This window comes from Sphingobium sp. ba1, assembly GCF_000743655.1.
Lineage (GTDB): Bacteria > Pseudomonadota > Alphaproteobacteria > Sphingomonadales > Sphingomonadaceae > Sphingobium.
In genome coordinates this window covers 1691883-1746418 of record NZ_JPPQ01000069.1, presented here as the reverse complement: position 1 = coordinate 1746418, position 54536 = coordinate 1691883, and the positions used below count along the sequence as shown (strand labels likewise).

General features: G+C 63.3%; 60 protein-coding genes and 2 pseudogenes (1 of these 62 only partly in view). 37 read left to right on the top strand and 25 right to left on the bottom strand.

Annotated elements, in window-relative coordinates; translation table 11 throughout:
- Both IL54_RS11515 and IL54_RS11510 read left to right on the top strand, forming a co-directional pair.
- A protein-coding gene (locus IL54_RS11515) for a Bax inhibitor-1/YccA family protein (protein ID WP_037475777.1) crosses the window boundary here: on the top strand, nt 1-109 show its 3' end. The gene continues 584 nt to the left of window position 1, outside the view; 109 of the gene's 693 nt are visible here — the last part of the coding sequence; the start codon falls outside the window, past its left edge; it ends in the stop codon at nt 107-109.
- 4 nt (nt 110-113) lie between these two features.
- Nucleotides 114-398, top strand: a complete 285-nt coding sequence (locus tag IL54_RS11510; RefSeq protein ID WP_037475774.1) for a TFIIB-type zinc ribbon-containing protein — start codon at nt 114-116, stop codon at nt 396-398.
- A 34-nt stretch (nt 399-432) separates the two neighbouring features.
- On the opposite strand, the gene IL54_RS11505 is transcribed toward IL54_RS11510, so the two are convergent.
- Together IL54_RS11505 and IL54_RS11500 are read right to left on the bottom strand one after the other, a co-directional pair.
- Entirely contained in the window at nt 433-1371 is a 939-nt protein-coding gene (locus IL54_RS11505; protein WP_037478454.1) for a right-handed parallel beta-helix repeat-containing protein, read from the bottom strand.
- Between the two features lie 300 nt (nt 1372-1671).
- On the bottom strand, nt 1672-1965 hold the full coding sequence (locus tag IL54_RS11500) for a hypothetical protein (RefSeq protein ID WP_037475772.1): 294 nt from the start codon (nt 1963-1965) through the stop codon (nt 1672-1674).
- A gap of 131 nt (nt 1966-2096) precedes the next feature.
- Here IL54_RS11500 and IL54_RS11495 point away from each other — a divergent pair, with 131 nt between their 5' ends.
- Nucleotides 2097-2642 (top strand): hypothetical protein, encoded by a 546-nt coding sequence (locus IL54_RS11495; protein ID WP_037475769.1) that lies wholly within the window; start codon nt 2097-2099, stop codon nt 2640-2642.
- Between the two features lie 371 nt (nt 2643-3013).
- On the opposite strand, the gene IL54_RS11490 is transcribed toward IL54_RS11495, so the two are convergent.
- From IL54_RS11490 to IL54_RS11460, 7 genes are all read right to left on the bottom strand, one after another.
- The gene (locus IL54_RS11490) at nt 3014-3313 is read right to left on the bottom strand and encodes a GIY-YIG nuclease family protein (RefSeq protein WP_037475766.1); all 300 of its coding nucleotides are present in this window, start codon (nt 3311-3313) and stop codon (nt 3014-3016) included.
- Between the two features lie 206 nt (nt 3314-3519).
- On the bottom strand, nt 3520-3855 hold the full coding sequence (locus IL54_RS11485; protein ID WP_037475764.1) for a low molecular weight protein tyrosine phosphatase family protein: 336 nt from the start codon (nt 3853-3855) through the stop codon (nt 3520-3522).
- A gap of 352 nt (nt 3856-4207) precedes the next feature.
- Complete coding sequence (locus tag IL54_RS11480) at nt 4208-4567, bottom strand: hypothetical protein (RefSeq protein ID WP_052027663.1); 360 nt, start codon at nt 4565-4567, stop codon at nt 4208-4210.
- Between the two features lie 90 nt (nt 4568-4657).
- Nucleotides 4658-7270, bottom strand: coding sequence for a methionine synthase (metH, locus tag IL54_RS11475; protein ID WP_037475762.1), 2613 nt, complete (start codon nt 7268-7270; stop codon nt 4658-4660).
- An 86-nt stretch (nt 7271-7356) separates the two neighbouring features.
- Entirely contained in the window at nt 7357-8403 is a 1047-nt protein-coding gene (locus tag IL54_RS11470) for a homocysteine S-methyltransferase family protein (protein WP_037478449.1), read from the bottom strand.
- Nucleotides 8404-8502: 99 nt separating this feature from the next.
- Nucleotides 8503-9408 carry a methylenetetrahydrofolate reductase gene (gene metF, locus IL54_RS11465; RefSeq protein WP_037475760.1) on the bottom strand — a complete coding sequence of 302 codons (906 nt, stop codon included), beginning with the start codon at nt 9406-9408 and terminating at the stop codon, nt 8503-8505.
- Nucleotides 9405-10376, bottom strand: coding sequence for an ArsR/SmtB family transcription factor (locus IL54_RS11460; RefSeq protein WP_037475758.1), 972 nt, complete (start codon nt 10374-10376; stop codon nt 9405-9407). Before IL54_RS11460 ends, metF begins: the two co-directional genes overlap by 4 nt.
- Before the next feature lie 216 nt (nt 10377-10592).
- Here IL54_RS11460 and IL54_RS11455 point away from each other — a divergent pair, with 216 nt between their 5' ends.
- Both IL54_RS11455 and IL54_RS11450 read left to right on the top strand, forming a co-directional pair.
- The gene (locus IL54_RS11455) at nt 10593-10811 is read left to right on the top strand and encodes a hypothetical protein (RefSeq protein WP_037475755.1); all 219 of its coding nucleotides are present in this window, start codon (nt 10593-10595) and stop codon (nt 10809-10811) included.
- Between the two features lie 267 nt (nt 10812-11078).
- Nucleotides 11079-11321 carry a hypothetical protein gene (locus IL54_RS11450; RefSeq protein ID WP_037475753.1) on the top strand — a complete coding sequence of 81 codons (243 nt, stop codon included), beginning with the start codon at nt 11079-11081 and terminating at the stop codon, nt 11319-11321.
- 49 nt (nt 11322-11370) lie between these two features.
- Here IL54_RS11450 and IL54_RS11445 read toward each other — a convergent pair whose 3' ends face one another.
- Nucleotides 11371-11799, bottom strand: coding sequence for a glycine zipper 2TM domain-containing protein (locus IL54_RS11445; RefSeq protein WP_037475748.1), 429 nt, complete (start codon nt 11797-11799; stop codon nt 11371-11373).
- Nucleotides 11800-11987: 188 nt separating this feature from the next.
- Here IL54_RS11445 and IL54_RS11440 point away from each other — a divergent pair, with 188 nt between their 5' ends.
- On the top strand, nt 11988-13013 hold the full coding sequence (locus IL54_RS11440; RefSeq protein WP_037478446.1) for an esterase-like activity of phytase family protein: 1026 nt from the start codon (nt 11988-11990) through the stop codon (nt 13011-13013).
- On the opposite strand, the gene IL54_RS11435 is transcribed toward IL54_RS11440, so the two are convergent.
- Nucleotides 12971-14359 carry a helix-turn-helix domain-containing protein gene (locus IL54_RS11435; protein ID WP_037475745.1) on the bottom strand — a complete coding sequence of 463 codons (1389 nt, stop codon included), beginning with the start codon at nt 14357-14359 and terminating at the stop codon, nt 12971-12973. The genes IL54_RS11440 and IL54_RS11435 overlap by 43 nt on opposite strands.
- A gap of 142 nt (nt 14360-14501) precedes the next feature.
- Here IL54_RS11435 and IL54_RS11430 point away from each other — a divergent pair, with 142 nt between their 5' ends.
- Nucleotides 14502-16097 carry an isocitrate lyase gene (locus IL54_RS11430; protein WP_037475743.1) on the top strand — a complete coding sequence of 532 codons (1596 nt, stop codon included), beginning with the start codon at nt 14502-14504 and terminating at the stop codon, nt 16095-16097.
- Between the two features lie 333 nt (nt 16098-16430).
- Here the strand turns inward: IL54_RS11430 and IL54_RS11425 are convergent, their stop codons facing one another.
- A complete protein-coding gene (locus IL54_RS11425; RefSeq protein WP_037475741.1) occupies nt 16431-18242 on the bottom strand; it encodes a DUF885 domain-containing protein in 1812 nt (603 codons plus the stop codon).
- 170 nt (nt 18243-18412) lie between these two features.
- Between IL54_RS11425 and IL54_RS11420 the strand changes: the two genes are divergently transcribed.
- The 8 genes from IL54_RS11420 to IL54_RS11385 all read left to right on the top strand — a co-directional run bounded on the left by IL54_RS11420 (nt 18413) and on the right by IL54_RS11385 (nt 24404).
- Nucleotides 18413-19099 (top strand): glutathione S-transferase family protein, encoded by a 687-nt coding sequence (locus IL54_RS11420; RefSeq protein ID WP_037475739.1) that lies wholly within the window; start codon nt 18413-18415, stop codon nt 19097-19099.
- Between the two features lie 90 nt (nt 19100-19189).
- On the top strand, nt 19190-20641 hold the full coding sequence (gene leuC / locus IL54_RS11415) for a 3-isopropylmalate dehydratase large subunit (protein ID WP_037475738.1): 1452 nt from the start codon (nt 19190-19192) through the stop codon (nt 20639-20641).
- Between the two features lie 109 nt (nt 20642-20750).
- Nucleotides 20751-21344: a 3-isopropylmalate dehydratase small subunit gene (gene leuD / locus IL54_RS11410; RefSeq protein ID WP_037475736.1), complete on the top strand. Its 594-nt coding sequence runs from the start codon at nt 20751-20753 to the stop codon at nt 21342-21344.
- A gap of 56 nt (nt 21345-21400) precedes the next feature.
- Entirely contained in the window at nt 21401-21724 is a 324-nt protein-coding gene (locus IL54_RS11405) for a DUF1476 domain-containing protein (RefSeq protein ID WP_037475734.1), read from the top strand.
- A 10-nt stretch (nt 21725-21734) separates the two neighbouring features.
- Complete coding sequence (locus tag IL54_RS11400; RefSeq protein WP_037475732.1) at nt 21735-21968, top strand: BolA/IbaG family iron-sulfur metabolism protein; 234 nt, start codon at nt 21735-21737, stop codon at nt 21966-21968.
- Nucleotides 21969-22028: 60 nt separating this feature from the next.
- The gene (gene grxD, locus IL54_RS11395; protein WP_037475731.1) at nt 22029-22361 is read left to right on the top strand and encodes a Grx4 family monothiol glutaredoxin; all 333 of its coding nucleotides are present in this window, start codon (nt 22029-22031) and stop codon (nt 22359-22361) included.
- A gap of 163 nt (nt 22362-22524) precedes the next feature.
- Nucleotides 22525-22893, top strand: coding sequence for a BlaI/MecI/CopY family transcriptional regulator (locus IL54_RS11390; protein WP_037478444.1), 369 nt, complete (start codon nt 22525-22527; stop codon nt 22891-22893).
- A complete protein-coding gene (locus IL54_RS11385) occupies nt 22890-24404 on the top strand; it encodes a M56 family metallopeptidase (RefSeq protein ID WP_037475728.1) in 1515 nt (504 codons plus the stop codon). The genes IL54_RS11390 and IL54_RS11385 overlap by 4 nt, the downstream gene beginning before the upstream one ends.
- A gap of 10 nt (nt 24405-24414) precedes the next feature.
- Here IL54_RS11385 and rsmA read toward each other — a convergent pair whose 3' ends face one another.
- The 4 genes from rsmA to IL54_RS11365 all read right to left on the bottom strand — a co-directional run bounded on the left by rsmA (nt 24415) and on the right by IL54_RS11365 (nt 29979).
- The gene (gene rsmA / locus IL54_RS11380) at nt 24415-25251 is read right to left on the bottom strand and encodes a 16S rRNA (adenine(1518)-N(6)/adenine(1519)-N(6))-dimethyltransferase RsmA (protein WP_037475726.1); all 837 of its coding nucleotides are present in this window, start codon (nt 25249-25251) and stop codon (nt 24415-24417) included.
- Nucleotides 25244-26251: a 4-hydroxythreonine-4-phosphate dehydrogenase PdxA gene (gene pdxA, locus IL54_RS11375; RefSeq protein WP_237748947.1), complete on the bottom strand. Its 1008-nt coding sequence runs from the start codon at nt 26249-26251 to the stop codon at nt 25244-25246. The genes rsmA and pdxA overlap by 8 nt, the downstream gene beginning before the upstream one ends.
- The gene (locus IL54_RS11370; RefSeq protein ID WP_037475721.1) at nt 26244-27629 is read right to left on the bottom strand and encodes a peptidylprolyl isomerase; all 1386 of its coding nucleotides are present in this window, start codon (nt 27627-27629) and stop codon (nt 26244-26246) included. The genes pdxA and IL54_RS11370 overlap by 8 nt, the downstream gene beginning before the upstream one ends.
- An 85-nt stretch (nt 27630-27714) precedes the next feature.
- Entirely contained in the window at nt 27715-29979 is a 2265-nt protein-coding gene (locus tag IL54_RS11365; protein WP_037475718.1) for an LPS-assembly protein LptD, read from the bottom strand.
- 194 nt (nt 29980-30173) lie between these two features.
- Between IL54_RS11365 and IL54_RS11360 the strand changes: the two genes are divergently transcribed.
- The 3 genes from IL54_RS11360 (at nt 30174) to ndk (ending at nt 32718) form a co-directional block, all read left to right on the top strand.
- Entirely contained in the window at nt 30174-31619 is a 1446-nt protein-coding gene (locus IL54_RS11360; RefSeq protein ID WP_037475715.1) for a leucyl aminopeptidase, read from the top strand.
- A gap of 147 nt (nt 31620-31766) precedes the next feature.
- A complete protein-coding gene (locus IL54_RS11355; RefSeq protein WP_037475712.1) occupies nt 31767-32204 on the top strand; it encodes a DNA polymerase III subunit chi in 438 nt (145 codons plus the stop codon).
- 91 nt (nt 32205-32295) lie between these two features.
- Complete coding sequence (ndk, locus tag IL54_RS11350) at nt 32296-32718, top strand: nucleoside-diphosphate kinase (RefSeq protein WP_037475709.1); 423 nt, start codon at nt 32296-32298, stop codon at nt 32716-32718.
- A gap of 70 nt (nt 32719-32788) precedes the next feature.
- Here the strand turns inward: ndk and IL54_RS11345 are convergent, their stop codons facing one another.
- The 6 genes from IL54_RS11345 to IL54_RS11320 all read right to left on the bottom strand — a co-directional run bounded on the left by IL54_RS11345 (nt 32789) and on the right by IL54_RS11320 (nt 37908).
- Nucleotides 32789-33433 carry a hypothetical protein gene (locus tag IL54_RS11345; protein ID WP_037475706.1) on the bottom strand — a complete coding sequence of 215 codons (645 nt, stop codon included), beginning with the start codon at nt 33431-33433 and terminating at the stop codon, nt 32789-32791.
- Between the two features lie 4 nt (nt 33434-33437).
- The gene (locus IL54_RS11340; RefSeq protein ID WP_037475703.1) at nt 33438-34112 is read right to left on the bottom strand and encodes a glutathione S-transferase family protein; all 675 of its coding nucleotides are present in this window, start codon (nt 34110-34112) and stop codon (nt 33438-33440) included.
- 358 nt (nt 34113-34470) lie between these two features.
- On the bottom strand, nt 34471-35400 hold the full coding sequence (locus IL54_RS11335; protein ID WP_037475700.1) for an electron transfer flavoprotein subunit alpha/FixB family protein: 930 nt from the start codon (nt 35398-35400) through the stop codon (nt 34471-34473).
- A complete protein-coding gene (locus IL54_RS11330; RefSeq protein WP_037472865.1) occupies nt 35397-36146 on the bottom strand; it encodes an electron transfer flavoprotein subunit beta/FixA family protein in 750 nt (249 codons plus the stop codon). The genes IL54_RS11335 and IL54_RS11330 overlap by 4 nt, the downstream gene beginning before the upstream one ends.
- Before the next feature lie 96 nt (nt 36147-36242).
- The gene (sucC, locus tag IL54_RS11325; protein ID WP_037475698.1) at nt 36243-37442 is read right to left on the bottom strand and encodes an ADP-forming succinate--CoA ligase subunit beta; all 1200 of its coding nucleotides are present in this window, start codon (nt 37440-37442) and stop codon (nt 36243-36245) included.
- Between the two features lie 145 nt (nt 37443-37587).
- Nucleotides 37588-37908: a hypothetical protein gene (locus tag IL54_RS11320; RefSeq protein WP_037478442.1), complete on the bottom strand. Its 321-nt coding sequence runs from the start codon at nt 37906-37908 to the stop codon at nt 37588-37590.
- Between the two features lie 68 nt (nt 37909-37976).
- On the opposite strand from IL54_RS11320, the gene IL54_RS11315 reads away from it, so the two are divergent.
- Nucleotides 37977-38375, top strand: a complete 399-nt coding sequence (locus tag IL54_RS11315) for a low affinity iron permease family protein (protein WP_037475696.1) — start codon at nt 37977-37979, stop codon at nt 38373-38375.
- Between the two features lie 3 nt (nt 38376-38378).
- Here IL54_RS11315 and IL54_RS11310 read toward each other — a convergent pair whose 3' ends face one another.
- Nucleotides 38379-38558, bottom strand: coding sequence for a hypothetical protein (locus tag IL54_RS11310; RefSeq protein WP_037475694.1), 180 nt, complete (start codon nt 38556-38558; stop codon nt 38379-38381).
- 310 nt (nt 38559-38868) lie between these two features.
- On the opposite strand from IL54_RS11310, the pseudogene IL54_RS11305 reads away from it, so the two are divergent.
- From IL54_RS11305 to IL54_RS11290, 5 genes and pseudogenes are all read left to right on the top strand, one after another.
- Nucleotides 38869-39492: pseudogene (locus IL54_RS11305) on the top strand (glycosyltransferase); the annotation flags it as partial.
- Between the two features lie 217 nt (nt 39493-39709).
- Nucleotides 39710-41701: an AAA family ATPase gene (locus IL54_RS11300; protein WP_037475691.1), complete on the top strand. Its 1992-nt coding sequence runs from the start codon at nt 39710-39712 to the stop codon at nt 41699-41701.
- Nucleotides 41698-41847 carry a hypothetical protein gene (locus tag IL54_RS24155; RefSeq protein WP_156106194.1) on the top strand — a complete coding sequence of 50 codons (150 nt, stop codon included), beginning with the start codon at nt 41698-41700 and terminating at the stop codon, nt 41845-41847. Before IL54_RS11300 ends, IL54_RS24155 begins: the two co-directional genes overlap by 4 nt.
- Entirely contained in the window at nt 41847-42239 is a 393-nt protein-coding gene (locus IL54_RS25910; RefSeq protein WP_076605503.1) for an HNH endonuclease, read from the top strand. The genes IL54_RS24155 and IL54_RS25910 overlap by 1 nt, the downstream gene beginning before the upstream one ends.
- Nucleotides 42232-43821, top strand: coding sequence for a terminase large subunit (locus IL54_RS11290; protein WP_037475689.1), 1590 nt, complete (start codon nt 42232-42234; stop codon nt 43819-43821). Before IL54_RS25910 ends, IL54_RS11290 begins: the two co-directional genes overlap by 8 nt.
- Nucleotides 43822-44041: 220 nt before the next feature.
- On the opposite strand, the gene IL54_RS25415 is transcribed toward IL54_RS11290, so the two are convergent.
- Nucleotides 44042-44164 (bottom strand): ribbon-helix-helix protein, CopG family, encoded by a 123-nt coding sequence (locus IL54_RS25415; protein ID WP_237748946.1) that lies wholly within the window; start codon nt 44162-44164, stop codon nt 44042-44044.
- A 143-nt stretch (nt 44165-44307) separates the two neighbouring features.
- Here IL54_RS25415 and IL54_RS11285 point away from each other — a divergent pair, with 143 nt between their 5' ends.
- The 13 genes and pseudogenes from IL54_RS11285 (at nt 44308) to IL54_RS11225 (ending at nt 54113) form a co-directional block, all read left to right on the top strand.
- Nucleotides 44308-44829 (top strand): hypothetical protein, encoded by a 522-nt coding sequence (locus IL54_RS11285; protein WP_156106193.1) that lies wholly within the window; start codon nt 44308-44310, stop codon nt 44827-44829.
- A gap of 101 nt (nt 44830-44930) precedes the next feature.
- Complete coding sequence (locus IL54_RS11280; protein ID WP_156106192.1) at nt 44931-45497, top strand: hypothetical protein; 567 nt, start codon at nt 44931-44933, stop codon at nt 45495-45497.
- Nucleotides 45498-45729: 232 nt separating this feature from the next.
- Nucleotides 45730-46950, top strand: coding sequence for a phage major capsid protein (locus IL54_RS11270; RefSeq protein WP_037475679.1), 1221 nt, complete (start codon nt 45730-45732; stop codon nt 46948-46950).
- Nucleotide 46951: 1 nt separating this feature from the next.
- Entirely contained in the window at nt 46952-47497 is a 546-nt protein-coding gene (locus IL54_RS11265) for an HK97 family phage prohead protease (protein WP_037475676.1), read from the top strand.
- On the top strand, nt 47484-48671 hold the full coding sequence (locus IL54_RS11260; protein ID WP_037475674.1) for a phage portal protein: 1188 nt from the start codon (nt 47484-47486) through the stop codon (nt 48669-48671). The genes IL54_RS11265 and IL54_RS11260 overlap by 14 nt, the downstream gene beginning before the upstream one ends.
- Nucleotides 48664-48933, top strand: a complete 270-nt coding sequence (locus IL54_RS11255) for a head-tail connector protein (protein ID WP_081912891.1) — start codon at nt 48664-48666, stop codon at nt 48931-48933. The genes IL54_RS11260 and IL54_RS11255 overlap by 8 nt, the downstream gene beginning before the upstream one ends.
- Nucleotides 48930-49241: a phage head closure protein gene (locus IL54_RS11250; RefSeq protein WP_037475669.1), complete on the top strand. Its 312-nt coding sequence runs from the start codon at nt 48930-48932 to the stop codon at nt 49239-49241. The genes IL54_RS11255 and IL54_RS11250 overlap by 4 nt, the downstream gene beginning before the upstream one ends.
- A gap of 113 nt (nt 49242-49354) precedes the next feature.
- Nucleotides 49355-49486 carry a hypothetical protein gene (locus tag IL54_RS25710; RefSeq protein WP_272945509.1) on the top strand — a complete coding sequence of 44 codons (132 nt, stop codon included), beginning with the start codon at nt 49355-49357 and terminating at the stop codon, nt 49484-49486.
- Nucleotides 49479-50540, top strand: coding sequence for a tyrosine-type recombinase/integrase (locus tag IL54_RS22275; RefSeq protein WP_162182221.1), 1062 nt, complete (start codon nt 49479-49481; stop codon nt 50538-50540). The genes IL54_RS25710 and IL54_RS22275 overlap by 8 nt, the downstream gene beginning before the upstream one ends.
- 31 nt (nt 50541-50571) lie before the next feature.
- A pseudogene (locus IL54_RS11240) lies at nt 50572-51348 on the top strand (glycosyltransferase family 2 protein); the annotation flags it as partial.
- A gap of 437 nt (nt 51349-51785) precedes the next feature.
- Nucleotides 51786-52379 (top strand): hypothetical protein, encoded by a 594-nt coding sequence (locus IL54_RS25410; protein ID WP_237748861.1) that lies wholly within the window; start codon nt 51786-51788, stop codon nt 52377-52379.
- Between the two features lie 58 nt (nt 52380-52437).
- Nucleotides 52438-53352: a sulfite exporter TauE/SafE family protein gene (locus tag IL54_RS11230; protein ID WP_037475664.1), complete on the top strand. Its 915-nt coding sequence runs from the start codon at nt 52438-52440 to the stop codon at nt 53350-53352.
- Nucleotides 53352-54113, top strand: coding sequence for a TIGR02186 family protein (locus IL54_RS11225; protein ID WP_037475662.1), 762 nt, complete (start codon nt 53352-53354; stop codon nt 54111-54113). The genes IL54_RS11230 and IL54_RS11225 overlap by 1 nt, the downstream gene beginning before the upstream one ends.
- Here the strand turns inward: IL54_RS11225 and IL54_RS11220 are convergent.
- Nucleotides 54110-54536: sulfotransferase family protein (locus IL54_RS11220; protein ID WP_162182245.1), on the bottom strand; the 427-nt coding region annotated here is incomplete at its 5' end. The two genes, IL54_RS11225 and IL54_RS11220, sit on opposite strands and share 4 nt — an antisense overlap.

Genomic DNA, 54536 nt, shown 5'->3' with positions numbered 1-54536 from the left:
AGGCCATGAAATGGCGGCCAAGATGCAGGTCATGGGCGCGCTGTCGCTGTACCTCAATTTTGTCAACCTGTTCCAGATGTTGCTCAGCCTGACCGGCGAGCGGGAGTAAATCTATGCGTGATCAAGCGGCGGTCTCCGCCATGCTCTGCCCGGTCTGTCATGTCGGATTGGCGATGACGGACCGGCAGGGGGTTGAAATCGACTATTGCCCGCAATGCCGGGGCGTGTGGCTGGACCGGGGCGAACTGGACAAGATCATCGAGCGATCGGGGCCGGGCAATGTCGTTGCGCCGCCGGTGGCACCGCCAAGCTATCGCCCGGATCGCGATTATCGTGACGATGGGCAGGGCTATCAAAAGAAGCGGAAGAAGAGCTTTCTGGAAGAGCTGTTCGATTGAGGGGAGGCCGGTCCGGCGAGGATCGGCCTTTTCGTTAGCGCCGGTCCTTCACTTTCATGCTTGGAGCCAGTTGGTTCGCGCCGATCTTCACCGCGTCGTCGGTGAAGTTGGCGACGAAGGTGGAGCCGCGTTCCAGGCCGGGCACGAAACCGGCCTTGTTGCCTTCTATCACCAGCCCGCTGCTGTCATGTTCGCGGCCTTCGGGGGCGACGGTGATGAAGGCGGACCAGTTGTCCTTGTCCTTGCCCTGCACCATTTCGTTGCCGCGGATGAGGCCGCTCGCGCCGTTGGACAGGTCGATCATATAGTTGGTCAGCTTGCCGCCGCTATCGTCGAAACTATTGCCGGTGATGGTGACGCGGGCGGTGCGGGTTTTGAGGTAATGGCCGCCATCGCCCAGGTCAAAGCGGCTGTTGGTCACAGTGAGGCTGTCGAGCCGCCCGATATAGATGCCGTGCGCGCAGTCGAGGTCACGGTCGCAGCGGCCGAGGTGTCGGAAGGTCGACTTGTCGATGCTGACCTGGCCGCCGTCATAGTCGCCGGTCAAAATCCCTTCCTCGCTGTTGCGGAACAGGCTGTTGCGGACGGTAAGGCTGCCGCTTTCCAGGCGGATGCCCGCGCCATTGCCATCGGGCACACGGATATTCTGAAAGATGATGCCGTCCACCACGCTCGCCCGGCCGCGCAGCACGAACGCGCCCTTGCCCTCGCACGGCACGCCGTCGAAGATGACGCTGCCCGGCGTTGCGGCGCGGATGGTGACGTCGCCGCCCTGCTGCACCGCGCATTGGCGATAGGTGCCAGGGGCCACGACCACCGTGCCGCGCCCGTCGCCGATCGCGCCGAGCGCATCGGCCAGCGACCCGAAGGCGCGGCCCGATTCGGCGACCGTGAAGGGGGCGGGATTGCCCTGTGCCAGCGCGGTCGAGGCGATGGCGAGGGAGACGAGCAGGCTGGTGGACATGATGCGCATGGCGCGCACGATAGGCGCGGGCGACGCGCCGACCAAGGCGAGAAGGGGGTTAATGGCGCGCTGCCCCGCTATGGGACAGATGGGCGGGCAAAGGTTGCGGGCGGCGGTGGCGGTTGCCGGCGCCCTGCCCGTCCCCGTGTCCGTCAGGGTCACAGCCACGCGGCGGCGGGGAAGTTCACACCGTTGCAGCACCCTGTTTCCGGGCGAATCCGGGCGTAAAGTGCCGGTGAAGCCCTCGCGACGCGACGGTGACGCGCCTGTTGGGTCACAGCGACGCGACAGGGACGCGTCACCCACGCGTCAGCGACGCGCCGCCCTGGGGGCGGGCGGCGGGGCGAACGGATCGGCGAGGCTTTGCGCATGGAGCGCCAGCGCGCGATCCCATGTCCGGTCGAACGGCGTGCCCGCCAACCGCTGCCGCAACCGATGCGCGCTGGCGCGCGACATGCCCGCGGTGCGGGCGGCGTGCGTGACATTGCCGGTCGCAAGCAGGGTGGCGAGGAAAAGCCGCTGCTTGTCCGGCGTCCAGCGGGCGCGATCGGTGGAAGCTGGCGCGGCGGGCGCGGGCGAATGAGGGGTGGGGTGCTGGTACATCTATGAGGATAGACCAGAGGATTTCCTACATTGGAAGGGGGATTTTTGGGTGGATTCATGACAGGGTCTTTTCAAGTAGCCAGACGCCGAAAGCCGTCGTTTATTTGCATGACGCATGCTAAACTGTATCTATGACGACCGCTGAAATCATCTCCATTGGCGCAGCCACTGTAGCGCTAATCGGTGCATCGGCTGCATGGGGCGCAATTGTGGCAAACCGCCAGATTGCTACCAAAACTATACGCGCGCAAATCGACATCGCAGCACGCAACTCGCGTGCAACGGTCGTGAGCGCGAATAGGCAAAAGTGGATCGATGCTGTCCGAGAAGATGTAGCAGATTTTATCTCCATCCGGTCGCAGATTGAGACATTGAAGTCTGCCGGTAGTTTCCACGGTGCAGGACAAGACGCGCTACTCACAGAGGAGCGAGGCCTTCGGACTAAATTGGTGATGTTACAGGCCAGAATCGAGATGCGGTTGAACCACGGTGAGGAAGATCACCTTGCGCTGCTCGCAGCGTTAGACCGTTACGATCAGGAAGTATCCACCGAAGCGGCTACAACCTTGCGAGCGGCGGGCCGCAAAATATTCAAGGAAGAGTGGACCCGGCTCAAGAAGGAAGCGAGCGGAATCAATCCGTTTGCAAAAGAGGGCGTCCCGTCCCGGCGGGTTTAGGGCTCCCACGCGATCGCTGTAAACGGTAAGACTTGGTCATCCTCAGTCATCCTCCCCCTAGCACGGAGGTGGCTGGCGTAGCCAGACGGAGGGGTGTCACCCTGTCAATGGGGTGACACCCCTCCACCATTTCGTGGCCCCTTCAACAGATTCACGTGCCTCTGTTGAACCCTACAGGGGAGGATTTTCGGGCAAACGCGGGCATTACGCTTTGCCTTCCCCCTCTCGTCATGCCGGACTTGATCCGGCATCCCGCTTTCCTTCGGTTGTGCCGGAGGAGAAGCGGGACCCCGGCTCAAGGCCGGGGTGACGTTGATTGGGGGCGAGTAGGAGTGAACGGTTGTTTGTGTCGGGCTTGGCTGGTTGGGTGGTCAGGTCAGCGTGTCGAACAGGTCGCGCCAGTTCGGGTTGCCCTGTTCGACAAGCGCGAACTTCCAGGGGCGACGCCAGCGTTTTATACGCTTTTCATGGTCGATGCAGTTTGCGATGTCATCGCCGCGCTCCGCCCAGACGAGGCGATGCAGGCCGTAGCGCGCGCAAAAGTCTGAGCCGGTGCCGGAGCGATGCTGGTGGATGCGGGCGGCGAGATCGGTGGTGACGCCGACATAGAGCGTGCCGCGATAGCGGTCGGCCATGATGTAGACCCAGCCGCCTTTATGTTCGCGATCCATGGGGCGGGTTTTAGAAGGCAGCGGGACCCCGGCTCAAGGCCGGGGTGACGTAGCGTTGGACGGTGGGATGCTGCGCATTTTCAGTCCGACTGATCACCCGACGCATCTCCTTCCATCCCGCTCAACTTCTCTAATTCAACACATCGCAATCATGTCTGCTTGCGGGCGGATCAGCAAGCCAGATAAGCGGCAAGAAATGGCTGATGTCAGCCAGTAGGCAGATGCCGTGCAAGCCGCTCCTCCAGCAATGCCACCAGCGCCGGGTCCATGAATACGAACTCATCTGGTATGTCGAGACAGATCATCCGCTTTCCATTGAGCGAAGAACGGAAGCGTTTTTGGACCTTGGTGCGGTGCATCTTTTCCATGACCACGATCACGTCGGCCCACTTGATCAATTCCGATGTGAGAGGGTTCTCAGCATCATTATTTGTGCCTGCCGATGAAACTTCGAGGTCCGGTCGCCCAGAAAAAACCTGCTCAGCAGTCGGGCTGCGAAGACGGTTCTGACTGCAAACAAACAAAATATTTTTCACGGGCATAGCCTCCCGGCCCAACGGATGCCCGCGATGTACTGTCAGCTTTGGGGGAAGGTCAATTGAGCTGGAAACAGCTTGATGTGGTCGTTCATTCCCATCCGCCTTCCTCATGCCGGACTTGATCCGGCATCCCGCTTTCCTTCGGTTGCGCCGAGCAAGAAGCGGGACCCCGGATCAAGTCCGGGGTGACGTGGAGTGGGATGGGGAGGTCGTGACGATTGTCCGTCCGACTGGTCACCAGACTTACCCCCCTTTCGTCATGCCGGGCTTGACCCGGCATCCCGCTTTACATCGATAGAAGGCGTGATGCGATGCAGCGGCTCCCTACCGAACCGGCCCACTGACCCCCGCCCATTCACTCCCACTTGGCCGTCGCCTTCTGCGTCTTGGCGTTCCAGAAGATCTGGATTTTGCTGATCGTGCAGAGGTCGAAATTGGTCCACTGGGCTTCGTCGCCATCGGTGAAGATGACTTTGAGGTCGTAGTTGCAGACGGCGTTTTTGGCGTTGAAGGTGATGGGAACCGAGGCGGTGTCTTCCAGCACTTCGTCTTCCATCACGTCGTCGCCCCAGGCTTTGGCATCGGCGGGCGAGACATAGACTTCGGCGATGTCGTAGCCGGTTTTGTTGAACAGGGTGAAGTCCTGGTCCCCGGCGATGGCGGGTGCGGCGAGAAACAGGGCGCAGGCGCCCAGGATGGTGGCAATCGGCTTCATGAATAATCCCCCCCGTGCCGATGCATATCATCGGCGCGGGGTGGGTGTAGGATATTGCGCTGACCGTAACAAGCGGCTGTTTCGGGGCGTTTAATCCAGATTGGGACGCAGATAGCGTTCGGCCGTTTCCAGGTCGATGCCGCGCCGTGTGGCATATTCCTCCAACTGGTCGCGGCCGACGCGGGCGACGCCGAAATATTCCGATTGGGCATGGCCGAAATAGAAGCCGCTGACGGCGGCCGTGGGGAGCATAGCGAAGCTCTCGGTCAGGGTGATGCCGGTCGCGTGATGGGCGTCGAGCATCTCGAACAGGATCGTCTTGAGGCTATGTTCCGGGCAGGCGGGATAGCCGGGCGCGGGGCGGATGCCGCGATATTGTTCCTTGATCAGCGCTTCGTTGGTCAGTTGCTCGCCCTCGGCATAGCCCCAGAGCGCGGTGCGGACATAATGGTGGAGGCGTTCGGCGAAGGCTTCGGCGAGGCGGTCGGCCAGGGCTTTCAGGAGGATGTCGGAATAATCGTCGATCGACGCCTTGAAGCGGGCCAGATGCGGCTCGATGCCGTGGATGCCGACCGCAAAGCCGCCCATCCAGTCGCCATCATGGCTGATGAAGTCGGCGAGGCACATATTGGCGCGGCCTTCGCGCTTCTGGATCTGCTGGCGCAGCATGGGGAGGGTATAGTGTTTCTCATCCTCGACATGGACGATGATGTCGTCGCCCTGACGGCGGCAGGGCCATAGTCCCGCGACGCCGCGCGCGGTCAGCCATTTTTCGGTGACGATTTTGTCGAGCATCGCCTGCGCATCGGCGAACAGGCTGGAAGCGCTTTCGCCCACGACCTCGTCGGTCAGGATCGCGGGATAATTGCCCGCCAGTTCCCAGGCGCGGAAGAAGGGGGTCCAGTCGATATACTGCACCAGATCCTTCAGATCCCAATCGGGGAAGCGATGGACGCCGGGCAGGCGCGGGCGCGGGGCCTTGAGGCTTTCGTCGATTTCGAAGGCGTTGGCGCGGGCGTCCTCTATGCTGACCAGCGCGCTTTGCCCCTTGTTGGCGCGGGCGACGCGGACATGCTCATAGTCATCCTTGGTCTTCTGGACGAAGGCGGTCTTTTGCGTGTCCGATACCAGCGCGGTGGCGACGCCGACGGCGCGGCTGGCGTCGAGCACATGCACGACCGGCCCGGTGAAGGCGGGATCGATGCGCAGCGCGGTGTGGACGCGCGAGGTGGTCGCGCCGCCGATCAGTAGCGGCATGGTCATGCCCGCGCGCTGCATTTCGGTGGCGACCGTCACCATCTCGTCAAGCGAGGGGGTGATGAGGCCCGACAGGCCGATCATGTCGGCGTCATTCTCGTTCGCGGCCTTGATGATATCCTGCCAGGGGACCATCACGCCCATGTCGATGACGTCAAAGCCGTTGCATTGCAGGACGACGCCGACGATATTCTTGCCGATGTCATGGACGTCGCCCTTGACCGTGGCCATGATGATCTTGCCCTTGCCCTTGGCGCCGGGTTCCTTGGCGGCCTCGATATAGGGAAGGAGGTGGGCGACCGCCTTCTTCATGACGCGGGCGGATTTGACGACCTGGGGCAGGAACATCTTGCCCGCGCCGAACAGGTCGCCGACGACGTTCATGCCGTCCATCAGCGGGCCTTCGATCACTTCGATCGGGCGGGCGGCGACGAGGCGGGCTTCCTCGGTATCTTCGACCACATACATGTCGATGCCCTTGACCAGCGCATGTTCGAGGCGGCGGGCGACGGGCCAGCTGCGCCATTCCTGCGCGGCCTTTTCGACTGCTGCGTCCTTGCCGCGATAGCTTTCGGCGAGGGTGACGAGGCGGTCGCCGGCTTCGGGATCGCGGTTGAGGAGGACATCCTCGCAGGCGGTGCGCAGCGCGGGATCGATCGCGTCATAGACGTCGAGCTGGCCGGCGTTGACGATCGCCATGTCGAGGCCAGCGGGGATGGCGTGGTAGAGGAAGACGCTGTGCATTGCGCGGCGGACGGGTTCGTTGCCGCGGAAGGAGAAGGAGAAGTTGGACAGGCCGCCGGAGATATGGACGTGCGGGCAGCGCACCTTGATCTCGCGACAGGCTTCGATGAAGTCCATGCCGTAATTATTATGCTCCTCAATCCCCGTCGCCACCGCGAAGATGTTGGGATCGAAGATGATGTCTTCGGGCGGGAAGCCGATGCCCATCAGCAGGTCATAGGCGCGGGCGCAGATTTCGACCTTGCGTGCCTTGGTATCAGCCTGGCCGGTCTCGTCGAAGGCCATGACGACCACCGCTGCGCCATAGGCCATACATTTGCGGGCGTGGAAGAGGAAGGCCTCCTCGCCCTCCTTCATGCTGATCGAATTGACGATCGGCTTGCCGGATACGCATTTGAGGCCCGCTTCGATCACCTCCCATTTGGAGCTGTCGATCATGACGGGGACGCGGCTGATGTCGGGTTCCGAGGTCATGAGCTTGAGGAAGGTCGTCATCGCCTCGACCGCGTCGAGCAGCCCCTCGTCCATGTTGACGTCGACGATCTGCGCGCCATTCTCCACCTGCTCGCGCGCGATGTCGATCGCGGCGGCATAGTCGCCCGCCATGATCAGCTTCTTGAACTTGGCCGATCCGGTGACGTTGGTGCGTTCGCCGATATTGACGAAGGTGGCGCCAGTAAGATTGGGGGATTTCTGGGTCATGTTTTCAGGGTCCGTTCGCTTCGAGCGAAGTCGAGAAGCATTCGCGCCCGTGTCTCGACTACGCTCGACACGAACGGAGGTTGGGTTCAGGCGGCGATGTGCATGGGTTCCAGGCCGGCGAGGCGGGTGACGACTTCGAGTTGCGGCACCACGCGCGGCTTCTCGCCCGCCAGCGCCTTCGCCACCGCGCCGATATGCTCTGGCGTCGTGCCGCAGCAGCCGCCGACCATGTTGACCAGCCCTTCATCGACCCATTGGCGGATCAGCTTTGCGGTGGTTTCGGGCAGTTCGTCATATTGGCCGAGTTCGTTGGGCAGGCCTGCATTGGGATAGGCCAGGATCAGCGTGTCGGCATTTTTCGACAGGTCGGCGAGATAAGGGCGCAGCAGGTCCGCGCCAAACGCGCAGTTCACGCCGATGGTCAGCGGCTTGAGATGCCGCATCGAATACCAGAAGGCGTTGATGGTGTGGCCCGACAGGTTGCGGCCCGACATGTCGGTGATGGTGAAGCTGAGCATCAGCGGGACCGGGCGGCCCGCCGCTGCCTCCGCCTCGCGCGCGGCCATGCCTGCGGCCTTGGCGTTCAGCGTATCGAAACAGGTTTCGACCAGCAGGAAATCCACCCCGCCCGCGATCAGCGCATCGCATTGCTGGCGGTAATCGGCCTTGAGCGTGTCATAATCGACCTCGCGATAGGCGGGGTCGTTGACGTCGGGCGAGATGGACAGCGTCTTGTTGGTCGGGCCGATCGAGCCGCACACGAAGCGCGGCTTGCCATCCGCCGCGGTCGCCGCGTTACAGGCGTTGCGCGCGAGCGTGGCGGCGGCGATATTAATGTCCCACACCAGATGTTCGCAGCCATAATCGGCCATGGCGATCTTGGTCGAGCTGAAGGTGTTGGTTTCGATCATGTCCGCGCCCGCCGCCAGATAGGCGGCATGGATGCCCTGCACGATGTCCGGCCGGGTCAGGCAGAGCAGGTCGTTATTGCCCTTCTGATCCTTGGGCAAATCGAGGGTGCCGCGATAATCGGCTTCGGTCAGGCCATGTTTCTGGATCGACGTGCCATAGCCGCCGTCGAAGATCAGGATCTTTTCGGCGGCCAGGGCGCGTAATTGGTGTTCAGCGGTCATGTTCATATCCTCTCGTACCGTTCGGTTCGAGCCTGTCGAGAACCCCCACGAAACCAGTTCTCGACAAGCTCGAACCGAACGGAGGGGGGGGTGAAATATCTAGGCGTCCGCTGTCGCCTTTGCCCGCAGCCCCAGCAAATGGCAGATGGCAAAGCTCAATTCCGAGCGGTTGAGCGTGTAGAAATGAAAGTCGCGCACGCCGCCTGCATAGAGTTTCTGGCAGAGTTCGGCCGCGATTGTGGCCGATACCAGTTGGCGCGAGGCGGGGTGGTCGTCCAGACCTTCGAACAGGCGCGCCATCCAGCTGGGCACTTGCGTATTGCACATGGCGGCCATCCGCTGGGTCGCGGCGAAATTGCTGACGGGCATGATGCCGGGCACGATGTCGGCGGTGATGCCCGCCGCCAGCACCTTGTCGAGGAAGCGGAAATAGGCGTCGGGGGTGAAGAAGAATTGGGTGATCGCGCGGATCGCCCCGGCATCGAGCTTGCGCTTGAGATTATCCAGGTCGCTCTGCGCGCTGGCGGCTTCGGGATGGACTTCGGGATAGGCCGATACCGAAATTTCGAACGGGTGGCGCTTGATGAGGCCTTCGACCAGTTCGGCCGCGCCCTTATAGCCCTGCGGGTGCGGTTCGAACGTGCCACCGACTTCGGGCGGGTCGCCGCGTAGCGCGACGATGTGGCGCACGCCCGCGTCCCAATAGGCATCGGCGATCTCGCCAATCTCGTCCTTGCTCGCGCCGACACAGGTCAAATGCGCGGCGGCGGCAAGCGGCGTTTCCTTCGCGATCCGTGCGACCGTGTTGTGGGTGCGTTCGCGGGTCGACCCGCCCGCGCCATAGGTCACGGACACGAATTTAGGCGCAAGCGGCGTCAACGTCTCGATCGCGGACCAGAGTTGTGCTTCCATCTTTTCCGACTTGGGCGGGAAAAATTCGAAGCTGACCTGGCAGTCGCCCGCAAGGTCGGCGTAGAGCGGGGCGGCAGGATCGTTCAAGGTCATGCAGAAATCCGTCCTTCGATGGGCAGGATGCGGGCGCCCTTGCGCCGTCCCAGCCAGAGTTGCACCGTCAGTTCCTGGCCCGGCAAAGTCTCCACCCGCTCCAGCACAAGGCCCGCTGCCGCGAACCAGCCGCCGATCTGATCGTCGGAGAAGCCGAGGCGGGCATGCTGGTCGCGCAGGCGCAATTCCTCACGCTCATGCGGGGCGAAGTCGGCGATCAAAACGCGGCCGTCGAGCGCGGTCACGCGCGCGGCTTCGGCAATCACTTGTTCGGGGGCCTGCGCGTAATGCAGCACCTGATGCAGCACGACCGTATCGACGCTGCCCGGTTCGAGCGGCAGGTCGAGAAAATCGCCCAGCAGCAGCGCATATTTGTCGCCCGCATCTTCAGGCAGCTTGGCGCGGGCGAGGCGCAGCATGTCCGGGCTGCGATCAATCGCGGTCACGGCGCGCGCGGCGGGGCCGAACAGTTCGACCATCCGGCCGGTGCCGGTGCCGACGTCCAGCAGATGGCCGATCGGGGCGCTGGCGAGCAGCGCGGTCATCGCGGTTTCCACCTGCGCCTCGGCAACGTGGAGCGAGCGGATCGCATCCCATTCCTCGGCATGGTCGGCGAAATAGCTTTCGGCGGCGCGGGCGCGGTCGGCGCGCACGGCGGCAAGGCGCGCCAAATCAGCCTGCTGCCACAATTTTTCGGCGTCCGATGGCGTCAGATGATCGAACAGCGCGATGAAGGGGGCGAGGCCTTCGCCTTTGCCGAGGCGCAGGAACACCCAATTGCCCTCCTTGCGCCGCTCGACCAGGCCCGCTTCGGCGAGGATGCGGACATGGCGCGATACGCGCGGCTGACTTTGCCCCACGACCTGCGCGATTTCGCCGACCGCCAGCTCCATCGCGCGCAGCAAATGAATGATCCGCAAGCGGGTCGGATCGCCAAGGGCGCGGAAAATGTCGAGCGAAGCTGCCATGGGAACATCATATAAAGAAATCTTTATATGCGTCAACAACTCTCATTTTCCGGCTTTTGACCGGCAAAAGCATGGGCCTATCGCCTTGCTGTTGCATGAATGGGATTGCCTTGCCCCGTCCAAGGCATTACGAATCGCCTCGCAGGCGCAATGGGGGGTGAGCTTTTCTCCGAGAGTGGTCTGCACCGTTTTTTTCTCAGAGAGGGGTTTTTGCCCATGACCAAGTCTATCGCTCTTTCGCTCGTTCTTGCCGCTTCGCTCGGCCTGGCTGCCTGCTCGGGCGCCGAAACCGAAAACACCGCGAACAACGCCGCCAACTCGGCCGAGAACGCGTCGAACGCTGCCGACAACGCCATGAACGCGGCGATGAACGCTGCCGACAATGCGGCCAACGCTGCGTCGAACGCCACCAACAACGTCGCCAACGCGATGTAAAACCCGCAAGGGTTGTTGGACGAATATGATTGGGGGTCGCACCGGCAACGGCGCGGCCCCTTTTCTATTGGGCAGTTTTGGTGTTTGCACCACTACTCATTCCTGCCCCGTTAGGGGAGGCGGCTGGCCAAAGGTCAGACAGAGGGGTGTTGCGTTATCGAGGCGGTGACACCCCTCCACCACGCCTTCGGCGCGGTCCCCCTCCCCTTGCAGGGGAGGATTTTAACGTGCGAACGACAGGGTCGCTTTTCGATTGGGGATAGAGAGATGATCCGCGCCTTATTCATCGCTACAGCGCTGCTGCCGCTTGGTGCCTGTGGTTCAGAGCCGTCCGATGGTGTCGGCGGCGTGAGCGCCAGTGAAGCGAGCGCGCTGAACGATGCGGCCGCGATGCTCGATGCGCAGAGAGGCGTGGCGCAGAGCGGCGATGCTGGCCTCAATCCCGCAGCCAGCGCGGCCGCCGGGGCCGATCGGGGCCGGGTTGCGCCGCAGCCTGATCCCAAACCTTGACGCAAAAAGGCCGCCCCTGACGGGACGGCATTCTTACTTGGCTCAGAATTCAGCAGTTACGGTCGATCGCCCGGCCGGCGAGGGCACCGACGCCTGCGCCGATGATCGCGCCGGTCGTACCGTCACCGCGACGGCCATAGCGGCCCGAACCCTTGCCGACTTCATTGCCGAGCAGGCCACCGGCGATCGCGCCGATGATGGTGCCGCCCGTGCCATTGTCGCGGCAGCGATAGCCGCCCCGATAGCCATTATTGCGATAATAGCGGTCGCCGCGATAATATTGGTTACGGTTGCCGCGATAGCCACGGTCACCCCGGTAGCCGCGATTGTCGCCGCGATAATAATCGCCGCGATCATAACCACGGTCGTAACCGCGATAATAGCCATTTTGCGCCATTGCGGGTGTGGCGGTCGCCACCATGGAGGCTGCGCCCATTGCCAGGGCTGCGCCCAAATTCAAAAGAAACTTCATCTTCATCGCGCTTCTCCTTCCTGTGTCAGCATCAGAGGGGCGATGTCCGATTACGGGATTGCCCATCGAGTGACGTCTTTATGGCCGATTCGGGTTGAGCCATGTCTGAATGGCGCTGACAGCCCGCGTTCACATGGCAACAGTTGGCCATTGCCGTGCTGCGCTTCGTCGACAGAGCCGCTATGGCGGGCGGGATGACGCGAATCCTGATCGTGCTGGCGCTGGCCATCCTGCTGTTGCCCGCGCCGCATCCCAGCAAGCCGGAAGCGGTGCAGGCAGGCGCGTTGCTGGTATCGGCGCGCGCGCTACCGCTCAGCAGCATCGACCCTGCGCTGCGGCGCGTGGGGGCGCTGGACTATCTCGGCGGATGGGAATTGCGCAGCGCCAATCCGGGCTTTGGCGGCATTTCAGCGCTGCGCGCGACCGGCGGGGGCGACATATTGGCGCTGAGCGATTCCGGCATCCTGATGGGCTTTCATGTAGGATCAGGCGAGGCGTCGCGGCGCCCCTTCATCGCGCCGCTGCCGGTGCGGCCCAAGGACCGGGATCGCCCCTGGTGGGCGTGGGATTCCGAAGCGCTGACCTATGATCCGGCGACCGACCGCCATTGGGTGGGGTTCGAACTGCAACAGTCTATCTGCCGCTATGCGCCCGGTTTCGCGCGGGTGGAGGCGTGCCGCGTCTGGCCCGCCATTCTGGGCTGGCCCAAGACGGGGTCCATCGAATCGCTCGCGCGATTGCCCGATGGGCGGTTCATCGCGATTGCGGAGATGGGGATGACACCCGATGGAGCGCATCAGGCTCTGTTGTTCGCGGGCGATCCGGCCGAGAGTGCGACGCCCGACCCCATTCCGCTGCGCTACACGCCGCCGCAGGGCTATCGGCCGACCGATGCGGTGGCGCTGGACGATCGGCGGTTGCTGGTCGTTAATCGCCGTCTGACGTTGCAGAATCTGTTTACCGCCACCATTGCCATCGTGGATCTGCCGGTGACGCTGGAGCCGGGCGCGACGCTCAAGGCGCGGACGCTGGCGCGCCTCGCGCCGCCGCTGCTGGCCGATAATTTCGAGGGGATCGCGATCAGCCGGGAGGGCGGGCGGACGATGCTATGGGTGATCTCCGACGATAATCACGAATTTTTCCAGCGGACTTTGTTGCTGAAGTTCAGGCTGGCGGATCAGCCATCCGCAAAGCCGAACGGCGCGCGCGTCCCGCGATAATCGTCGGGAAGCATGTCGCGGCCGATCGGCGGGGCAGAGCGGGCGAGGCAGTGGGGGCGGTGGCAGAGGCGACAGGTGACGCCGATCGGCGTGGGCGCCGGGGGCGGGCTGCCCTGGGTATAGATCAGGCGATGGGCATGGTCGGCGGCGCAGCAGAGTGCGATGGCGCGGTCGACCTTGGGGGATCCCCAGCCTCCACCGCCCGCCGTGACCGTGCGCGCGATCGAGAAGAAGCGTTGGCCGTCGGGCAGTTCGAGCCATTGGGTGACGACCTGTCGGGGCGTCTCGAACACCCGATGCACCGACCAGAGCGGGCAGGAGCCGCCATGCCGGGCAAAGGGAAAGCCCGCGCCGTCGAGCCGCTTGGAGACATTGCCTGCCGGATCGACGCGGAGGAAGAAGAAGGGAACGCGCTCCTGCCCCGGTTTTTGCAGGGTGGTGAGGCGGTGGGCGACCTGCTCGAAACTGGTGCCGAACTGGCGGGCGAGCGCCTCGACATCATAGCGGCGTGCCTCAACCGCTTTGGCGAAGGCGGCGTAGGGCATCAGGATCGCGGCCGCGCCATAGCTGGCGAGCGCGCGGCGGGCGAGGCGGCGGCTGCTTTCGGTAGTGAACTGGCCGTCCTTGAGGATGGCGTCGAAGGCCCTGCGCATTTCGAGATAGGCGATCTGGAGCGCGAGCTGGAATTGGGCGCTGGCGGTGTCGAGCGTGTCGTCGAGGAGGATGGCGTCGCGATGCCGGTCATAGCGGCGCAGCGATCCGGCCATGACGTCGGCAGGCAGGCGGCGAACGCGAAGACTATGCCGGGCGCGCAGCCAGCCGGTGAGGCCGCCTTCCGTCTCGGCATCGGCGGCGAGTTTTTCGGCCAGGTCGTCCAGCATCGGGAAGCTGTTGCGGCGGGCGGCGAGGAAGCGGCGCGATTCGGCGACTGGATCGGGCGCGTCATCAGGGGCGGTGCCCTGGTCGGCGAGGGCCAGATGCTCTTCACGATAGCTGGTGTAGAGGCGCAGCAGCGCTTCGGTGATGCCGGGATAATTGACCGCGACGTCGCCGGTGGCAAGCGCGGGCAGGTCAAGGTCCGCGAACATCGGGTCTTTGAGGACGGCGTGGAGCCGCGCGGTCTGTTCAGTGCCGCCGTCGCCCGCCACCTCCGCCATGTCGAGCTTGTAGGTGCGCGCGAGGCGCAGCAGCATGTCCGCGGTCAGCGGCCGCTGGTTGCGTTCGAGCAACGCGACATAGGAGGCGGAAATGTCCAGGTCGGCGGCCATGTCGGCTTGGGTAAGGCCAAGGTCGCGGCGGAGCCGCCGCAGGCGCGGCCCCATATAGACCGGGCTGTCTTTACGCATCGGCTCGACTCCTGTGCAGGCTTTACAACTTTACAGCATATTTTTGTAAAGATCGACAACTGAACTTCACAAGGGCTGCCGCGCCGTGTGGGCGGGGGGTAGGGGCTGTACATCAAGCCCATAGCTCACGAGGGAACGGCCCATGTCCTACCAGGAAAATATCGCAAAGGCGCAGGCGCTGATCGGCAGCCATCCCGGCACATGGGACGGCATCAATGCGGAATCGGTTGCGCGGATGCAATTGCAGAACCGGTTCAACACGGGTCTCGACATCGCCAAATATACTGCGGGCGTCATGCGCCGCGACATGGCGGCCTATGATGCGGACCCGGCCGAATACACCCAGTCGCTCGGCTGCTGGCACGGTTTCATCGGCCAGCAGAAGATGATCGCGATCAAGAAGCATTTCGGCACGACCAAGCGCAAATATCTCTATCTGTCGGGCTGGATGGTTGCGGCGCTGCGCAGCGACTTCGGCCCGCTGCCCGATCAGTCGATGCATGAGAAGACCAGCGTTCCGGCGCTGATCGAAGAGCTTTACACCTTCCTGAAGCAGGCCGATGCCCGCGAATTGGGGATGTTGTTCCGCGATCTCGACGCGGCGCGCGCTGGCGGTGACGAGGTCAAGGCGCAGAAGGCGCAGCACGCGATCGACAATTTCGAAACCCATGTCGTCCCGATCATTGCGGACATTGATGCGGGCTTCGGCAATGCGGAAGCGACCTATCTGCTCGCCAAGAAGATGATCGAGGCGGGAGCCTGCGCGCTCCAGATCGAGAATCAGGTGTCGGACGAAAAACAGTGCGGCCATCAGGATGGCAAGGTCACCGTGCCGCATGAGGACTTTCTCGCGAAGGTCCGCGCCTGCCGTTACGCCTTTCTGGAACTCGGCGTCGATGATGGCATCATCGTCACGCGGACGGACTCGCTGGGCGCTGGCCTGACCAAGCAGATCGCGGTCAGCAACGAGCCGGGCGATATCGGCGACCAGTATAACAGCTTCCTCGATTGCGAGGAGATCGACCCGGCGACGGCGAAGAATGGCGATGTCATCCTGAACCGCGACGGCAAGCTGCTGCGCCCCAAGCGGTTGCCGAGCAACCTGTTCCAGTTCCGCGAGGGCACTGGCGCGGATCGCTGCGTCCTCGATTGCATCACCAGCCTGCAAAATGGCGCGGACCTGTTGTGGATCGAGACGGAAAAGCCGCATATCGAGCAGATCGCGTCGATGGTCGACCGCATCCGCGAGGTCGTCCCCAATGCCAAGCTCGTCTATAATAATTCACCCAGCTTCAACTGGACGCTGAATTTCCGTCAGCAGGTGTATGATGCCTGGGTCGAAGCGGGCAAGGATGTCAGCGGCTATGACCGGGCGCGCCTGATGAGCGTCGATTATGATGCCACCGATCTGGGTCGGGAAGCCGACGACCGCATCCGCACCTTCCAGAAGGATGCGGCAGCGCGGGCGGGGATTTTCCACCATCTCATCACCTTGCCGACCTATCATACGGCGGCGCTCAGCACCGACAACCTGGCGAAGGAGTATTTCGGCGAAGCCGGGATGCTGGGCTATGTCGAGGGCGTGCAGCGCAAGGAAATCCGCCAGGGCATCGCCTGCGTGAAGCATCAGAATATGTCGGGTAGCGACATTGGCGATGATCATAAGGAGTATTTCGCGGGCGAAGCGGCGCTGAAGGCTGGTGGCGCGCACAATACGATGAATCAATTTGCGGCCTGACACTCTTTCGTGATTGCCGCGCGGGTGGGGCTTTATCTCCGGCGTGCCGTTGGGGTGCGATGTCGGGAGATCGGTCCCCGCCTGCGCGGGGATGACGGCCGCTTTACGGGCCAGCTCGCGGGGGAATTCGACACTCCCTTCGCGGGTTTGGGTGGAAGGACTGGACGGCCCGGCGGGAAACTGCCGGGCCGTTTTTTCAACGTTGAAATCCTCCCCTGGAAGGGGAGGGGGACCGCGCCCGAAGGGCGTGGGGGAGGGGCGTCGCCCTATCGAGAGCGTGACACCCCTCCGTCTGGCCTGCGGCCATCCACCTCCCCCGCAGGGGGAGGATTTTTAGGCTATCCCCGCCCGTTGCCGCACCGTCTGCTTCAATATGTCGAGCGGCATGGCACCGAGCGTCAGCACGTCATGGAAAGCCTTGATGTCGAACGCGGCGCCCTGCTTCTTCTGCACTTCGGCGCGCAGGTCGTTCCAGACGGTGTGGCCGATCTTGTAGCTGCAGGCCTGACCCGGCCAGACGGTGTAGCGGTCGATTTCGCCCTGGCTGCGGCCGCGGGCGATGCCGGTGGTGGCGATCAGATAATCGGTCGCCTTTTCGCGGCTCCACCGTTTGACGTGCATACCGGAGTCGACGACTAGGCGGGTGGCGCGGAAGAGGAGCGACTGGAGATAGCCGACCTGGCCCAGCGGATCGCCGTCATACATGCCCATTTCGTCGGCAAGCTGTTCGGAATAGAGCGCCCAGCCTTCGCTATAGCCGCTATAGCCGCCGCGTCGGCGGATCATCGGGATGGCGTCCGATTCCAGTGCGACCGACACCTGGAGATGATGGCCCGGCACGGCTTCATGATGGGTCAGGGTCGCGAGGCCGAATTTGGGCCGGTCGAACGTGTCGCGCAGGTTAATATAATAGATGGCCGGGCGCGAGCCGTCGAGCGAGGCGTTCTGATAATAGCCGCCCGGTGCGCCCGCCTGGATGGTGACCGGCACGCGGCGGACCTCGACCGGGGCCTTGGGCACGGTGTTGAAGGCTTCGCCGAGGCGCTTTTGCATGGCGATGATCTGGACATTGAGTTGGGCGAGCAGCGCTTCGCGGCCGGGATCGGTGTTGGGGAAAAGCTGGTCGGGGCGCTTGTTCAGCGCGACAAGGCGATCGCCGACGGTCCCCTGGCTCATCCCTTCGCCTTTCAGGATCGTGTCGATCCGGGCGCTGATCTGCGCGACCTGATCGAGGCCGATCTGGTGGATTTCATCGCCGGTGAGCGCGGTGGTGGTGGCCGCTTCGGCGGCGGCGGCGTAGAAGGCCTCGCCTTCGGGCAGGCGCCACACGCCTGCGTCATGGGTCGCCTTGGCGCGGAGATCCTGCACCAGGGCGCGCTGACGGTCGAGCGCGGGGAAGATCTTGTCGGTGACGATCTTTTCGGCCTGCGCGGCGCGTTCGGGTGGCAGGCCGGCGGCGGCGAGTTTCTTTACGAAAGAGGCGACCAGGACAGTCTGCGCGGCGGGCTGGTCGCGCAGCGACGCCTGCATCTTGAGCGTCGTGTCGAGAATATAGTCGGGCGCGAACACGCCCTTGGCCGCGTCGGCCTTTTGCCGTTCCAGTTCGCCGTCCATGGCGGCCGGGAAGGCGTCGAGGCGGGCGAGATAGGCATCGGCGTCGGCGGCGTTGGCAACGCGATGCTGCGAATCGAGGAAATCGGGAATCTCGCGATAGCTGCCGGTCAATTGGCTCAGCACATAGGGGGCGTAGCGGCCCGCCGTCTCCCCATAGCCGAAGCGTTCGCCGCCGATCGCGCGGTCGAGCTGATAGGTGACGACGTCATGGTCGAGCTTCGAGGCGGCGCTGAGGGAATTGCGGTCGATGGTCGCGAGTTGCCTGGCCTGGGCCTTGCTGCGGGCGAGGTCGCGGGCGACCCCGGCGGCGGAGGTGTCGCTGAGCTTGCCGCGCAGCGCAGCACGCTCGCCGGTGTCGAGGCCAAGGCGGGTCGCCTGTTCAGGCGAGTCGGCGAGCCGTTCGTAGAAGAAGCCGTCGAGCATGGGGCGCAGCCGGGCGTCGGCGTTGCCGGACTGGGCGAAGGTGGGGGCGGCGGTGGCGGCGGTCAGCGCGGTGGCGCCGCTGGTGGCGAGAAATTGGCGTCGGTTCACGACTATGGGCTCCACAAATCGGGGAAGGGCGGCGAGGGGCGTCGCCCGTGATGCCCCCTTGTGCCGCGATCCCAAGGGCTTGGCTAGGGGCAGTCCGATGCAAAGCCACTGGCGCTATACGCTGCGATGTCGATGGGATATGCGACCCGCGCCTCCAAGGGAGACTTGCCATGGCCTACACACTCATCACCGCGAACCGCAATTATAGCAGCTGGTCGCTGCGCCCCTGGCTGCTGATGACCGCGCTGGGCATCCCGTTCATCGACCGGATCGAGCCGTTTTTGCAGCCGACCAACTATGCCGCCTTCCGTAGTTTTTCGCCGACGGGGCAGGTGCCTGCGCTGATCGATGGCGAGCGGACGGTGTGGGATTCGCTGGGGATCATCCTCTATCTCGCCGATCGCCATGCCGAAGTGTGGCCGCGGGACGAGGCGGCGCGGGCCTGGGCGCAGTGCGCGGCGACGGAGATGCATAGCGGCTTTGCGACGCTGCGGAATGATTGCACCATGAACATCGGCGTGCGGGTGGAGCCGCATCTGCCCTCGCCTGCGCTCAACAAGGATATCGCCCGGCTGACCGAGCTTTGGGCGGAGGGGCTTGCGCGCTTCGGAGGGCCGTTTCTGGCGGGGGACGTCTTTACCGCTGTCGATGCCTTTTACGCGCCGGTCGCCTATCGGGTGCGGACTTACGGGCTGGATGTCGGCCCGGCGGGACTGGCCTGGGTCGAGCATATGCTGGCGCTGCCCGCGATGCAGGCGTGGGAGACGGCGGCGCTCGCCGAAACCTGGCGCGAGGATAGCCATGAGGCGGAGATCGGCGCGGCCGGGCGCATCGTGGCGGATTATCGCGCGGTGTAACTTTCTTGCCTGCGTGGCGGAGAAAACAGAAGATAGCATCGGCTTTCCCCCTTTTCCCCCTGCCATTCCGGGTCTAGGGGGGGAGCCACTATGGTTAAACCCCGCACCCTCTATGAGAAGATCTGGGACGCGCATGTCGTGGAGCGTCGCCCGGATGGCACTTGCCTCATCTATATCGACCGGCATCTCGTCCATGAAGTGACGAGCCCGCAGGCATTCGAGGGGCTTCGTCTTGCCGGGCGCAAGGTGCGGCGGCCCGATCTGACGCTGGCAGTGCCGGATCATAACCTGCCCACGACCCCGCGTCGCGACGCCGATGGCAAGCGCATTCCGATTGCCGATCCGCAGAGCGCACAGCAGTTGGAAGCGCTGGAACGCAATGCGCCGGAATTTGGCGTCCGCCTGATCGGCGACGCCGATGTCGAGCAGGGCATCGTCCATGTGGTGGGGCCGGAACAGGGCTTCACCCTGCCGGGCACGACTTTAGTATGTGGTGACAGCCATACCAGTTCGCATGGCGCGCTCGGCGCGCTGGCGTTCGGGATCGGCACGTCGGAGGTCGAGCATGTGCTGGCGACCCAGACCCTGCTGCTCAAACAGTCGAAGACGATGGCGGTCGTGGTCGATGGCGAACTGGGCTTTGGCGTTACGCCCAAGGATGTCGCGCTGGCGATTTGCGGGCGGATCGGCACGGCGGGCGGCACCGGCTATGTCATGGAATATCGCGGCTCCGTGTTCCGCGACATGTCGATCGAGGGGCGGCTGACGGTCGCCAACATGTCGATCGAGGCGGGCGCGCGGTCGGGCCTGTTTGCACCGGACGAAACGACTTTTGCCTATTTGCAGGGCCGCCCGATGGCACCCAAGGGTGCGGATTGGGACGCGGCGGTCGCCTGGTGGCGCACGCTCGTTACGGATGAGGGCGCGGTGTTCGATAAGACCGTGGTGATCGACGCGGCTGACATCGTTCCAACCGTGACCTGGGGCACCAGCCCTGAAGATGTCGTCGCGGTGACAGGCGTGGTGCCCGACCCCGATAGTTTCGAGGATGCGTCCAAGCGGGCGGCGGCGCAAAAGTCGCTCGACTATATGGGGCTGACCGCCGGGCAGCGGATGGCCGACGTGGCGGTGGAGCATATCTTCATCGGCAGTTGCACCAATAGCCGGATCGAGGATCTGCGCGCCGCCGCCGCGTTGCTGGACGGGCGGCGGATCGCCAGCGGCATCAAGCATGCCATGGTCGTACCAGGCTCTGGCCTGGTCAAGCGGCAGGCAGAGGCCGAAGGGCTGGACCGCATCTTCGTGGCGGCTGGGTTCGAATGGCGCGAGCCGGGCTGTTCGGCGTGTCTGGGCATGAACCCGGACAAGGTGCCTGCGGGCGAGCGCTGCGCATCGACCAGCAACCGCAATTTCATGGGCCGTCAGGGACCGGGTGCGCGCACGCATCTGGTGTCGCCTGCGATGGCTGCGGCGGCGGCGCTCACCGGGCGTCTGACCGACGTGCGCGAATTATTGAAAGACCAAGAGGGGATGACGTTGTGAAAAAGATATTCTGGCTGCTGACGCTGGGCGCGCTGGCGAGTGCCGCGATGGCCGCGACGCTCGGCCGGGCCGAAGATCTGACCGCGGCGGAAGCCAAGCAGGCGCGCTGATGGAGAAGCTGACGACCGTCGAGGGGAAGGCCTATCCGTTCGGGATGAAGAATGTCGACACCGACATCGTCATCCCCTCGCACTGGCTCAAGACCATTTCGCGTACCGGCCTTGGCAAGGGCGCGTTCGAGGTGTTGCGCAAGGAGCCGGGAAATGTCTTCGACGATCCGGCCTATGCGGGCAGTCCGATCCTGATCGCGGGCGACAATTTCGGTTGCGGGTCGAGCCGCGAACATGCCGCCTGGGCGCTGGGTGACTTGGGCATCAAGGTGGTGATCGCGCCGAGCTTTTCCGATATTTTTTCGAGCAATGCGTTCAAGAACGGTATCTTGACCGTGGTCCTGCCGCAGGCGGCGATCGACCGGCTGATGGAGGTTGCGCGCACCGACGAGATCCATGTCGATCTGGAGCAACAGACGGTCACGACGCAGTTTCAGGATCGTTTCCGCTTCGAGATCGATCCCTTCCGCAAACATTGCCTGCTGGGTGGTCTGGATGAGATCGGCCTGACGCTGGGTGATGCGGACGGGATAGCTGTCTATGAAAAGAGCGTTGCGCAGGATCGCCCCTGGATGATCCCTGCCGTTGCGTAATCGCGCGCTTCTGCCTATCTGATTTTCGATATCCGCTTTGAACAGGGCTTTTGGGCATGACGACTTTCGACGATCGCGAACGGGCATTCGAAAACATGTTCGCGCATGACCAGGAAATGCAGTTTCGCATCCAGGCACGCCGCAACCGTCTGCTCGGCGAATGGGCCGCAGCCAAAATGGGCCTGACGCCCGAAGAGACCGACGCCTATGCGAAGGCCGTCGTACAGGCCGATTTCGAGGAAGCGGGCGACGAGGATGTGATCCGCAAGCTGGTGGGCGACATGACATCGGCCGGGATCGAGATTGACGAGCCGGGTGTGCGCGCCGCGCTGGAAGAGCAGGCGGTCGTCGCGCGCCGCATGTTCATCGAAGCGCAGTAAGGCCGCCGCGATGCCGATGGCCGCCGACGAAATTGCTGACATGATCCGCGCCGCCATTCCCGATGCGCAGGTCGAGATTACCGATCTGGCGGGGGACGGCGACCATTATGCCGCGCGCGTGGTGGCGGAAAGTTTCCGGGGGATGAGCCGGGTGGCGCAGCAACGCGCCGTCTATGCGTCACTCGACGGACGGATGGGGGGCGTACTGCATGCCTTGCAACTGACCACGGCGGTTCCCAACTAAGATCGCATGGATAGTATGCGTCGGCCTATCGCGACGCCAGACAGGAATGGACTTTCGATCATGACCGACGCCGTGCATCAGCGGATCGCCGACCTTGTGGGTGCCCATGACGTGGTGCTTTTCATGAAGGGCACGCCGCTCTTTCCGCAATGCGGCTTTTCCAGCCGCGCCATTGCGATCCTGGAGCATCTGGGCGTTGCCTATGACACGGTGGACGTGTTGCAGGACCAGGCCGTGCGGCAGGGGATCAAGGCCTTTTCCGACTGGCCGACCATTCCCCAGCTTTATGTGAAGGGCGAATTTGTCGGCGGCAGCGACATCATGATGGAAATGTATGAAGCGGGCGAACTGCACCAGCTGATGACTGATCAGGGCGTTGCCGCCGCGAGCTGATCGCGACGGATAAGGCGAGATTGAAGGAGGCGGTCCAGTGCGGGCCGCCTTTTTTGTGGCTGATGGGATTGGCCGCCGCTTCTTCGCTTTTCTCCGTTGACTACGCATGTAATCGATGCGATTACAGATGTAGTTGAACGGGAGGCGCAGGCGCGTGGCGGACATAAGCGACAAGATCAGCGAAGCCGAACTGGTGGTGATGGAGGCTCTGTGGGAACAGTCGCCGCAGACTGCCACCGATGTTGCCGACCGCGTCGCGGCCGCGCGCGACTGGAGCGTCCAGACGGTCAAGACTCTGCTGTCGCGGCTGATGGCCAAGGATATCATTGCCGCCGACCAGGATGGTCGCCGCTTTCTTTATCGGCCGATGGTGGCGCGCGATGATTATGTCGCGGGCGAGTCGGGGCGGCTGGTCAATCGCCTGTTCGGCGGTCGCATTTCGCCGCTGGTCGCGCAGTTGGCGAGCCAGGATCAGTTGACGGCGGAGGATATCGCCGAGCTGGAGGATATCCTTAAGGGGCTGAAATCATGAGCGTCTGGATCGTCGAAACGCTGATCGCCACCAGCTTGCTGATGGCGCTGGTGATGCTGCTGCGCCGCCCGGTCGCGCGCTGGATGGGGGCGGGGGCGGCGTACAGCCTCTGGGTCTTGCCGTTGCTGCGCATGGTTTTGCCGGTGCTGCCGCAGGAGGTGGCGGCGCCTTCGCCGCTGCATATCGCGGTCGACCAGTCGGGTCTGCCCGGATTGCTGGCGCTTTCAAATAACCCGCAAGCGGCATCGGAGTCGGGCTTTCCTTGGCTGGAGGCCGGGATCGCGCTCTGGTTCATCGGGTTGCTGGCCTTCCTGCTGTTCCAGGCGGTGGGCTATATCCGCTTCCGTCGCCATATGCTCGATGGCTCCGTATTGCTTGGACAGGAAGGGCGCATCCGCACAATCGCCAGCCCGCAGGCATCGGGGCCGCTGGCCTTTGGCGTGCTGCGGCCGATGATCGTCCTGCCGCTCGATTTCGCGCAGCGCTATGACGATCTGGAGCAGGAGATGGCGGTCGCGCATGAGCGCGCGCATCATGAGCGCGGCGACCTGCTGGCCAATATGATCGCGCTGCTGCTACTGGGCATCCATTGGTGCAACCCGATCGCCTGGATCGCCTATCGCGCCTATCGCGCCGACCAGGAAACCGCCTGCGATGCGCGCGTCCTCTCGCTCTATGGCCGTGACCAGGCCCATGCCTATGGCCGCGCCATCCTGAAAGCCGCAGGCGGGCGGCAATTCGTCGCCGCCTGTCATCTCAATCGCATTGCTACACTCAAGGGGAGGCTTGCCATGCTTTCGCACCATGAAATTTCGCTTCAGCGGATCAGCTGGGGCATGGCGGCTGTCGCCATCGTCACCGCCACCGGCCTCGCGCTCACCGCATCGGGCAGCCGCGCCGCGCAGCAGATGGCGGCGATCAGCGAGACCGTCGAATCCGCCGATCTGGCCCGGCTGGGCGATCTGGTCGCCCGGCCCGCCGCCGCCACCGCGCCGGAAGTGCCAGCCGTGCCAGCCGTTGCCGAGGTGCCGACCGCTGCGACCATCGCGGCCGAAACTGCGCCGATGACACCCGTGCCGCCAGAGCCGATCGTGCCTGCCGCCGACATGATCGCGCCGGTCCCGCCCGTGCCCCCCGCGCCGCCGGTGACCTGGCGCGAGGAAAAGGCGCGCATCAGCGCAAGCCGTGGAGACCAGTGGGGACAGACTCATGGCATCCCGACCGAGGCGGACATTGCCCGGATGGTGCCGGTGGTGGATGTCCGCAAGGGTTGCGATGGCGACCGCACGGTCAGCCAGCGCGAGACGGTGGACAGCAATGGCGGTCGTGCCATCCGTATCCGCATCTGCGAGGCGCAGATCGAGGCGCAGGCGCTGCGATCGGCGCGCGCGGGGTTGATGAAGGCGCGGGCGAAGGTGGAACGGGCAACGCATATGTCCGATCGTATTCGCGCTGACGTGCTGCGCGACCTGGACGAGGAAATCGCGCAGATCGACGGTCAGCGCAACTGATTGCGCGCCGTCAGCGGCTGAGGAGGCGGGCCACGGCTACGAAATCCTCGACGCTGACGGTTTCGGCGCGGCGCTGCGGATCGATGCCGACTTCTGCCAGCGCGTCGAGCGCGCCGGGTAGCCCTTTGAGGCTCTGGCGCAGCATCTTGCGGCGCTGACCGAAGGCAGCGGCGGTCAGGCGTTCCAGCATCTTGAGTTGAACGCCGTCCGGCGAGGACTTCGCGCTTATATGCACGACCGCCGACATGACTTTGGGCGGCGGGGTGAAGGCGCTGCGATGGACTTTCATCGCGATCCGCGCCTCGCTGCGCCACTGCGACAGGATGGCGAGACGGCCATAATGGTCGGTGCCGGGCTGGGCGACGATGCGTTCGGCCACTTCCATCTGGAACATCAGCGTCAGGCTGGACCACCAGGGCAGCGGTTCCCACGCCGCCGACAGCCAGCCGACGAGCAGGGGCGTGCCGACATTATAGGGGAGGTTGGCGATGATATGCGCGCCCTCACCAGCCTCGGCACGGGCATCCACTTCCATCGCGTCGCCGGACAGGACGCACAACTGGCCGGGGAATGCCTCCTCCAGTTCAGCCAGCGCAGGCAGGCAGCGATGATCGCGCTCGACCGCGACGAGCCGTGCGCCTGCGCGCAGGATGGCACGGGTCAGGCCGCCGGGTCCGGGGCCGACCTCGAAGGCGGGCTGCCCATCCAAGGGGCCGGGAATGGCGGCGATCCGGTCGAGCAATTGTTCGTCGAGCAGGAAATTCTGGCCCAGCGCCTTGCTGGCAGCAAGGCCATGGCGCGCGATGACATCGCGCAGGGGCGGCAATGCCGGACGGGTTTCAACCATAAGCGATGCGAGCGCGGGCAGCCGCTTCGGCCATACGGATGGCGGCGATCATCGCGCCCGGATTGGCGCTGTCGGTCCCGGCGATGCCGAAGGCGGTGCCATGATCGGGCGACGTGCGGACGATGGGCAGGCCGAGCGTGATGTTGACGCCATCGTCGAAATTCAGCGTCTTGATCGGGATCAGCGCCTGATCATGATACATGCACAATGCCACGTCATAGGTTTCGCGCGCGCGGGCGTGGAACATGCCGTCGGCCGCCAGGGGGCCGACAATGTCCATACCCTCGGCGCGCAATTGCTCGATGGCAGGGCGGATGATCTCGATCTCTTCACGGCCCAGCGCGCCATTTTCCCCGGCATGGGGGTTAAGGCCCGCGACGGCGAGGCGCGGACGGGCGATGCCGAAATTCTTCTGCATCCCCTTGGCCGTGGTGATGGCGCGGGCGCGGATCAGGTCGATGGTAAGTGCGGCGGGCACATCGGCCAGCGCGATATGGATGGTGATCGGCACGACCTTGAGCGATGGCCCGGCCAGCATCATCACGGCATTATAGGCGGATACGCCGCAGCGTTCGGCGACGAATTCGGTCTGGCCCGGATGGGTGAAGCCGACGCCATACAGCTGTTCCTTGCCCACCGGCGCCGTGACGATGCCAGCGGCTGAACCGGAACGGGCGAGGCCGACCGCGACTTCGAGCGCCTGAAAGGCGATGCGCGCGCCATCGACGCTGGGCGACCCCGGCACGATCTCGCCCGCCTTGGCGATTTCGAGACAGGGGAGGCCGGTCGCAAAGGCCGCCGTCGCTTCTTCCGGCGCGCTGATCGGGATGATCGGGCCGAGCCAGACGGCGCGCAGGGCGGAGGGGTCGCCCACCGCGAAGAAGGGGGCAAGGCCGCGTGCCTCACGCATGACCCAGCTTTTGGCGACGATCTCCGGCCCTATCCCGGCCGGATCGCCCAGCGGCACCGCGAAGGGTGCTAAAGGGACGGCCTCAATTATATTCGATCACCGCATCGCGACGCAGATCGCGCAGATAGATGCGCGCGCGCCGGTTGACCCGTTCTTCTTCCAGTTGCGCCTGGATCTGTTCGGCGTTGGGCGCATTGGCCGATGCCGGATCGTCGCGACCGCAGACGATCAGCACGCGCACACCTTCGGTGATGGAGCCAAAGGGCGGGGTGGCTTCGCCGACCTGCAGGTTCAGCAAAATGTCCTGCAACTGAGGTGGAAGATCGCGGATCTTCACATTATCATTGTCGACCACGTCGGCCCCGATCCGCGCACCGACTTCGTTCGCCTGGCCGCAGCCTTTGATCTCCTTGATCGCGGCGGCGAAGCTGGCGGCCTTTGTGCTGGCCTGTTCCTTGGTCGTCCCCTTGGGGAAGAGGACCGAAAGCTGCTTCAGGCTGAGCAGCGAATCGCGCGGATCGGCGGTCAGCACCTTGCGCTTGTCCATGACGTAGAGCAGCGACACGCCGCCGACCGTTTCGATCGGGCCAGCGATCTGCCCGACCTGCATTTCGGCTGCTGCCTGTGCCAGTTCGGGGGGCAACTGCGCGGGGCGAACCCAGCCCAGGTCGCCGCCGACTGCCGCCGTCGAGGCTTCGGAAAATTGGCGGGCATAGGCCGGGAAGCTGCCGCCCTGCTGAATCTGCTGAATGATGTTGCGCGCATTGGCGATGATCTGCGCCCGATTTTCCGGCGTTGCAGACAGATAGATTTCGCCGATCCGATATTCGTCGCTGCCCTTGGCCGCGTTCAGCCGGTCGATGACTGATTGCACTTCGTCTTCCGACACGTTGACGAAGGGCTGAACATTGCGACGGAGCAGGCGGCTCCAGGCGAGTTCGCCTTCGATCTGGCGCTTGATGCTGGCCGACGAGCTACCCTGCGTGCGCAGATAGGCGTCGAACTGGGTTGGCGACTGGCGGAAATTCGCTGCGACCCGCTCATAGCTTTGCTGGATTTCGGCTGGATCGACCTTGATGTCGTTGGCGGCGGCTTCCTGGATCTGGAGCGTTTCGTCGATCAGGTTGCGCAGCACCTGCAGGCGCAGCCGCTCCTTTTCTTCCGCTTCGACCTTGCCGCCATTGGCGGTGATGATCAACGCGAGGCGCTGGTCGATGTCGGTGCCGGTCAGGATGCGGCCGTTGATGATCGCGGTTGCCTTGCGGACATTGGGATCGCTCTTGCCAAAGACGGTGACTTCCTTCGGCAGATTGAGCTGCTGGTTCGCGACATCGCCGCCGTCATCGACGGTCTGCGCGACGACGCCCTGAACCCCCATGCTGAACAGCGCGCTGGAGGCGAGCGCGGTGCGCAGGCCGGAGCGCAGGGAATGGCGGATGCGGTAAGGCAGGGGAACCAGGGGCAGCATCGTCGGCAAAAATCTCCAATACGGTCCCGCGCCAATGCGCGGGGCCGCCTTAACCAGTCCTGACGGGACGCGGGAAGGCTGATCCTTATATGCCAATATTGCGGAAAGCTAGCCGTAGCTGGAAGCCATTGCCCTTTCGCGCGTCGCCATTGGCCACATAATCGCGGCGCCAGGTGAGGCCAAGCGTCAGGCAATCATCCTCATAGGCGACGCCCAGCCGGTGGCGCACCGGCTCATAGCCGTCCGCCGCGCTCAACGGATCTTCCTTGGCATCGGTCAGGTCGATGACGGTCGATCCGAACACCGACCAGAAGCGCGCAAACTGCACCCGGCCGCCCAGCCGCACTTCCTCGCGGTCCTGCAGATCCTCCAACGTGTCGTCGGCATCGCGGTTGAGGCGCAGATAGCCGACCATGACATAAGTGCTTTTGCTGCCGACCGTCGCATCGACTTCGTTGCGGCGGACCGCCAGATTGTCCTTGTCCGCCCGGAAGCGGTGGGTGAGGCTGATGAAATCCTTGTAGCGTGCGGTCACCCGGCCGACGATGTCGGATGTGCGACCCGACAGGCCAGTGCCGTCGGGCAGGATATTTTCCCGGCTGTCCAGGCGATAGCTTTGCCCGACGATGCTCTGGAGCGAGAAGTCGGGGAGATCCAGGCCATATTCCAGGCCATAGGTGATGCGGGTCGAATCCTCAAACCGGTCATAGCCGGCGAAGCGATTGAGCGCGAAGAGGTTGCTGTCTTCCAGGTCGACGGCGCGGGCGTCTTCATTGGGCAGCGACAGATTGGCGAGACGTGGCGCAGCGACGATCTGGATGCGGGGCGCTATGCGCTGCACCCCGCCGAATGCTTCGCCCACGAACGGCCAGCGCATATCGACGGCCGCCGCCGCGATCCCGCGCGCCTGCCAGCCCGGACTGCCCGCATAGGTGGCGACGGTGGTCAGATCATTATCGCTGCTATGATAGACGTCGCCGCGCAGATAGCCGGTGAAGGTCACTTCCTGGCCAAGGCCCGTCAGCGTGCGCAAATTCCATTCGGCGGCGGCGAAGGCGCGCTGCGTGTCCTGTCCATGGGTGCGGGTGATGGCCAATGTGTTCGCCTGCAACTGCAGCACACCGCCCAGCAGCGGGTCTTTCAGCCGCAGCCGATAGTCGATCAGCGGCAGGGCGATCGGGGTCTGGCCCTGCGAATCGCCTGCGCGCAACGTTTGGACGGCCCAGCCGCGAATCGAGAAATAGCTGTTGTCGCCGATCCGTTGTGCGCCGAGCGTCGAGCGGAGCCGATCGTCGCGGCTGATGTCGTAGCGGCGCAGGAAGGTGCGGTCGGAGGCGAAGCGTATCGATCCGTCCAGGCTCCATTCCGGCGTGAGCTGCATCGCCCCGGTGGCGTCGATATAGCCACGAATATCTTTTTGCGCGTCGACCGGGGTGGTACCGATCGGGCTGTCGCCGGTCGCCACACGGCTGCCATAGGTTAGGAAGCCGGTGGCTTGATAGGCGCCGCGATCATAGAGATGGCGGTAGTTCGCCTCCAGCATGGGCAGCGCATTGGTATAGACATGCGGCGTAAGCGTCAGGTCGCGGTTGGGCGCGAGCTTGAAGAAATAGGGCAGCGCGACTTCGAAGCCGTTATTGCGGTCATAGCGCAGATTGGGCATCAAAAGACCACTGCCGCCCGCTTCGCCGACCGGATGGGAGAGGCCTGGCAGCGGGATGAGCGGCAGGCCGAACAATTCGATATTGGCGTTAGTATAGCTGACCCGTTCGCGCCTCGGATCGTAGATGACCTTGACCGCATTGATCTGCCAGGTGGGTTCCTTGGGGCAGCCCTTGCTGTCTTCCACCGCGCAGCCGGTATAGGCGGCGCGGTTGAGCGTATAGACACCGTTGACGCGCGTGCCCGTCGCCGATGCCAGCCGCCCGCCCGACTGCAGCACCAGCAGCATATTGTCGACCATGCCGTCCTTGAGCGTGTCGGTTACGTCGAACCGGTCACCATAGGCGATATTGCCCTCCGCATCGATCAGCGAGACATTGCCCTGCGCTTCGACCTTGCCGGTATCGCGGTCCCACACCACCTTGTCGGCGCGCAGGCGGTTGCCCTCGCGCAGTAACTGGACGTTGCCGCTCGCGGTGACGACTTCCTGATTACTGTCATATTCGAGCGCGTCGGCGGCGAATCCGATCTGGTCGTCATTGGTGGGCACGGGCGCATCGGGCGCGCTGATGGGCGTTGGCGGCTCGTTGAGTTGCTGGGCCAAAGCCTGCGGGGCCAGCGCCAGCAAGGGCAAAGCGCTGCCCAGCAACAAAGCGGAACGAAACGGGAAAAGGGGCGTGACCAACAAAAAGAGCCTCAAAACGGGGGCGCATATCGTCCCGCCTATCGCATTGCTTCGCCCGCGCCGCAATCATGCGACCATGGTCTTTTGCGGTAAATCGGTCGAACGGCTTTGCCAGACACGGTTCGCCGCACTATCTGACGAACATCAGCGGGCCAGACGCCCCCAAAGCCGTCCCCATAGCAAGAAAAGGTCCATCCATGGATATCGCCTTCAGCCCGACCCGTCCCGACACCGACAGCCTGGCCTTTGCCGTTGCCAAGGGCACGCTGCCCAGCCTGCCGCTCGCCGCGTCCGCGACGCTGGTGGCGGGCGCCGCTGCTGCGCGCTTCACCGGTGAAGCCGGGTCGAGCTTCGAGAGTTTCGTGGAAGAAGGCGGCAAAATAGTGCGCGTCGTGCTGGTGGGCACCGGCAGCGGCAGCGACGCCGACATGGAGCGGGCGGGTGGCGCGCTCACGGCCAAGCTGCTGAGCAGCGGCGCGACTCATGTCGCGGTCGAGTTCGTCGGCGACGTGACGGGCGAAGGCGCGGCGCGCCTCGCTTTCGGCGCCCTGCTTCGTAGCTGGCGGATCGACACCTATCGCACCAAATTGGCCGAAAAGGCCAAGCCCACGCTGGAGACGGTGACGATCGTGTCGAGCGATGCAGGCGCGGCCTGGGATCGTTGGGCAGCGGTGGCGGCGGGCGTCGCCTTCACCCGTGAACTGGTGTCCGAACCCGCCAACATCCTCTATCCCGAAAGTTTCGTGGAACGCTGCCGCCACCTCGCTGACTTGGGCATCAAGATCAGCGTCCTCGATCGCGCGGCGATGGAAGAATTGGGCATGGGGTCGCTGCTCGGCGTGGCGCAGGGGTCGGTGCGCGAAGCGCGACTGCTGGCGATGGAATGGGACGGCACCGGCGGCACGGCGGACAAGCCGGTCGTGTTCGTCGGCAAGGGCGTGACCTTCGACACCGGCGGCATCTCGATCAAGCCGGCGGCCGGCATGGAAGACATGAAGTGGGACATGGGCGGCGCTGGCGCGGTCGCGGGCGCGATGAAGGCGCTGGCCGGGCGCAAGGCCAAGGCGCATGTCGTGGGCATTTGCGGGCTGGTCGAAAATATGCCCGACGGCAATGCGCAGCGGCCGGGCGACATCGTCACCTCCATGTCGGGGCAGACGATCGAAGTGCTCAACACCGACGCCGAAGGGCGGCTGGTGCTGTGCGATGCGCTGACTTGGGCGCAGAAGACCTACTCGCCGGAGGTCGTCATCGATCTGGCGACGCTGACCGGCGCGATCCTGGTGTCGCTGGGCGACCAATATGCGGGCCTCTTCTCGAACGACGATGGCCTGTCCGATGACCTGGTTGCGGCGGGCAAGGCGAGCGGCGACGAATTGTGGCGTTTCCCGCTGTCCGACGCCTATAACAAGCTGATCGACAGCCCGATCGCCGACATGAAGAATATCGGCGGACGCTATGCCGGATCGATCACCGCCGCGCAGTTCCTCAAGCGCTTTATCGATGATGGCGTCAAATGGGCGCATCTCGACATTGCGGGCATGGTTTGGTCCGACAAGCCCGGCGCGACATGGGACAAGGGCGCGACCGGCTATGGCGTGCGCCTAATCGACCAATTGGTGGCGGACAAGTTCGAGCAGTAAGATGCCCCCACGCCCGTTCGGGCTGAGCTTGTCGAAGCCCTGTCCTTCTGCGCAAAGAAGAACAGCCCCCTTCGACTGCCTGCTAAGGCAGGCGCTCAGGACAGGCTTAGACAGGCTCAGGGCGAACGGGGTTAGGATTTTACGATCATGCAGGTCGATTTCTACCAGCTAAACCGCGATCCTGTCGAACAGGTGTTGCCCGCCATCGCGGCGCGCATCCTGGGGCTGGGCGCGCGGCTGCTGGTGGTGGCGGATACGGCCGATCGGCGGGAGCGTATATCGCAGGGGCTATGGGCCGGGCCGCCTGAGAGTTTCCTCGCCCATGGGCAGGCGGGCGAGGGGAATGAGGCGGTGCAGCCGATCCTGCTCGCCCCGACCTGCGACGCCCCCAATGGCGCGCGGCATGTCGCGCTGGCCGATGGCGTGTGGCGCGACGAGGCGCTGGAATTCGAGCGGGCCTTTTATTTTTTCGACGCCGATACGATCGATGGTGCGCGGGCAAGCTGGCGGACCCTGTCGAAGCGCGACGGCGTCGAGCCGCGCTTCTGGCGGCAGGAGGGCCGCAAATGGGTGCAGGGGCCATAGCGCGGCCTTTGGCTTCAAGCCTCTTGCAGCGCAGCACGGCCCCGTCTAAAGGCGCGGCCAGCATTTCCACCCATTCGGAGTATCGAGGGCCATGGCCGTCACGCGCACCTTTTCCATCATCAAGCCCGACGCGACCCGTCGCAACCTGACCGGCGCCGTCACCAAGATGCTGGAGGAAGCCGGCCTGCGCGTCGTCGCTTCCAAGCGCATCCGCATGAGCCGCGAACAGGCCGAAGGCTTTTACGGCGTCCACAAGGAACGCCCCTTCTTCGCCGATCTCGTCGCCTTCATGATTTCCGGCCCTGTCGTCGTTCAGGTTTTGGAAGGCGAGAATGCTGTGCAGCGTAACCGCGACATCATGGGCGCGACCAACCCCGCCAATGCCGATGCGGGCACGATCCGCAAGGAACTGGCCGAATCGATCGAAGCCAATTCGGTCCATGGTTCGGACAGCGAAGAAAATGCCGCGACCGAAATCGCCTATTTCTTCAAGCCCGAAGAAATCGTCGGCTAAAGCCCCGATCCTTTCGAGCGGAAAAAGCCCGGTCCTTCCACGAAGGGCCGGGCTTTTTCGTGGAGCCGCGTCAGTTGCGCGCGGTGACGACGGCCGCCCAGCGCGCATCGACGCGCGTGGCGGGGGACTGACCCATCTCGCGCGTGACGAGCGACAGGCCGCGCAGTGTCACGTCATGGCCCGACAACCAGCGACCCGATATGCCATAGCCAATATCATAGATGGCGCGATCTTCGCGCGCTTCGCCATTCACCACGAAGCGGGTGGTGATGAACACGGGCAGCTTTTCGTCGCCCACGCTATTGTCGGGCAGCTTGTCCTTGTCCCGCGCCCGCTTGAGCGCATTGTCGAACCAGCGTGCCTCGATCCGCGCTTCGCCCGTGGTGGATACGGCCGCAATATTCAGCGCGGTGGGGAAGAGGAAGGTCTGGCTCTGGACGATCTGGTCGGCAGCGGCCGGGGTCAATAGCAGCCGGTCGTCGCCATCGGCACGGGCGTTGAGTATCAGCTTCGCCGCGCGGACGGAGGCCTGACGGCTTGCGATCGCCTTTTCCGCGCGCTCGTCCTGCTTGTCCGACCAATTGAGATAGAGGGTCAACCCGGAGATACTGACCGCCAGCAGCGCCAGCATTTCGCCGAGCGTGATCCAGCGGCGGCGAATCGCGGCGGCTTCAGCGGCGCGTTGTTCGGTGGGGGTATCGGGCGTGTCCGTCATTGCCTCACGTCACCTGCGGCGGCACCTCGAACTTGTCGATTACCCAGTCCTCCGCCTGCGCGCCGCCGATCCATTCCTGCATCCAGGGATGGGCGATGATCGCCTGCATATAGGCCTGGGCGAAGCGGGCGACGGGCAGTTGGTAGGTGATAAAGCGGGTGACGACCGGCGCGAACATCACATCGACCGCGCTGAACGCCCCGAACAGAAATTCGCCCTCGCCACCATGGCGCGCACGGGCCTGCGCCCAGAGCTGCATCATGCGGAAAATATCCTGCGCCACCGCTTCGGAGGGCGGCACGGCGTCGTAGATGCGGCGGATGTTCATGCTATGCTCGCGACGCAGCGCGGCGAAGCTGCTGTGCATTTCCGCCGCCATCGACCGGGCCATGGCGCGCGCGGCGGGATCGGTCGGCCAGAACAGGTCGCCGCTGGTCTTTTCATTGAGATATTCGATGATGGCGAGGCTGTCCCACACGACGATGTCGTCGCCATCCCACAAGATCGGCACCTTGCCGGAGGAGGGCGCGAACTCGTCGCCCTCGCGCCGTTTCTCCCACGCCTCGTCATAGAGGGGGACCACGACTTCCTCAAAGGGCAGGCCTGACAGCTTGCACGCCAGCCAGCCGCGCAGCGACCAGCTCGAATAGGCCTTGTTACCGATAAACAGCTTCATCATGCCGCCCCTCTTAGCCGGGAGCGGCGCGGCAAGTCGAGCAGGAAGAAGGAGTTGGAGCCGAGCCGGAATCCAATCCACGATGTTTCTGTTTTTATTTTCAAATATGTAATGAAAATGAGATGGTTAATAAGGCCCCAGTTCGTTCTTGCTGGAATCGGGAATCACATTGGGTTCCCAATTACTTACCGTAAGTCCAGGCACAAGGGAACGGACCATGAATGGAGCGAGGTAGCAGTGAATGCCCGGCGCTCATCGTCGCGCGACAGATCATCTTCTTTACGACAATGCAGCCGACGACAGACGTAAAAAGGACGCGGCATCTTTATCCCGCGCCCTTTCCTATGCGATGGCGTCGCGCTTACAGCTTATCGGTCAATTCCGGCACGATCTTGAACAGATCGCCCACCAGGCCGATATCCGCCACCTGGAAGATCGGTGCATCCTCATCCTTGTTGATGGCGATGATGGTCTTGCTGTCCTTCATCCCCGCCAAATGCTGGATCGCCCCGGAAATGCCGACCGCCACATAGACTTCCGGCGCGACGATCTTGCCGGTCTGCCCGACCTGATAGTCGTTCGGCACATAGCCCGCATCGACCGCGGCCCGGCTGGCACCGACCGCAGCGCCGAGCTTGTCGGCCAGCGGATAGATGACTTCCTCGAACGTCGGCCCGTCCTTGAGCGCCCGGCCACCCGACACGATGATCTTGGCGCTGGTCAGCTCCGGCCGCTCCAGCTTGGCGATCTCCGCCCCGACAAAGGACGACAACCCCTTATCCCCGGTCGAAGCCACCGCTTCCACCGTGCCCGAACCACCCTCACGAGCCGCCTTCTCGAACGCCGTACCGCGAACGGTGATGACCTTCTTGGCATCCTTGCTCTTGACCGTAGCGATCGCATTGCCCGCATAGATCGGCCGCGTGAACGTGTCTTCGCTCTCGACCGACAGGATATCGCTGATCTGCATCACGTCGAGCAGAGCCGCGACGCGCGGCGCGATATTCTTGCCGTTGCTGGTGGCAGGCGCGATGAAGGCATCATGATGCCCCATCAGTTCGACAACCAGCGGCGCGATATTCTCGGCAAGCGCATGGCCATAGGCGGCATCATCAGCGACATGCACCTTGCCCACGCCCGCAATCTGCGCAGCGGCAGCGGCAACGCCATCGACGCCTTCGCCAGCGACCAGCAGATGCACTTCGCCGAGCTTGGCAGCGGCGGTGATGGCCGAAAGCGTCGCGTCCTTGACCGCGCCGCCCTCATGTTCAACCCATACAAGCGTCTTCATGCGGCAACTCCCATGGCCTTGAGCTTGGCAACCAGTTCATCGACATCGGCGACCTTGACGCCAGCGGTCCGCTTGGGCGGTTCGACCACCTTCAACGTCTCTAGCCGTGCGCCGATATCCACACCATAATCGGCAGGCGTCTTCTGCGCGAGCGGCTTGGACTTGGCCTTCATGATGTTGGGCAGCGACGCATAGCGCGGCTCGTTCAGGCGCAGGTCGGTGGTGATGATCGCAGGCGTCGACAGCTTCACCGTCTCCAGCCCCCCATCGACTTCGCGCGTCACCGACACGCTGTCGCCTTCGACCTCAACCTTCGACGCAAACGTGCCCTGCGGCAGGTTCAGCAGCGCCGCCAGCATCTGGCCGGTCTGATTGCTGTCGTCGTCAATCGCCTGCTTGCCCAGGATGATCAGGCCAGCACCTTCCTCTTCCTGCACCTTGGCGAGCAGTTTCGCGACGGCCAGTGGTTCGACCTCTTCGTCGGTCTGGATCAGGATCGCGCGGTCGGCACCCATGGCGAGCGACGTGCGCAGCGTTTCCTGCGCCTTGGCGACGCCGATCGACACCGCTATCACCTCAGTCGCCACGCCCTTTTCCTTCAGGCGGATGGCTTCCTCGATCGCAATCTCGTCAAACGGGTTCATGCTCATCTTGACGTTCGCCAGATCGACGCCCGTACCGTCAGCCTTCACACGCGGCTTCACATTATAATCGATGACCCGCTTCACGGGCACAAGGATCTTCATTTCAACATCCTCCATTATAAACGCCAACACGGGCGCGGGCAGCCCGTTACCGGACTACCCGCACCCAAATGGTGTCAGTTCAGGTTGAAAGCGGCCTCAGGCTGCCTTCCTCACTTCCGCCACGATCTTGCGTGCCGCATCGCCCAGGTCGTCCGCGGGGACGATGGCCAGGCCCGAAGCCGCGAGAATATCCTTGCCCTGCTGGACATTGGTGCCTTCCAGGCGAACCACCAGCGGAACCGACAGGTTCACTTCCTTGGCCGCTGCAACGATACCATCGGCGATGATGTCGCACTTCATGATGCCGCCGAAGATGTTGACCAGGATGCCCTTCACGGCCGGATCCTGCAGGATGATCTTGAACGCCGCCGTCACCTTCTCGGTCGTGGCGCCGCCGCCAACGTCCAGGAAGTTGGCCGGGAATTCGCCATTCAGCTTGATGATGTCCATCGTCGCCATGGCGAGGCCAGCGCCGTTGACCATGCAGCCGATATTGCCGTCCAGCTTGATGTAAGCGAGGTCATATTTGGAGGCTTCGACTTCGGCGGCATCTTCCTCGGTCAGGTCGCGCAGTTCGGCGATATCCTTGTGACGGAACATGGCGTTGCCGTCGAAGCCGACCTTGGCGTCGAGTACCAGCAAATTGCCCTGCTTGGTCAGCGCCAGCGGATTGACTTCGATCTGCTCGGCATCGGTATCCAGGAACGCGGCGTAAAGCGACGAAGCAACCTTCGATGCCTGCTTGGCGAGGTCACCGGTCAGGCCCAGCGCCGCGGCGATCGAACGGCCGTGATGCGGCATGAAGCCGGTGGCGGGATCGACCGAGAAGCTGTGGATCTTTTCAGGCGTCGAATGGGCGACTTCCTCAATGTCCATGCCGCCTTCGGTCGACACGACAAACGCGACTTCGCTGCTGCCACGATCGACCAGCAGGGCGAGGTAGAATTCCTTGTCGATGTCCGCGCCGTCGGTGATGTAAAGACGGTTGACCTGCTTGCCGGCATCACCGGTCTGGATCGTCACCAGCGTATTGCCCAGCATGTCGGTCGAGTGGGCCTTGACCTCGTCCAGGTTGAAGGCCAGGCGCACGCCGCCCTTGGCTTCTGCGCTAAGTTCCTTGAACTTGCCCTTGCCACGGCCACCAGCATGGATCTGCGACTTCACGACATAGAGTGGCCCAGGCAGCTTCTTGGCGGCTTCGACGGCCTCTTCGACCGAGAAAGCGGGGTAGCCAGCCGCGATCGGCGCGCCATATTTCGCGAGCAATTCCTTGGCTTGATATTCATGAATATTCATGGGGCTTGCCGTCCTTTTCCGTCGAACCGTGGTGCGACGGATAAAGCACAGGCCTGTTTTGATGGCCAGAGTGATTTCGCAAAACGACTTTGCAAAATTGCAAAACCTTTGCGAAGCCCTCGGCCAAAATATTGCGAAATCGGCGTTAAAAAGTGCAGCCCACAGCCGCCTTGCTCGTCACCAAAAATATCTCCGCATCGCCGAGCGCGCGCACCTTATGCAGCCATTGATCGACGCCAAGCGTCCCGATGTGCGACTTGCGGACCGACGCCAGCGATTGCAGTCGGCGCAACTGTGTGAGGCTGAGCCTGTCAGTCATCTTTTCGGCCATACATCCCGCCAGCTTGGGCGCCAAACCGGCTTCGACCAATCCGGCGCGCAGCCGTGATTCGGGCGAAAGGCTGGCGCAGGCGGGCAGCAGAAGGCACAGCGCGACGGTCAAGGGGCGAAAGAGGATGGCGGTCATCCGCCCCTGATGGCAACAGGCGATGACCGGCGCAATGGTCATCGCGCGCCATAAGGGAGCAGAGGCAAATGGACAGGATATTCACCCGGCTTTCCCATCGCGTCGCCGGCTGGACCGGCCAGCCGCTGGCCTTCATCCTGGCCAGTGCCACAATCCTGATTTGGCTGACGACCGGCCCGCTTTTCGGCTATTCCGATACGTGGCAATTGGTCATCAATACCGGAACCACCATCATCACCTTCCTGATGGTATTCCTGATCCAGAATGCGCAAAATCGCGATGGGTCAGCGATACAGGCGAAGCTGGACGAACTGATCCGCGCTGTCGACAACGCCCGCAACGATTTCATCGGCATCGAACATCTGACCGAAACCGAACTTCACCGTATCAAGGCGGTTCTGGAACAGGAGTGCCGGGACGATGAAGACTATCATCTCGTGATCGAGCGGCTGCTCAAACGACGATAAGCCTCAATGCGCCCGGCCGGTCATGCTTTCATTGCGCCGTCGATAGGCATCCACCTGGTCGATATAACCGCGCGCCAGATTTTCATAAGCGATACGTGCCTGACGCGACGGGCAGCTTTGCGCCCGGATCAGGGACATTTGCTGCCGATGCAGCAAATAATTGATATCCGTCTCCCTAGTCATGTCGCCGTCCTCTCTTTGCATGAGACTGGTCGATTGGCTGCTCTGGCAAGGAATAGGCAGAAGCAGCGACTCAGCTTATATCACGGTCGGCGATCATCGCGAAGTAAGCGGTAGAGTATCGACACGCCATTCGACGCAATTGACAGGCGACCTGGCCCATTCAACCATCGGCCAAACAGGCGCGATCGCGAGGCAGCCATGATGGTTAGGGATAACGTCCCGGATACGCACAGTAAAAAGGGTTGGCATCCCCCTGCGCCAATGGCATCCTGCATCACGCTTGCAGGGGAAGGGCGGGAAATTGGGGGACATGGCGGTCGCTTTCCTTGCGACCCTGCATCATGAAATCCTGCTATTCGCCGTCGTCGGCCTCGCCATAGGCGGGATTGACGACTTGCTCATCGACATCTTGTTCCTGTCACGCCGGATGTGGCGCGATCTTGTCATCTACGCCCGCTATCCCCGCATGACGACGGCTACACTGCCTGCTTCGGCAAGTCCGGGCAGGATCGCCATCTTCATCCCGGCGTGGAAGGAAGTCGAGGTGATCGGTCCGATGCTGACCCATGCGCTCGGTTGCTGGGGCGATGCCGACTATCGCATCTTCGTCGGCACCTATCCCAATGATCCCGATACGATCGACGCCATCGCCGCTGTGGCCGAGGGCGACCCGCGCGTGGTGGTCGGCGTCAATCCGCTGCCCGGCCCCAGCACAAAGGCGGACTGCCTCAACGTGCTGTGGCGCGCGATGCTGGCCGACGAAGCGCAGTTAGGACGCCGCTATAAGGCGGTCGTTCTCCATGACGCAGAAGATGTCGTCCACCCCGACGAAATTCGCCTGTTCGATTTCATGATCGATCGGTTTCAGCTGGTCCAGTTGCCCGTCCTGCCCTTGTCCGGCGAGGGTTCCTGGTTCTCTCGTGCCATCGCCAATCAAAATGGCGAAACCCAGCAGTTGCGGCGTTTCAGAGCGATGGGCGGGGAAAACCGGCCCTATTCATATCAAAAGCTTGCGGCTTAAGGGAAAACCAATCCGATCCCCCCAGGCATAAAAATGCCCCCGCATCGGCGGCAACCGATACGAGGGCGGGAACCAAGAGCTACGGGGCAAATGGCGAGCGCAACCCTACCAGCCATGGGAGGGCTTCGCAATGAGCGAGCTGGGCAAGATCGCTGCGGCCATGGGTGGCGAAGTCACCGGCAACCGCGCCATATTCCCGACGCCCGGCCATAGCGCGAAGGACCGGGGAAGCTGGGCAAGTATCGTTCCCGGCGCACCGGACGGCGTGCTTATCCATTCGCAGAACGGCGGCGACCCGCTGGCCATCAAGGACGAGTTGCGCGCCAAGGGCGTGCTTCCCCGATTCGAGCCGCAGGGCGATAGCTGGCGCGTCACCGGCACCTATGACTATGCCGATGCAGACGGCACGATCCTCTATCGCACCGTGCGCAAAGAAAAGGCTGGCGAGCGCAAGCGTTTCGTTGCTGAGCGGGTGCAGGGGCGCGGCTGGGCAAATGGCCTGGGCGATATGGACCGGGTGCTATACCGCCTGCCCGACATTGCAGCCGATCCCGCGAAGCCTGTCTATCTTGTCGAGGGCGAGCGTAAAGCCGACAAGCTGGCGTCGTGGGGCTTCACGGCAACGGCGGTAGCGTTCGGCGCGAAGGGATGGCGCAAGGGCTATACCGACGCGCTGGCGGGCCGCACGGTCATCATCCTGCCCGACAATGACGAACCTGGCCGCGACTTCGCGGAACGGGCACGGCGGGACATAGTGGCGGCTGGCGGGAGGCCGATAGTGCTGGACCTGCCCGGCCTCCCGCCCAAGGGCGATATTATCGACTGGACAGGCACGGCGGACGATCTGCGTGCGCTGGTGCAGGCTGCGATGAACAAGCCTGTCGAGACGTTCGAGCTGGCCGATCTGTCGCTTTGGGCTAACACGGCCCCGACGCCAAAGGCGTTCGTCATGGCCCCTTTCATCCCGCGCGAGGACGTGGTGATCGTCACGGGCGACGGCGGCACGAACAAGTCCACGGCGGCGCTGCAAATAAGTGCGTGCGCGGCGGCAGGACGGCAATTCCTTGGAATGGACGTCGCACCCGGTCCCGCGCTCTACATCACGGCAGAGGACGATAACCGCGAAAATCATTGGCGGCTCGCCAAGATCGCGGAAGCGATTGGCACGACGGTCCACAATCTCGCCGGACGGCTGCACATCGTCAGTCTGCGCGGGCGAATGAATAACGAGCTGGCGACGTTCGACCATGATGGCACGCTGCGCTCGGCACCAGCCTATGCGCTGTTGCGGGCAACGATCGAACAGACCAGCGCAAAGCTGGTGACACTCGACAACGTGGCGCACCTGTTCGCGGGCAATGAAAATGATCGCGGCCAAGTCACGGCCTTTATCAACCTGCTATATCAATTGTGCGGCGACTTGGGCGTGACGATCCTGCTGATCGCGCACCGCAATAAGAGCGGAGACAGTTATTCGGGATCGACGGCTTGGCTAAATGCTGTTCGCTCGCAAGTGCTACTGGAGCGTTCAGACGATGCCGATGCAGACGTGCGGCGCATGTCTTTGGGCAAGGCAAACTATGCACGCGCGGGGGAGGAAATCAGCTTCCGTTGGCACGACTTCGCACTTGTGCGCGAACGCGACTTGCCCGCTGACACTGGACGGGAGATCGCTGCAATCGCCAGAGCCAATGCCGACAACGCGATTTTCCTCGCGTGCCTGGACGCGCGCAACAGGCAGGAACGCGCCGTTTCAGAAAGCAAGGCTAGCCGGACTTATGCGCCAAAAGAGTTCGCTGATATGGCGGAAAGCAAAGGCATCGGGCGTGCTCGTCTGGAGGGTGCGATGGACCGGCTCTATCGAATTGCGGCGATCGAGCGTGGCGTGGTCGGGCGTTATCGTGGCGAAGGAAAGGACATTATCGGGCTTCGCCGGACTTCCGATGACCTCTCCGATGACGTGCCGATGGCACCGTCCGATGACGTGCCGATGACCTCCCGACGACCCCCGAAAGCACACACCCCATATATAAATATATCCGGCGCGGCCCATGGGTCCGCCGCGCCAGACCATGATGATGAAGAAATCGACTGGGGCACGGACGAAGGGGCGGACCAATGACCGCACCCGCTTTCACGGCACGCCAGCTTGCGCGGGAAATCGGCAGGCTCTCCCCCGACTGGCGCAACCCCGAACGCTACTTTGAGAACCGGCACGAGATCGAGCGCGCATTGCAGCGCCTTGCCCGACAATTGGAGAAACAGTGATGGCAGCATGGCCCTACAACACGACGACATGGCGCGACCTGCGGCTGGCACACCTGTCGCGCTTCCCGACCTGTGAGGGGTGCGAGGCTATGGGCAGGCTCACCCGTGCCAACACCGTGGATCATCGTGTGCCTATCAGCGACGGCGGACCTGCCTTCCCTGGACATGATGGCTTGGCCTCTTACTGCGGCCCCTGCCACGGCGCAAAGACGGCGCGGGGCACTGAGGCAGGCGCGATCAAGAGCAACCGACCACGCAAGGGCTGCGATGTGAACGGGTGGCCGCTCGACCCCGATCATCCTTGGCGTGGAAAATCGCTCAGGGCTGATGCCAAGGGACCGACGCCCAACACACAGACTCAATTAGTTTCAAAGGACAACCGAAATGGGTAAGCGCGGCCCCGGTGCGGGCAGGCTCAAAGCGGCGGCTGCGGCGGCACCCGCCATCGTGTCGCATCCTTGGGAACAGGACGGGATGCCGCAGGCCGAACAGGTGCTGGCGTTCCTACGAACCCTGCCGATCGTGTCGGGCTTGATGGCGGGCGAAACGATGGAGTTGCTCGACTTTCAGGAACAGTTCGTGCGCGGCATCTATGGCGACGTTGACGACCTGGGCAAGCGCCGGGTGCGGCTGGCGGCGCTGAGCGTGGCGCGCGGCAACGGCAAATCCGCGATCCTTGCGGGCCTGTCGCTGGCGCACCTGCTAGGGCCGATGCAGGAACCCTATGGCGAGTGCTATGCCGCCGCGCTGGACCGCGAACAGGCCAGCGTCCTTTTCCGCATGTGCCGGGCCTATATCGAGGCGGTGCCATGGATGGCGGCGCGGGTGAATATCAAGGATTGGCACAAGGAGATCATTGACGAGGAATCGCAATCCATCTGGCGCGCGCTTACGTCCGACGCCCGCAAGGCGCATGGCCTGGCCCCGTCATTCTGGATTGCCGACGAGGTGGCCCAATGGCGCTCCCGCGAGCTTTGGGACAATCTGGCGACCGGCATGGGCAAGCGGGCATCGGCGTTGGGCGTGACGATCAGCACGCAGGCAGCGGACGATCTGCATTTCTTTTCGGAGATGCTGGACGCGGAGCCGAACCCGACGACCTATGTGCAGCTTCACAGTGCCCCGGATGATTGCGCGCTGGACGATCGTGCGGCGTGGATGGCGGCGAACCCGGCGCTGGGCGCTTTCCTCAACGAAGAACAATTTGCGGACGCAGCGGCGCGGGCGATGCGCTCGCCATCCTTCGCGCCATCGTTCCGGCTGCTCAACCTCAACCAAAGAATTGCCGCAGAGGGCCGTTTCATCGAACAGGCGGATTGGGATGCCAATGGCGAACCGTTCGACCCGATCGAGTTGGAGGGGCAGGCCTGCTATGGCGGACTCGACCTATCCAGCACGCGCGATCTGTGCGCCTTCTCGCTATGGTTCCCTGATCATGGCAAGCTGCTCACCTGGCATTGGGTGCCGCATGACACGATAGGCGAACGGGTGGAGCGCGACCGGGTGCCCTATGACCGCTGGGCCGATGATGGTTTCATGGAGCGCACCGTAGGCCGGGCGACCGATCGGGTGGCGATCGCGCGGCGGCTGGCGGACGTGCGGCAAGCCTATGACGTGAAGGGCATTGCCTTCGATCGCTGGCGCTTTGAGGACTTGGGCAAGCTGCTATCCGACGAAGGGATAGACCTGCCCATGGTCGAGTTCGTGCCGGGCTTCAAAAGCTATGCCCCGGCTGTCGATGCGTTCGAGCGCGCCGTGCTGGCGGGCCGGATGCAGCACAATGGCAACCCGCTGATGCGCTGGCAGGCGGGGAATGTCATCGTGGAGACGGACCCGGCTGGAAATCGCAAGCCGACGAAATCCAAGAGCCTGGATAGGATCGACGGAATCGTGACCGCCATCATGGCGTGCGGGCTGGCGGACAGGGACGAAGGGCCGCAGGTGTATCGGGGCAGCGGCCCTATGTGGGTTTAGCTGATGAGGGCTGAGGTGCTATGCGGCTTGGTATGGCCTGGAATAAGGACACGGACCGATACCTTGTTGTCCGGGGCAACATAATACTCGACCTTGGTTATTGCATCGCTGCGGCCATTTTGCCTGATATGTTCACCTACGCGCGGAACCGCTGGAAAATCTAAGTCATCCCATTCGGTCCCGCCATCAAAGGATGATCCAAGAAATACTGTCACTATAGTCATAAAAGTTTCTCCCGGAGTATAACGCGGATTGCCTCTGGACGCGACAACTGTGTCTCCCGTTGGGCAATCCAAGCGTCAAGCGCAGCAAGTTGGTCAGGCTGGAGGCGAACGCCGACCATAGTGCCCGGCGCATCTGCCCGTTGCGTTTTCGTGTAAACTCGAATTGACTTGGCCATGACATTAGCGTTAACACGAAAACGAGCCAAGCGGAAGCTACCAACGACCGCCCGGCTCTAACCGCAACCGTTCTGGAGGAACGACCATGGCTACCCACGCCCCTATCACGGGCGCACCGTCGCGCGCACCCGTAATTCGTCACCCCGCCGCCCTACCGCCCATGCCTGCCGTGCAGCGCATCCTATTGCGCTATGCGCGCCACGATCGCGAAACGCTGGAGGCGTTCCTTTCGGTCGCCATTGACCTGCTCGACATGGTGGACGGCGACATTGACCGCGAAGATGCTACCGATCTGGAGGACGACTTTGCGTTGTCTGCCATGGCAAACGACTATGCCGGAAGCGGCCCCGGATGCGCGATCAGCGATCAGGACGCGGGTGCCTATGTCGAATGGCACACCATGCGCGGAAGCCAAAAGCGCGGGCCGAATATTCTTGCCGGGCAAGAGGACGATGAGGACGACGACGCGGCAGAACAGGATGACCCCGAAGGCCAGTGCGACGAGGATGGCGTGAATACCGCCTTCGACTATGTGCGCTTCACCTACGGGGCCAGCGGGCCGGGCTGTATGCTTAGCGACCCCGGCGGCGAGGTGCTGGCGCATTGACCCCTGCCCCCGCATTAGAGCGGGGGCAACATTCTTAAAGCGTGGTGGTTGACACGGTTATAAAAAGCGTGGTAGTTCTCACGAATGCAGTGGAGAACGTCATGAGCTGGACCTGTCACCGGATTGATCGCGAGTTTACGCCGATCGAGGCTGAGCGGATCACTGGCGTCTCAACTGCTTTGCAGCGGGATTGGCGGCGGCGCAAAATTATCGCTTCCAAGGAGGACGGCAAATGGACTCGGTGGGAGTTGGACGACTTGGTTCGACTTAGCGTCATGAAGCTCTTTTCCGAAGCGGGGATGGACGTTTCAAAGACGGGCACCGTCGCGTCGATGGCGATGATGCCAACCTATGCAGCGTTTGCTCAATTCAATACCGCGCATGAGTTCGCCGGAGATCAAATCTCTGACGCAGAAAAGGAGCGCATCCTAGCCACTTTTGCACCCCGGACATCCCACCCATCGCATACCTTTGGCCGTTATCTCGCCAGCTTTGGCAAAGACGAAATGCAGGTTTGCCGTGTCGCTAGCCTGGATCAGCTAGCCGAGTTTATGATCGAGCAAAAACAGGCTGTTTTCGCCGTTGTCGATTGTCACCAGGTGGCAGCTCAGATTGTCGAAAGAGCTGGCGGACCAATTACCCGCTTCGAAATCGAGACACAGGAATGAAGAGATCGCCGCTCCCCACGGTGTCCGCTGGCGCGTCTGCCGTTGCGGAAGCGCTGCAGCGCATGGGGACGTTTAATTTCGCTGTCCTACACGCACAGAGAACAGGTAGAGAACGGGCACGCGAACAATCGAGCTTGCGGGCGTTGCCCGCTCACGATGCCATCGTCGCGAGACAGAAGGCAATCACCGTGCGGGAGGCTTCGGCCTCCCGCCAGCATGAAAGTATAATGCCATGAAAACGAGTGACTTGATCGAACAGCGGGCGGCGATCGTCGCTCGCATGAACGCTGCCCACACGGCGGACGACAATAGCGGCTTTGAGGCTGCGGAGAACGAATTGCGCGCGCTCGAAAGCAAACTGGAACGCCAGCGCAAGATCGACGCAGCCGACCGCGCCGAACCGGGCAAACCCCTCACGGGCACGACCGACGAACATCTGGACCGCGAGTTGCGCAACTTCTCGCTCACCCGGATCATCGCCCACAAGGCGGGCCTTGGCGTGGACGCTGGCCGCGAAATCGAATTGCAGGCAGAGCTTGCCAAGCGTGCGGGCAAACCGGCGCAGGGCTTCTATGTCCCGACCGAGATTTTCGAGACGCGCGCCGTGCAGACGACCAGCAACAGCGGTGCGATCCTGCCGACCGACTTCCGGCCTGACCTGTTCGTCAACGCCCTGACCGCTTCCGCGGTCATCACGACGCTGGGCGCAACCGTCCTGACCGGCCTGACCGGCAATGTCGAAATTCCCCGCGAAACCGGATCGCCTGCCGTTGGCTGGGTCGCGGAAAATTCCGCGCTGGGCACCGGCAACGCGACGTTCGATAGCCTGACCCTCTCCCCGCACCATGTCGGCGCTATCAGCGAGATCAGCCGCAACATGGTCATGCAGGCCAGCCCGAACGTGGAACAGCTCCTGCGCAACATGCTGGCCCGCAACATCGCCCTGGAAATCGACCGGGCCGCAATCAATGGCAGCGGGACCGGCGCAGAACCGCGCGGCATCCTCAATGACCCCGGCGTGCCGACGCTGGCGTTCGATACCGACTTGTTCACGACGACCGCGAACATGATCGGCGCTGCGGACCTGGCCAACGTATCGACTGCACGCGGCTTCCTTGCCACCAACGGCGTGAAGTCGGACGCGATGAAAACCCGCGATGCAGACGGCAACCCGATCGCGGTAGGCGTCACCTTCCATGGCGAGCCGGTGCAGTTCAGCAATCAGGCACCGTCCAACCTTGGCGTGGCCGACGACGAACACACACTGATCTATGGCGATTGGCGGGACTTCCTTGTCGGCGTCTGGAGCCAACTCGACATTCTGGTGAACCCCTATGCGGAGGGCGCTTATAGCAAGGGCAACCTGCTCATTCGCGCCATGGCCACGGTTGACTTCGGCATCCGTCGCCCCGCGTCCTTCATCGCCGCGACCGGCATCACGGTGGGCGCATAATATGGGCGGGGCGGCACCCCTTGAACGGCGCGCGGTGACAGAGCTGCGCGCCGCTGGGCGTCGGCTGGAAGGCTATGCCGCCCTGTTCGGCAGCGAGGCGCGTATCGGCTCTTTCGTGGAGACGATCGCGCCTGGCGCTTTCCGTTCGGCGTTGGCTGGCGACGTGCTGGCGCTGCTCGACCATAACGAGGGGCAAGTGCTGGGGCGCACCCGTTCCGGCACCCTGCGGCTGACTGAGGATAGCCGGGGGTTGGCCTTTTCGCTCGACCTGCCCGACACGGCGGCAGGGCGCGACGTGCTGGCGCTGGCGCAGCGCGACGACTTGGGCGGCATGTCCTTCGGCTTCAAGGTGCCGCGCGGTGGCGACGACTGGCACGGCGAAAAGCGGACGCTGCGGACGATCGACCTAAGAGAGATCAGCGTGGTTTCGTCCTGGCCTGCCTATCCCGACACTGAGATCGCTTTGCGGAGCCGTGCCGGTATCACGATGCACGACCGCCGCCGCCGCGCCCTCATATTGGCGGAGGTGTCCCGTGCCATTGGCTGATCGCATCCTTTCCCGCTTCGGCTTTGAACGTCGCAATGACGCGGCGGACCCGTCATGGGCGGCTCTTGCCCCCGGCGTCGGCTATATGGCTGGCGTGTCGGCGCGCTGCGCTGAAAATCTTAGCACGGTGCTGGCCTGCACCAATGCCATCGCTACGGCGCTCGCCTATGTCCCTGCGCTGGTTTACCGCGTCGATGCAGACGGCAACCGGGTCGAGGCGCTTACGCATCCCCTTCGCAAGATCGTGCGCGGCGGCGTCAATCCCGGCATGATCTGGCCCGACTGGCTGGAACACTGGATTGCATCGGCCCTGCTCACTGGCAACGGCCTGAGCGAGATCGTGTGCGGCGGCAACGGGCAGCTTGCGGGCTTTCGCTATATCCCTTGGGGCATGGTGACGGTGGCGGAGTTGTCTAGCGGACGCCTGGCCTATGACGTGGGCGATGGCAGGGGCCGCACCCGGCGCTTGCTGGAGGGCGAAGTGCTGCACCTGCGCGACCGCACCGATGACGGCCTTATCGGACGCTCGCGCCTTTCAAGGGCGGCTGAGACGGTCGCGGGCGTGCAGGCGGCGAACAGCCATGCCAACGCCTTCCTGGGCAATGCGGCAACCCCTAGCGGCGTGATCGAAAGCGCGGCGGCTTTGACGCCAGTGCAGCGCACCGATCTACGCACGGCCTTTGCCTCTCGCCATCAAGGCGCAGCGAACGCAGGCAGCACGCTGATTCTGGACGGCGGGCTGACATGGAAGGCGGCGCAAATCTCGCCAGAGGATGCCGAGCTGCTGGAAACCCGGAAATTCGGCGTGGAAGAAATCTGTCGGCTGTTTCAGGTGCCGCCGCCGATCGTGCAGGACTATTCGCACAACACCTTCACGAACAGCGAGACGGCGGGCCGCTGGTTTGCGACATTCTGCCTGGCACCGTGGGCGCGCAAGATCGAGGCGGAATTTGCCCGCTCAGTCTTTCCGACGAACAGCCCTTATGAGTTGGAGTTGGATCTGTCCGGCTTCCTTCGCGGCGATCCTGAAACCCGCTGGGCAGCACACAAGATCGCGCTGGACGCTGGCGTTCTCGACCCCGACGAAGTGCGCCAAATTGAAGGCTGGAATCGCCGAAAGGCCAGCGAGGGCGAACCGGCCCCTGTAAATCAGGGAGAACCGGATAATGGCTAATATTGTCACCATGGAAGAAGCGAAAGCCTTTTGCCGCGTCCTTAGCACGGACGAGGACGTGATCTTTGAAACCCTGATCGCAGCCGCAACCGATGCCGTCGCGGAATATGCTGACGCTTGGGATGGCGAGGGCGAAGCCCCGGCAAGACTGCGGCTGGCCGTGCTGGCCCGCGTGGCGGCCTACTTCGACAGCCGCGAAATGGTGCCGGAGGCGAAGGGCGAGCGCATGTTGATCCAGCCTTTGCGGGTGCTGGACCTATGAAGGCGGGGCCACTCGACCGCACAGTGACAATCCAGCGCGTGACGCTGGTTGATGACGGCTATGGCTCTGTCGAAACTTGGGCGGATTGGGCGACCGTGCCCGCTCAGGTGGTGCAGCAGGGCGGGCGCGAGTTCTTCGCGGCGGCAGCGGTGCAGGCCGAACAGCGGGTGCTATTCCGGCTGCGCTGGCTCGACGGCGTGACGGTGCTGGACCGGGTTTCCTATTCCGGCCGGGCGCACAACATCATCGACGTGAAAGAGCTTGGGCGGCGCGAAGGCACCGAGTTGATGACGGTGGCGGCTGGCTGATGGCATCACGCGGTCAACCCCGATGGCAGAGAGTCCAACGCGCACAAGGCGCGGCGGACTATGCTGGCTATCGCTCAGAGCGCGATTTTCTGGCGGCTGTGCAATGTGGCGATATGCCGCCGCCCTTCTTTCATAGCGGCGCACCCGCTTGGGACATCGTGGACCTGGACGCCAGCATTGAGGCGATCAAGGCTGGCGCGCAGGCAAAGCGCAAATGGCAGGAAAGGGCACCCAACCGTGTCTAAGTCAATGTGGCCGGGTGTTCGCGTAAAAACAGCCAAGGGCAAACGCTATTGGTATTGGACGCGGGTAGAGCCGGGTGCGCCATGGGTGCGCCTTCCCTCCCCCTATGAGGATGCAGACGGCTTCATGCGCAAGTTGGCCCACTACCAGCGCACCGCAGCCCGCATCACGGAGAACAAGCGCGAAGGCGCGTTCGGGGCAATGGTAGCCCGCTATCGCCAGTCGGACGCCTACAAGCGTCTGGCGGAGAATACCCGGCTTTCCTACGACCGCTATCTGGACCGATTGCTAGTCGCTTATTCTGACGCGCCATTGTTTGAAATGACCCCGGAGGACATTCAAGAGCGCGTCATGGATGCGAACGCCGACACACCGGGCGCTGCTGACATGATGTTGACGATCCTGCGCGTCCTCTACAAGTTTGCGGCCAAGCGGAAACGTGGCCTTGTGGACTGGACAGCGGGCATCGACGCATACGGCAATCGGACTGAGCGCCAGCCCTGGCCAGAGCATATCTTGAACGCGGCAAAAGGAAGCGATGACTCGTTGTTTCGCTTAGCGGTCCATCTTGCGCTCTACACCGGCCAGCGCCCCGGCGACGTTTGTGCGATGACATGGAATGCCATTCAGGGCGGCTATATTCGGGTGCGCCAGCAGAAAACCGGCACGCCTGTAGAGATCGCGATGCACCCCGACCTTGTGGCTGCGCTGGCGACGGCGAAGCGTTCCGATCGCCACCTATTTATTCTATCCAACAGGCAGGGCGCTGCGCTCACGTCCAAGGTTTTCTTGAAATGGTGCCAAGCCTTCACTCGCGAGAGGGGTGGCAACTTCACGCCTCACGGACTGCGGAAGAATGCAACGAACGAGTTGTTCGAGGCAGGATGCACGGCGGCGGAGGTTGCCGCGATCACCGGGCACAAATCCCTGTCGATGTTAGAACATTACGGCAAGGCGCGGAGCCAGCCAAAACTAGCCGCGCGGGCGATTGGCAAATGGACAGAGACAGAACAAGAACGGGAAAACCGCGCGGCTAATGGAAAACTGCCGAAATAAACAACTGAAATGCAAGGCAAAATCGTAATGAGCAATAACCAATCATTATTGCGATGAATTTGCCGAGAGCCATGGGAAATATCTGACCGTGCGCGAAGCGCTGGGCGCGTCAGTCCCGTCGGCGGGGGTCGCCTGCGCCTTCGAACGCGATGCGCTGGCTGCTTTGGCCGACAATCCTGCACATGGGCCGTTCGACCCTTCGTCTTTAACGGAAGATTATGAAGCAGGATTACGCATACGCGACGGCGGCGGCCATGGCGTCTTCGTGCGTATTCGCGATGCGAACGGCAATCTGGTCGCGACCCGCGAATATTTCCCCGACACGATGGAGGCGGCGATCAAGCAGAAGGCGCGCTGGATCGTCGGCATTTCACTGGCGGGGTGGGACCGCATGGGCTGGCGTGGCGGCACCGCGGAACTATGGATGCGTCTGCGGGATCGGCGGGCGGCGGTCGCGGCCCTGATACTGTGCGCGGCCTATACCGCCTTCTTGCTATGGCCGCTATTGTGGATCGTGGCCCAGTTCCAGCCAGCCTATCATCGCCCACCCTCGCCCGCCGTTGATGCACTCCTCCGGCTCAACTTCGTCCTGATGATGTGGCGGGCCCTGATGCGCGCTATGTTCGTCGGCCATGCCTATGGCTGGCGCTATGGATTGGGCGCGATCCCGCGCACCTTTCTCGCCAACCTCATTGCGATCATGGCGACCCAGCGCGCCATCTCGCTCTATGCCCGATCACTGCTCGGCAAGCCGCTATCCTGGGACAAGACGCACCATCATTTCCCCAATCTGACGGCTGATCCGTGACCCGCGCCAAAAGCGGTCAACCTCTGCGCTTCCTGGCGCTGCTGATGATCGCTTGGGTCGCTATACGCATTGCCGTCCAGTCCGGGTCGTCACCGCTCAACCCATTCCCGCTGGTTCGCGGCCTTCCTGCTACAGCGGCGATCGTGCGCCGACAATTCAGCGCGAAGCCGCCGACAAGAACGGCCGTCATACCGCGCACCGTCGCCATCAAACCAGCCGCTTTCAGGGATACCAGCATGCGGTTCCCAAGGAATGTGGTCTATGTTGCCCTTGATCCGACACCCCACAGTAGCGCATCACCCATAACCTCCAAGTCGGATGGTCCAGCCCAAGGCCCCTACGCCTTTCCCTTGCCTCTACCAATGCCCGCACCCGACCCTCCAAATCGGCCCGATCGCTGGCATGGCAGCAGTTGGATGCTCTGGCGCGGCGGTGGCATGTCGCAAACCGATCTTGCGAGGACTGGGCGTCTGGGCGGCTCGCAGGTCGGCGCGCGGCTGGATTATGTCCTTAACCCTGCCGCTCGTCACCGTGCCACGGCCTATGCTCGCGCCAGCAGCGCCTTGGACAGTCCCGCCGCCCCGGAGGCGGCCATCGGCATTGCGCTTCAACCCTTCACCTCCCTGCCCGTCAACGTCGCGGTCGAACGACGGATCGCCCTTGGCGTAGGTGCCCGCAATGCGATGGCGGTGATGGCCGTCGGCGGCTTTGGTCCAACGCCGGTCGCCCTGGGCATGGAGGCCCAAGCCTATGCCCAGACCGGCATCGTCGGCTTTCGCCAACGCGACGCCTTCATCGACGGCAAATTGTCGCTGCTCGCTCCCGTCCAAAACACGGCCCTGCGGGTCGGCGCGGCTATATCGGGTGGGGCGCAGCCCGGCGTGGAGCGGCTCGACATCGGCCCGGAGATACAGGTCCGGCTCCCGCTCCAACCCGTCGCCGCGCGGCTATCGATCGAATGGCGCGAACGGATTGGCGGAAGCGCTGCACCCGCGTCGGGCCTTGCCCTCACGCTCGGCGCGGATTTTTGACGGCGGAGCGCCACAACGGCTTTATATCTCCGTCCTTTAGTTCTACCCCTCAAAGGCCATGGATCTTTACCTGCCCATCGCCAATTTGTCGGTCAACGCCTTGGTCATCATCGGCCTCGGCGGGGTCGTAGGCCTGTTATCGGGCATGTTCGGCGTGGGCGGTGGTTTTCTGACGACGCCGTTGCTGATTTTCTACGGCATCCCCCCAACCGTCGCCGCCGCGTCCGCCGCCTCGCAGGTGACCGGTGCTTCGGTGTCCGGCGTGGTCACTCATATTGCGCGCGGCACCGTCGATTTCCGCATGGGTGGCGTCCTGATCGCGGGCGGCGTAGTGGGTGCGGGCCTTGGCGTGCTGATCTTCCGCCTGCTGCAATATCTGGGGCAGATCGATACGGTGATCGGGCTCCTTTACGTCCTGATGCTGGGTGGTATCGGCCTGTTGATGGCCAAGGAATCGATCCAGGCGCTGATCGCGCTCAAGACCGGCAAGCGCGCCCCGGCGCGCAAACGGCGGCATCATCCGCTGGTGGCAGCGCTGCCGATGCGCTGGCGCTTCTACGGGTCGGGCCTCTACATTTCGCCGCTTGCGCCGCTGTTGCTAGGCATGGCGACCGGCATATTGACCATGTTGCTGGGCGTCGGCGGTGGCTTCATCCTGGTGCCTGCGATGCTCTATCTACTCGGCATGACCACCCAGTCGGTCGTCGGCACGTCGCTGTTCCAGATTTTGTTCGTCACCATGGCCACCACGATGATGCACGCCATGACCACCAAGGCCGTCGATCTGGTGCTGGCTATGTTGCTCCTGATCGGCAGCGTGACCGGCGCGCAGGTCGGCACCCGGTTGTCGATGACGATGCGGCCGGAATATCTGCGTGTCTTGCTCGCCGCGATCGTGCTGCTGGTCGCGGCCCGCATGACGCTGGGGCTGGTGTGGCGCCCGGACGAGATTTTCACGATCGAGGTGCGCTGATGCGCAACCGCGCCTTAGCCCTGCTGCTGCCCGCTGCGCTGATGCTAAGCGGCGCGGACGAACCGCAACTGGTGCCTGACGTCTCCCAGCGCGAAGTCATCATCCAATATAGTTTCACCGGCGCAAACCTGCTGCTGTTCGGCGCGATCGTCTATCCCGGCGGCGTCCGCCCGGAAAAGCCCGCCGATATCGTCGTCGTGCTCAAAGGACCGGACCAGTCCATCCTGATGCGCGAAAAGCAGCAAATCGCGGGCATGTGGGTCAATGCCGATAGCGCCCGCTTCGAATCCGCCCCCACTTTCTACGCCATGGCGTCCTCTCGCCCGATCGACCAGATCGTCGATGAACGCACGGCGGCGATCTACGAACTGGGCGTCGACAAGCTGCAACTCTCGCCCTCCTCGCTCAACGACAGTGCCGAGATGGACCGGTTCCAGGCAGGATTGGTCGATTTGCGCGACCGTGCCGGCCTGTTCGTCGAACGCCCCGGCGCAGTCGAAATCAGCGACGGCGTGCTGTATCGCGCCCGCCTGCCCTTGTCGGCGCGGGTGATCGTCGGCGATTATACCGCCGAAACCTTCCTGGTGCAGGATGGCCGGGTCGTCGCCGCTGCCGTGCGCGACATCACGGTGCGCAAATCGGGGTTCGAACAGTTCATGGCGAGCGCCGCGGAAAACTGGTCCTTCCTCTACGGCCTGGTTGCGATCGCGCTGGCAGTCGGCATGGGCTGGGCCGCAGGCGCGATCGCCCGCCGCCTTTAATCGACCGATATTCCCTTCCCCGCCAGCCAGTCCCGCGCGGGAGCCAGCGCGGTTTCATGCCGCTTCCACCGCGCAACCGCATCGGCATTGAGCGGCTGGCGCACCTGCGCCGCGCTGGGCGTGGCGACCGCCGCCTCATTTTCGTGGAACGACAGGCAAGCCGCATCCCATTCCAGCCCAGCATGATCGAGCAGGCACCGGGTCTGCCCCTCCTGATCGGCTACCAAGGCTTCATAGGAGAGTTGTAGCACCCGACGGGGAAACAGCCTGTCCCACAATGCCATCAACCGGTCGAAGCGCGCATAATAGCGGGCAATATCCATCAGGTCATAGCTATAGGCATAATAGGCTGACTGGCTGGCGAACAGATTTTTGTAATTGCTCCATATCGTATCCATCGGATGCCGACGCAGGCAGATGATC

What these genes read in the sequence shown, in the direction of transcription:
- IL54_RS11510 (WP_037475774.1), top strand. Translation starts at nt 114, where the DNA reads ATGCGTGATCAAGCGGCGGTCTCCGCCATGCTCTGCCCGGTCTGTCAT.
- IL54_RS11355 (WP_037475712.1), top strand. Translation starts at nt 31,767, where the DNA reads ATGCAGGTCGATTTCTACCAGCTAAACCGCGATCCTGTCGAACAGGTG.
- IL54_RS11345 (WP_037475706.1), bottom strand. Translation starts at nt 33,433, where the DNA reads ATGACGGACACGCCCGATACCCCCACCGAACAACGCGCCGCTGAAGCC.
- leuC (WP_037475738.1), top strand. Translation starts at nt 19,190, where the DNA reads ATGGTTAAACCCCGCACCCTCTATGAGAAGATCTGGGACGCGCATGTC.
- IL54_RS11360 (WP_037475715.1), top strand. Translation starts at nt 30,174, where the DNA reads ATGGATATCGCCTTCAGCCCGACCCGTCCCGACACCGACAGCCTGGCC.
- IL54_RS25710 (WP_272945509.1), top strand. Translation starts at nt 49,355, where the DNA reads ATGCCGCCGCCCTTCTTTCATAGCGGCGCACCCGCTTGGGACATCGTG.
- IL54_RS25910 (WP_076605503.1), top strand. Translation starts at nt 41,847, where the DNA reads ATGGCAGCATGGCCCTACAACACGACGACATGGCGCGACCTGCGGCTG.
- IL54_RS11400 (WP_037475732.1), top strand. Translation starts at nt 21,735, where the DNA reads ATGCCGATGGCCGCCGACGAAATTGCTGACATGATCCGCGCCGCCATT.
- IL54_RS11500 (WP_037475772.1), bottom strand. Translation starts at nt 1,965, where the DNA reads ATGTACCAGCACCCCACCCCTCATTCGCCCGCGCCCGCCGCGCCAGCT.
- IL54_RS11470 (WP_037478449.1), bottom strand. Translation starts at nt 8,403, where the DNA reads ATGACCGCTGAACACCAATTACGCGCCCTGGCCGCCGAAAAGATCCTG.
- IL54_RS11420 (WP_037475739.1), top strand. Translation starts at nt 18,413, where the DNA reads ATGGCCTACACACTCATCACCGCGAACCGCAATTATAGCAGCTGGTCG.
- IL54_RS11310 (WP_037475694.1), bottom strand. Translation starts at nt 38,558, where the DNA reads ATGACTAGGGAGACGGATATCAATTATTTGCTGCATCGGCAGCAAATG.
- IL54_RS25415 (WP_237748946.1), bottom strand. Translation starts at nt 44,164, where the DNA reads ATGGTCGGCGTTCGCCTCCAGCCTGACCAACTTGCTGCGCTTGACGCT.
- IL54_RS11455 (WP_037475755.1), top strand. Translation starts at nt 10,593, where the DNA reads ATGACCAAGTCTATCGCTCTTTCGCTCGTTCTTGCCGCTTCGCTCGGC.
- IL54_RS11430 (WP_037475743.1), top strand. Translation starts at nt 14,502, where the DNA reads ATGTCCTACCAGGAAAATATCGCAAAGGCGCAGGCGCTGATCGGCAGC.
- IL54_RS25410 (WP_237748861.1), top strand. Translation starts at nt 51,786, where the DNA reads ATGTCGCAAACCGATCTTGCGAGGACTGGGCGTCTGGGCGGCTCGCAG.
- IL54_RS11280 (WP_156106192.1), top strand. Translation starts at nt 44,931, where the DNA reads ATGAGCTGGACCTGTCACCGGATTGATCGCGAGTTTACGCCGATCGAG.
- IL54_RS11445 (WP_037475748.1), bottom strand. Translation starts at nt 11,799, where the DNA reads ATGAAGATGAAGTTTCTTTTGAATTTGGGCGCAGCCCTGGCAATGGGC.
- IL54_RS11505 (WP_037478454.1), bottom strand. Translation starts at nt 1,371, where the DNA reads ATGCGCATCATGTCCACCAGCCTGCTCGTCTCCCTCGCCATCGCCTCG.
- IL54_RS11285 (WP_156106193.1), top strand. Translation starts at nt 44,308, where the DNA reads ATGGCTACCCACGCCCCTATCACGGGCGCACCGTCGCGCGCACCCGTA.
- IL54_RS11370 (WP_037475721.1), bottom strand. Translation starts at nt 27,629, where the DNA reads ATGCTGCCCCTGGTTCCCCTGCCTTACCGCATCCGCCATTCCCTGCGC.
- IL54_RS11480 (WP_052027663.1), bottom strand. Translation starts at nt 4,567, where the DNA reads ATGAAGCCGATTGCCACCATCCTGGGCGCCTGCGCCCTGTTTCTCGCC.
- IL54_RS11460 (WP_037475758.1), bottom strand. Translation starts at nt 10,376, where the DNA reads ATGGCAGCTTCGCTCGACATTTTCCGCGCCCTTGGCGATCCGACCCGC.
- IL54_RS11450 (WP_037475753.1), top strand. Translation starts at nt 11,079, where the DNA reads ATGATCCGCGCCTTATTCATCGCTACAGCGCTGCTGCCGCTTGGTGCC.
- IL54_RS11405 (WP_037475734.1), top strand. Translation starts at nt 21,401, where the DNA reads ATGACGACTTTCGACGATCGCGAACGGGCATTCGAAAACATGTTCGCG.
- metF (WP_037475760.1), bottom strand. Translation starts at nt 9,408, where the DNA reads ATGACCTTGAACGATCCTGCCGCCCCGCTCTACGCCGACCTTGCGGGC.
- IL54_RS11495 (WP_037475769.1), top strand. Translation starts at nt 2,097, where the DNA reads ATGACGACCGCTGAAATCATCTCCATTGGCGCAGCCACTGTAGCGCTA.
- IL54_RS11330 (WP_037472865.1), bottom strand. Translation starts at nt 36,146, where the DNA reads ATGAAGATCCTTGTGCCCGTGAAGCGGGTCATCGATTATAATGTGAAG.
- IL54_RS11385 (WP_037475728.1), top strand. Translation starts at nt 22,890, where the DNA reads ATGAGCGTCTGGATCGTCGAAACGCTGATCGCCACCAGCTTGCTGATG.
- IL54_RS11300 (WP_037475691.1), top strand. Translation starts at nt 39,710, where the DNA reads ATGAGCGAGCTGGGCAAGATCGCTGCGGCCATGGGTGGCGAAGTCACC.
- IL54_RS11255 (WP_081912891.1), top strand. Translation starts at nt 48,664, where the DNA reads ATGGCTAATATTGTCACCATGGAAGAAGCGAAAGCCTTTTGCCGCGTC.
- IL54_RS24155 (WP_156106194.1), top strand. Translation starts at nt 41,698, where the DNA reads ATGACCGCACCCGCTTTCACGGCACGCCAGCTTGCGCGGGAAATCGGC.
- IL54_RS11340 (WP_037475703.1), bottom strand. Translation starts at nt 34,112, where the DNA reads ATGATGAAGCTGTTTATCGGTAACAAGGCCTATTCGAGCTGGTCGCTG.
- metH (WP_037475762.1), bottom strand. Translation starts at nt 7,270, where the DNA reads ATGACCCAGAAATCCCCCAATCTTACTGGCGCCACCTTCGTCAATATC.
- sucC (WP_037475698.1), bottom strand. Translation starts at nt 37,442, where the DNA reads ATGAATATTCATGAATATCAAGCCAAGGAATTGCTCGCGAAATATGGC.
- IL54_RS11335 (WP_037475700.1), bottom strand. Translation starts at nt 35,400, where the DNA reads ATGAAGACGCTTGTATGGGTTGAACATGAGGGCGGCGCGGTCAAGGAC.
- rsmA (WP_037475726.1), bottom strand. Translation starts at nt 25,251, where the DNA reads ATGGTTGAAACCCGTCCGGCATTGCCGCCCCTGCGCGATGTCATCGCG.
- IL54_RS11490 (WP_037475766.1), bottom strand. Translation starts at nt 3,313, where the DNA reads ATGGATCGCGAACATAAAGGCGGCTGGGTCTACATCATGGCCGACCGC.
- IL54_RS11435 (WP_037475745.1), bottom strand. Translation starts at nt 14,359, where the DNA reads ATGCGTAAAGACAGCCCGGTCTATATGGGGCCGCGCCTGCGGCGGCTC.
- IL54_RS11320 (WP_037478442.1), bottom strand. Translation starts at nt 37,908, where the DNA reads ATGACCGCCATCCTCTTTCGCCCCTTGACCGTCGCGCTGTGCCTTCTG.
- IL54_RS11290 (WP_037475689.1), top strand. Translation starts at nt 42,232, where the DNA reads ATGGGTAAGCGCGGCCCCGGTGCGGGCAGGCTCAAAGCGGCGGCTGCG.
- IL54_RS11265 (WP_037475676.1), top strand. Translation starts at nt 46,952, where the DNA reads ATGGGCGGGGCGGCACCCCTTGAACGGCGCGCGGTGACAGAGCTGCGC.
- IL54_RS11315 (WP_037475696.1), top strand. Translation starts at nt 37,977, where the DNA reads ATGGACAGGATATTCACCCGGCTTTCCCATCGCGTCGCCGGCTGGACC.
- IL54_RS11270 (WP_037475679.1), top strand. Translation starts at nt 45,730, where the DNA reads ATGAAAACGAGTGACTTGATCGAACAGCGGGCGGCGATCGTCGCTCGC.
- IL54_RS11485 (WP_037475764.1), bottom strand. Translation starts at nt 3,855, where the DNA reads ATGCCCGTGAAAAATATTTTGTTTGTTTGCAGTCAGAACCGTCTTCGC.
- IL54_RS11440 (WP_037478446.1), top strand. Translation starts at nt 11,988, where the DNA reads ATGACGCGAATCCTGATCGTGCTGGCGCTGGCCATCCTGCTGTTGCCC.
- IL54_RS11225 (WP_037475662.1), top strand. Translation starts at nt 53,352, where the DNA reads ATGCGCAACCGCGCCTTAGCCCTGCTGCTGCCCGCTGCGCTGATGCTA.
- IL54_RS11230 (WP_037475664.1), top strand. Translation starts at nt 52,438, where the DNA reads ATGGATCTTTACCTGCCCATCGCCAATTTGTCGGTCAACGCCTTGGTC.
- ndk (WP_037475709.1), top strand. Translation starts at nt 32,296, where the DNA reads ATGGCCGTCACGCGCACCTTTTCCATCATCAAGCCCGACGCGACCCGT.
- leuD (WP_037475736.1), top strand. Translation starts at nt 20,751, where the DNA reads ATGGAGAAGCTGACGACCGTCGAGGGGAAGGCCTATCCGTTCGGGATG.
- IL54_RS11250 (WP_037475669.1), top strand. Translation starts at nt 48,930, where the DNA reads ATGAAGGCGGGGCCACTCGACCGCACAGTGACAATCCAGCGCGTGACG.
- grxD (WP_037475731.1), top strand. Translation starts at nt 22,029, where the DNA reads ATGACCGACGCCGTGCATCAGCGGATCGCCGACCTTGTGGGTGCCCAT.